Raw genomic sequence first — 55,037 nt, forward strand, 5'->3', positions numbered from 1 at the left:
GCATCTGCCGCCGGTCTCGCCGGAACTCAACCCCGTCGTGAACGTCTGGGAATTCCTGCGAGCCAACCGCCTGCCGTTCCAGAACTACGAGACCCAGGACGAAATCATCCAACGCTGCTGCGACGCTTGGAACTGGCTCACATGTCAGCCCCAACGCATCTCAAGCATCGGTTCACGGCAAACCCACACCACCAAATGCCGGGACCAAACATCTAATCGAGGCGTTGTTGTACCAGCATCGTCACGCGTTCGGATGAGTCCATCTGACCGCGATCCGGTCCAGAACCGATCCCGATCAGGTGGCGTCGCCTGATCGGGAGGCGATGCTTGCGGAGCCATGGGCGTCGAGCAGTTCCCGTGAACCAGGGCAAGCGGCGGCTGCTTTACGGGTGCCTGTCGACCACCGATCGTATTAGGGGCGCCCTGCGGGCTTCCTGGCGGGTCATTCGACCGATGCCTCGCCTCGACGCGCCGCCTCGGCATTCACCGGCCCGATCGCGCGGAAGATCCCCGGCGCCGACTAGGCTCGAGGCTCGGGCGATGTTGCCCAACGTCGCCATGCGGCGCCGGCGGTGGCGTACCGGGCGCGGCGGCGCCCGACGAGGCTGCCGCCCGGGAGCATGCCGCGTTCAGCTGCGTTCACGCCGCCTGCTCCAGGCACCGCTTGACGAGGATCTTCATGCGTTCGGACGGCTCCATCCGAACGCGATCTGCCTTAGACCGCCACCGTCAGACCAACCTCGAATGCCGCCTCGGTCTTCTCGCGCATTTCCTCGAGGCTCACGCCGGTGGCGAGTTCGCTCAGCACCAGGCGCGTCGGACCCTTGCGGGCCACCTCGAAGACGCCGAGGTCGGTGATCACCATGTCCACCACCCGCGCGCCGGTCAGCGGCAGGGTGCATGCCGACAGCAGCTTGGGCTTGCCGCCGGCGGTGTGCTCCATCAGCACGATCACCTTCTTTACGCCGGCGACGAGGTCCATCGCGCCGCCCATCCCCTTCACCATCTTGCCGGGGATCATCCAGTTGGCGAGGTCGCCATTCGCCGCCACCTGCAGCGCACCGAGGATGGACAGGTCGATATGCCCGCCGCGGATCATCCCGAAGGACTGCGCCGAATCGAAGAAGGACGAGGTCGGCAGTGCGGTAATGGTCTGCTTGCCGGCGTTGATCAGGTCCGGGTCCTCCTCCCCTTCATAGGGGAAGGGGCCGAGCCCGAGCATGCCGTTCTCGGATTGCAGTTGCACGTTGAAGCCGGCCGGCACGTGGTTCGCCACCAGCGTCGGGATCCCGATGCCGAGGTTCACGTAGAAGCCGTCCTGCAGTTCGCGGGCCGCCCGGGCGGCCATTTCGTCGCGGGTCCAGGGCATGGTCGGCGCTTCCTCAGGCCAGGGATTCGGTGCCGGCCGCGGCTGCGGCGGGGCGCTTGCGCAGGGTGCGCTGTTCGATGCGCTTCTCGTAGCCGGCCGGGCAGACGATCATACGCTTGGTGAAGATGCCGGCCGTGTGGACGTGGTCGGGGTCGATCTGCCCGGGCTGCACCAGGTGTTCGACCTGCACGATGGTCATCCTGGCGGCTGTCGCCATCATCGGATTGAAGTTCCGCGCCGTCTTCCGATAGACGAGGTTGCCCTCGGTATCGCCCATATAGGCGTGGATGATGGCGAGGTCGGCGAAGATGCCGCGCTCCATGACGTAGGTCTCGCCATCGAATTCCCGTGTCTCCTTGCCCTTGGCGACCTCGGTGCCGACGCCGGTCTTGGTGAAGAAGGCGGGGATGCCCGCGCCGCCGGCGCGGATACGTTCCGCCAACGTGCCTTGCGGGTTGAATTCGATCTCAAGCTCGCCGGCGAGGAACTGGCGGGCGAATTCGGCGTTCTCGCCGACATAGGAGCTGATCATCTTGCGGATCTGGCGCGTCTTGAGCAGCAGGCCGAGCCCCGCATCGTCGATGCCGGCATTGTTCGAGACGACGGTCAGGTCCTTCACCCCCGAGTCGCGGATCGCCTCGATCAGCAGCGCGGGGATGCCGCACAGGCCGAAACCGCCGGAATGGATCACCATGCCGTCGCGCAATACGCCGGCCAATGCCGCCGCCGCGTCTGGATAGACCTTGCCCATGGACATTTCCCCGCTCCGAACTTCCGAGGCCTTCTCCCTACCGTTCCACGCGCCGCGCCGAAAGAGGGAGTTGCCCCCTTGCGGGGTCCGTAAGTGAAGGTTATACGGCGCCCCTCTTCCCGGGGGGCCATAGCTCAGATGGGAGAGCGCTTGAATGGCATTCAAGAGGTCCGGGGTTCGATTCCCCGTGGCTCCACCACCCACCGCAGGGCGCCGTGCCGCAAGGCCGGCGCCCTTCGTGTTTCAGCCGACGCCCACGACGCGATAGGTGAAGGCTGTCCCGCCCGGCTCGGTCACCGTCACGTATTCGCCCGGCCGCATCGGGTCCGGCCCCACGTCGAAGCCAGTCTCAGGCGCGTCCGGCCCTTCGGCCGCCGCGTCGAAGAAGCGGATCGACCAGCCGTGATCCGGTTCGAACTGCACATCGCCCTCGACCGGCGCGGCACCGGGCACGATCCTCCGCGCCCGCCACGGCGCCGGGTCCTCTGCCCAGGCCTGCCCGTCCGGCCGCCCGGCGGCATCCAGGACCAGCGTGATCTCATAGCGGTGGTCGGGGCTGCCCTCTGGGAACCCGGGGCCTGCAGCCAACGCCAGCAGCACCGTGACCATCGACATGATCAGATCGCCACACGCACGCCGAGCTCGACCACGCGGTCGGACGGGATGCGGAAGAATTCCGTCGCCGGCACGGCGTTGCGCGACATGATGGTGAACAACCACTGCCGCCAGCGCGACATCTTCGGTACCGCGGCGGCGACCACCGTCTCGCGCCCGAGGAAATAGGAGGTCTGCATCGGCTCGAAGGGAATGCCGACCTCCTTCAGCGCCTCGAGCTCCTTCGGGATGTTGGGGCTTTCCTGGAAGCCGTAGCGCAGGAAGACACGATGGATGTTAGGGGAGAGTTCTTCCACCTCGCGCCGCCGCTCGGCCGGCACGGCTGGGATGCCCTCATTCGTCACGGTGACGAAAATGACGCGCTCATGCAGTACCTTGTTGTGCTTGAGGTTGTGCAGCAGCGCGCCGGGCAGGAAATCGGCCTGGCTGGTCATGAACACGGCCGTGCCGGGCACCCGGATGGTGCGCGACTGCGGCAGCCGCGCGATGAAGGACTTCAACGGCAGCCCATCCTGGCGGAAGCGGGCGAACAGCAATTCCCGCCCGCGATGCCAGGTGGTCATCATGGCGAACAGCCCGGCGCCCAGCACCAGCGGCACATACCCACCCTGCGGGATCTTCAACACATTCGAGGCGAAGAACAGCAGGTCGAGCAGCAACAGCGGCCCGAAGACGCCGACGACCAGCGGCCACGCCCAGCCGAATTGCCGCCGGAACACGATCATAGCCAGGCAGGAGGTGCAGACGAAGGTCCCGGTCACCGCGATGCCATAGGCCGCCGCCAAATTGTCCGAGGTGTGGAAGGCCAGCACCAGGATCAGCACGCCGATCAGCAGCAGCGTGTTCACCTGGGGCATGTAGATCTGCCCCTCCTCGGTCTCGGAGGTGTGGCGCACCTCGAGCCGCGGGATGAAGCCGAGTTGCACGCACTGCCGCGCGATGGTGTAGGCACCCGAGATCATCGCCTGGCTGGCGATGATGGTCGCCGCGGTGGCCAGGAAGACCATCGGCAGCCGCAACCATTCCGGCGCCAGCAGGAAGAACGGATTTTCCAGCGCGCCCGGGGTGCTCATGATGAGCGCGCCCTGGCCGAGGTAGTTCAGCATCAGCGCCGGCAGCACCAGCCACAGCCAAGCCCAGCGGATCGGCGCCCGGCCGAAATGGCCCATATCGGCGTACAGGGCCTCCGCGCCGGTCACCGCGAGCACCACGGAACCGAAGGCGACGAAGGCCAGGAGCCGATAGGCAAGGCAGAATTGCACGGCATAGTGAGGTGATAACGCGGCAAGCACCGAAGGGTTGAGTGCGATCTCGATCAGCCCGAGCACGCCGAGCACCAGGAACCAGACCGCGCAGATCGGCCCGAATACCTTGCCGATGCTGCTGGTGCCGCGGAACTGCGCGAAAAACAGGCCGAGCAGGATGACAACCGCGATCGGGATCACCGCCTTGTCGAAGGCGTCGTCCACGACCTTCAGGCCCTCCACCGCCGACAGCACGGAGATCGCCGGGGTGATGATGCCGTCGCCGAAGAACAGGCAGGCGCCGACGATGCCGATCAGGGCGACGTACCATTTCGCCTGCGGCGATTCGACGTTGCGCTGCGCCAGCGCCATCAGCGCCAGGATGCCGCCTTCCCCGCGATTGTCGGCGCGCAGGATGAAGACGACGTATTTCACCGTGACGGTGAGGATCAGCGACCAGATGATCAGGCTGAGAATGCCCAGGATCTCCCAGTGCTCCAGCCCGTCATCGGAGAAATGCAGCAGCGCGGCGCGCAGCGCATAGAGCGGTGAGGTGCCGATATCGCCATAGACGACCCCCAGAACGCCCAGCACGAGGGCCGGCGTCAGGGCGCGAGGCTTGTCGGTATCGGAAGGATGTGTGGTCACGGAGCCTCATTGCAGTGCGGCAAGGTGGCGAGTGATAGGCCCGCCGCCCCCCTGGCCGCAATCATGCCGCAATGACCATCACGCATGGCCGGAACGACGGGGGCGGCGCCTGCATCCGTCGCCTCCCCCGCCCGCCGCTCTCAGTGCCCCCGCAGAATCTGGCTGAGGAAGAGCTGCAGACGTTCCGTTTTTGGATCGTTGAACACCTGTTCCGGCGTGCCGGATTCGACCACCTCGCCGCGATCCATGAACACCACGCGGTCGGCGACCTGGCGGGCGAAGCCCATCTCATGCGTCACACAGATCATGGTCATGCCCTCGGCCGCCAGCATGACCATGGTGTCGAGCACCTCCTTGATCATCTCGGGGTCGAGTGCGGAGGTCGGTTCGTCGAACAGCATGATCTTGGGCTTCATGCAAAGCGCGCGGGCGATCGCCACGCGCTGCTGCTGGCCACCCGAGAGCTGGCCGGGGTACTTCAACGCCTGCTCCGGGATCTTGACCCGGGTCAGGTATTCCATCGCCAGTTCCTCGGCATCCTTCTTCGGCATCTTGCGCACCCAGATCGGCGCCAGGGTGCAGTTCTCCAGCACGCTCAGATGCGGGAACAGGTTGAAGGACTGGAATACCATGCCGACCTCGCGGCGGATGGCGTCCAGCGCGCGTACATCGTCCGACAGCTCGATGCCATCGACCAGGATCTTGCCTTCCTGATGCGTCTCCAGCCGGTTGATGCAGCGGATCATGGTGGATTTGCCCGACCCCGATGGGCCGCAGACCACCACGCGTTCGCCAAGCGCCACCTGCAGGTCCACGTCGCGTAGCACATGCAGCGCGCCGAACCATTTGTTGACCTTGTCGAGCACGATCGCCGGCGGGGCGTCGGTGCGGACGGAGGAGGCGACGTGGGCTACCGTTTCCAGTGCAGCGCTCATGGTATTCTCGTGTCCCAGACCCGTTGTTTCGTTTCAGGTGAAGGCCGGCACCCGCCCGCCCCGCCGCCCGGCTGCCATCCGGGGACGGGTCCCCGGATGGGGGGGCGGGGGCGCGGGGCGGTGCCGGTCATCCGTCGCTCAGCGCCGGCGGTGGCGGTTGAGGTCCGCCTCGAGGCCCTGGCTGTATTTCGACATGGCGAAGCAGAACACCAGGTAGATCAGGCCGACGAAGATGTAGACCTCGACGCCGAAGCCTTGCCAGGCGGGTTCGACGATCGCGGTCTTGCCCGCCGTCAGAAGGTCGAAGATGCCGATGATCAGCACCAGCGAGGTGTCCTTGAAAAAACCGATGAAGGTGTTGACCAACGGCGGGATCACCATGCGCAGCGCCTGCGGCAGGATGATGAAGCCGGTCTTCTGCCAATAGGACAGGCCCATCGCGTCGGCCGCCTCGTACTGCCCCTTGGGCAGCGATTGGAGCCCCGCGCGCACCACTTCCGCCAGGTAGGCGCCGGCGAACAGGATGATGGCGATCTGCGCGCGCAGCAGCTTGTCGATGTTCATGCCCTCCGGCAGGAACAGCGGGAACATCACCGATGCCATGAACAGCAGCGAGATCAGCGGCACGCCGCGGATCAGCTCGACATAGACGACGCAAAGCACCTTGATCGCCGGCAGGTTCGACCGCCGGCCGAGCGCGACCAGGATCGACAGCGGGAAGGCGAAGGCCAGGCCGAAGGTCGACAGGATTAGGGTGATCGGCAAGCCGCCCCAACGTTCCTGCTGCACGAAGGGCAGGCCGAAGACGCCGCCCCACATCAGCATGCCGATCGCCGTCAGCGTCACCATCCAGATCGGGATCAGCGTCCAGTTCCAGAAGCGCCGCATCGCCGAGACGATGAACAGCCCGATGAACAGCAGGCAGACCACCGCGGGGCGCCAATGCTGTTCGTACGGATAGGTGCCGAACAGCATGAAGCGGTGCTTTTCGGTCACCACCGCCCAGCAGGCGCCGCTGCCATGCAGTTCGCGGCAGGCCTGGGTCTGCGCCACGCCATTGGCGTTCAGCGGCACCGACCAGATGGCGTTGATGAAGGCCCAGTCCACGAAGCCCATGACGGCGCGGATGATCAGGTAGCCGAGCACCAGCGTAACCGCGGTGGACAGCCAACCGGAGAACAGGTTCTCCCGCAGCCAGGCCACCGGTCCGATGGCGCTGATCGGGGCGGCGCGATGCTCGCTGCCGCTCGTAAGCGGGGTATTGACGGTGATGTCGCTCATGGCCGGGCCCTCACCGTTCAACCAGCGCGATGCGCGCGTTGTACCAATTCATGAACAGGCTGATCGACAGGCTGATGGTCAGGTACACTGCCATGATGATGGCGATGCCCTCGATCGCCTGGCCGGTCTGGTTCAGCGTGGTGTTGGCGATCGACACGATGTCCTGGTAGCCGATCGCCACCGCCAGCGAGGAATTCTTCGTCAGGTTCAGGTAGTTCGAGGTCATCGGCGGGATGATCACGCGCAGCGCCTGCGGCAGCACGATCAGCCGCAGCACCGAGCCCGAGCGCAGGCCGAGCGCCTGCGCCGCTTCCCACTGCCCCAGGCCGACCGACTGGATGCCCGCGCGCACCACCTCGGCGATGAAGGCCGCAGTATAGGTCACAAGGCCGGTCAGCAACGCCGCGTATTCCGGGCTGATCGCCATGCCGCCCTGGAAGTTGAAGCCGCGCATCGCCGGCCAGTCGATTGTCCAGGGCGCACCCAGCGCCAGCCACACCGCGACCGGCAGCCCGAAGATCAGCGCGACCGCCGCCGGCCAGATGCGGCGCGGCTGCCCATCGGCCATCTGCAGCGCCCGCGCGTGGCGGCCATAGAGCCAAGCCAGCACGATACCCGCGACGACCGAGAGCACTGTGGCGGTATGGGCGCCCTCCCACACCAGGGAGGGCATGCGCAGGCCGCGATTGGACAGGAACACACCCTCGACCGGGTGGAAGGACTGCCGCGGTCCGGGAAGCCCCTGCAGGATGGTGTACCAGAACAGCAGTTGCAGCAGCAGCGGGATGTCGCGGATCACCTCGATGTAGAAACCGGCGATCTTGGACACCAGGAAGTTCTTCGACAGCCGCGCGATGCCGATGAAGGTTCCGATGATGGTGGCGAGAATGACGCCGATCACCGCGACCTTCAGCGTGTTCAGCACACCGACGGTGAGGGCGCGCAGATAGGTGTCGGTCGGCTCGTACGAGATCAGGTGCTCGGCGATCGGCAGCCCCGCCTCACGGTGCAGGAAGCCGAAGCCGGTCGCGATGCGGCGCACTTCAAGGTTGTGGACGGTGTTCGACCACAACCAGTAGATGATGCCGAAGACGACGCCGACGACAAGAACCTGCCAGACAATGCCGCGGATGCGTTCATCCGCCCATGACAGGCGCAAGGGGCGTTTCGGCGGTTTGCGCCGGTATCGGGGGTCGACGATTGCGTCGGACATTCGTTTCTTGCCTCACCTGTCCTGATGGCCCGCCCGATGGGCGGGGAAGCAGCGCGGGGCGAGGGTGTGCCCCCCCGCCCCGCGTATCGTTTCACTCAACGGAAGGGCGGAGCGTATTGCTGGCCGCCGGGCGTCGTCCACAGCGCGTTCGGGCCACGCTGGATGCCGATCGGCGTCAGGTGGCGCGCGAAGATCTCGCCATAATTGCCGGTGCTGGCGATGATCCGGGCGAGCCAGGCCGGATCGACGCCCAGCATCTTGCCGAGGTCACCGGTCTTGCCGAGCATGCGCTGCACTTCCGGCCGCGCGTCGTTCGCCGTCATCTGCTGCACATTCGCCGCGGTGATGCCGAATTCCTCGGCGGCCACGAGGCCGAAATGCGTCCAGCGCACCAGATCGGCGAAGGCCTGGTCGCCATGGCGGACCAGCGGGCCGAGCGGCTCCTTGCTAATCACGTCAGGCAGGATGGTGTAGGCGGCGGGATTGGCCTGCGCCGAGCGCACCGCAGCCAGACCGGATACGTCGGTGGTGAAGGCGTCGCAACGGCCGGCGACGAAGGCGCCGACCACTTCCTCCAGTCGCTCGATCACGACCGGGGTGAAGGTGACACGTGCGGCGCGCGCCCATTCGGTCAGGTTCTGCTCGGTGGTCGTGCCGGGCTGCACGCAGATGCTGGCGCCGTCGAGTTCGCGCGCCGTGTTCACGCCCAGCGAGGCCTTCACCATGAAGCCCTGGCCGTCAAAGAAGCTGATCGCCGGGAAATCGAAGCCGAGCGAGGTATCGCGCGACAGCGTCCAGGTGGTGTTGCGCGCCAGCATGTCCACTTCGCCGGATTGCAGCGCGGTGAAGCGGTTCTGAGCGGTGGTCGGCACGAAACGGACCTTGGAGGGGTCGTTGAACAGCGCGATCGCCACGGCGCGGCAGTAATCCACGTCGAAGCCGCGCCATTCGCCCCGGCTGTCCGGCTGGGCGAAACCCGCCAGGCCTGAGTTCACGCCGCAGACCAGCGTGCCGCGGGCGCGAATTGCATCAAGGGTGGGCGACCCGCCGGCCGGCTGCGCCCAGGCCGGCAGCGCCATCACCGAGGCGACGACCGCCGCGCCAAGCATGCGAAAAACGGAATGCCGCGAAACCTGTTTCATACTCGATTCTCCCTATTCATCGCGGGCACCTCCGGCGGATTGCCCGGTATTATTGCCTAACCATGAGGCATGCTGCGCCACGCGACGGCACGGATCAACGCGCAAACCATCCGTGGCAAAACTTCCGCTCTCAGGATGCAAGGCCTAGCAAATGATGGGCCGGGCGGGCAAAGCATCAGCCATCCTTGTCGCCACAAGAGGCCGCATGCTGCATCTGGACCAGGCGGCCCTGCGCCGCGCCCTGCCGTGGGATGACCTGATCGCCGCGCTGGAAGCCTTGTTCCGCGAGGGATGCGAGGCACCACTGCGCCATCGCCACACCATGCCGGGCGCGGCGGGGTCCGAGACCACGCTGCTGTTGATGCCCGCCTGGCGGGCAGGCAGTCACACCGGCGTGAAGATCGTCCATGTCGCCCCCGCCAATGCCGCGCGCGGCGCGCCGGCGGTGCATGCCGCCTACCTGCTCTCCGACGCGTTGACCGGGGCGCCGCTGGCGCTGATGGATGGCGGCGAACTGACCGACCGGCGGACCGCAGCGGCCAGCCTGCTCGCCGCGCGGCACCTGGCGCGGCCGGACAGCGCGCGGCTGCTGGTGCTGGGCAGCGGCAAGGTCGCCCGCGCCTTGGCCGAGGGCTATGCGGCCCGCTTCCCGCTCACTGACATCGCGATCTGGTCGCCGACCGCGGCGAACGCCGAACGGCTCGCCCGCGCGCTGGCGGATGATGGCCTACCGGCCCGCGCCGTGGCCACGCCCGACCCAGGTACCGCCGACATCGTTACCGCCGCCACCCTGTCCACCACACCGCTGCTGCGCGGGGCGGAGCTGCGGCCGGGGACGCATGTCGACCTGGTCGGCGCCTATCGGCGGGACATGCGCGAATCCGACGGTGCCGTGCTGGCCCGCGCAACAGTGGTGGTCGATACCCGCCCCGGCGCGCTGGCCGAGGCCGGCGACATCGTCCAGGCGATCGCCGAAGGAAGCTTCTCCGCGGCGGCGGTGGTCGCGGACCTCGCCGAGCTGTGCCGCGGCACGCATCCCGGACGCCGCTCGGCCGGGGAGATCACCCTGTTCAAATCGGTGGGCTGGGCGGGGGAGGACCTGGCGGCGGCGGTGCTCGCCTTCGAGCGGTCGCGGCCGGCGCGCTGACGGGGCCACGGACGGGCCTCATACCAACGGTCCTGTAACGTGAACGGTGGAACGGAAAGCTCCTCTCCGCCTTCACTCAGCGCCGTATCGGCGCCGCCATGGCCGATGTTTCCGACTGCCCCGCCGCCGGTATCGCGACGCCGGGCTTCGATCCGCACGCGCGAAATCCGTCTGAAGGCTGGCCGTCGGGCCGGTGGCGCCCTATAGCCGCGACATGGCCCGCGGCCCGTCCCTTCGTATCCTGCTGAACCTCGCTCTCGACAGCCTGTTGGCGCTGGCTGCCCTGCCGGCGGCGATCTGGGCCGCCGCGCCCGGCGCCTGGCCGCCGCCGCTCTGGTGGGTGGGCGCGCTGCCTGGCGCGGTGCTTGCCCTCGCCCTGGCCGGAGCGCCGCTGCGCCTGCCGCAGCAATATTGGCGTTTCGTCGGCCCGCGCGACCTGATGGCGGTCGCCGGCGCGGCGGTTGGCGCCGCCATCGTCTTCGCGCTGGGCCTGCATCTGCTTGGCGCCTGGCGGCCGCCCAATGACGCCTTCGTGCTGATCCATGCCGCGACGCTCGGACTGCTACTGGCCGGCGGGCGCGTCGCCAGCCTGTTGCAGGCCGCCCGCCATGCCGGCGATGCCTCCCCCGACGCGCAGAACGTGCTGCTGGTCGGCGCGGCGGAGGGCACCGACCTGTTCCTGCGCGCCCTCTCGCGCGACCGCCGCGCGCCGTACCGGGTGACCGGCATCCTCTCCCTGCGGGCGCGCCAGGCGGGCCGGCGCATGCAGGGCCACGCCATCCTGGGCACGGTCGAGGAGATCGAGACCGTACTCGACACCCTGCGCGCCGAGGGTCGGCTGCCGGCGGTGATCGTACTCGCGTCCAGCCTGTCCGGGCCGGTGCTCGAATCGCTGCTGGATGCCGCCGACCGCCATGGCGTGCCGGTGCGCCGGGCGCCGGCGCCGACCACCCTGGCGCCGGCCGGCAGTGGCGAGGGGCGGCGGGTCGAATTGCGGCCGGTGTCGATCGAGGATCTGCTCGACCGGCCGCAGGTGGCGCTCGACCGCGAGGGCATGGCGCGGCTGGTGCAGGGCCGCCGCGTGCTGGTGACCGGCGCGGGCGGGACGATCGGCGGCGAGTTGGCGCGGCAGGTGGCGGCGCTGGGGCCGGCCAGCCTGACGCTGCTCGATCATGGCGAATACGTGCTGTACGAGATCGACCTGGAATTGCGCGAGAAGCACCCGGAGGTGGTGCGCCGCGCGGTGCTCGCCGATGTGCGCGACGAAGCCCGCATCCGCCGGTTGTTCGAGGAAATCCGCCCCGAGCTGGTGTTCCACGCTGCCGCGCTGAAGCATGTCCCGATGGTCGAGAACGACCCGCTGGAAGGGCTGCTGACCAATGCGCTCGGCACCCGGATCGTGGCGGATGCGGCGCGGGCGGTCGGCACCACGGCGATGGTGTTCATCTCGACCGACAAGGCGGTGAACCCGACCTCGGTGATGGGCGCGTCCAAGCGCCTCGCCGAGATGTATTGCCAGGCCTTCGACCGCGAGGCCCGCCTGGGCAAGGACGGTATGCGCTGCATCACGGTGCGCTTCGGCAATGTGCTGGGGTCCACCGGGTCCGTGGTGCCGCTGTTCCGCCGGCAGCTCGAACGCGGTGGACCGCTGACCGTCACCCATCCCGACATGCGCCGGTATTTCATGACGGTGCGCGAGGCGGTGGGGTTGGTGCTGCAGGCCAGCGTGGTCGGCACGACCGACCCGGCCGACGGGCCGCCTGAACTCGCCGAGGGTGGCATCTTCGTGCTCGACATGGGCGAGCCGGTGAAGATCGTCGATCTCGCGCGGCGCATGATCCGGCTGGCCGGGTTGCGGCCGGATGAGGATGTCGAGATCCGCTTCACCGGGCTGCGCCCCGGCGAGAAGCTCTTCGAGGAATTGTTCCACGGCCAGGAACCGCCGCGCCCGACCGCCTTCCCGGGCCTGTTGGTGGCGACGCCGCGCACGGCGGATGCCGCGCTGGTCGGCCGCGCCATCGACGAGATCGCGACGGCGGCGCGGGGCGGGACGCCGCGGGTGGCGCTGCAACAGCTCGGGCGGCTGGTGCCGGAATTCGAGCACGCGCCGGAAGGGACTGTGGCGACGCGGTGAGGCCGTTGGCGAGGGGTCGTTGAAGGTCGGATTTGACCTGCGTGGCGAAGAGGACCGAGAGGGTTTCTGGACACCAATGCCTGACGCCGGGCGACGCCGTCAGAATCAGCGCCGAACACCACCTCGGCGCGCATCGCGCGGCATGGCGAAGCAGGTTGGCCGCCCTGCCCAGCGCCAACAGATGGCTTTCCAAATGACACTGTCATTTGGTGGGGTGCTTTGGAGGGGCGACGCCCCTCCAATGTCCGTCCGCGACGCCGGCTGTACAGGCCGTCTGGCCGCGAGAGGTCAGTACCGATCCGGCACGTACAGCTCCCTTGGCAGGGTCGCCCGTTCGTAGTCCGGGTCGAACACGCGTTCCGGCAGCGTCACCGGTTCGTGCGGCACTTCCTCATAGGGGATGGTCGACAGCAGGTGCGCGATGCAATTCAGGCGCGCGCGCTTCTTGTCGTTGCCTTCCACGATGGTCCAAGGCGCTTCGGGGATGTTCGTGCGCGCGAACATCTCTTCCTTCGCCTTGGTGTACTGCTCCCAGCGCACGCGCGACTGCAGGTCCATCGGCGAGAGCTTCCACTGCTTGATCGGGTCGTGGATGCGCATCAGGAATCGAAGCTGCTGCTCCTCATCCGTGATGGAGAACCAGTACTTCACCAGGATGATGCCGGAGCGCACCAGCATGCGCTCGAACTCCGGCACGTCGCGGAAGAAGTCCTCGACTTGCCGTTCATCGGCGAAGCCCATCACGCGTTCGACGCCGGCGCGGTTGTACCAGGACCGATCGAACAGGACCATTTCACCCGCCGCCGGCAGATGCGGCACGTAGCGCTGGAAATACCACTGCGACCGCTCACGATTCGTCGGCGCCGGCAGGGCAATGACGCGGCAGGCGCGCGGATTGACGCGCTGGGTGATGCGCTTGATCACGCCGCCCTTGCCGGCGCTGTCGCGGCCCTCGAACAGCACCACCAGCTTCAGGCCCTGGTGCTGCACCCAGTCCTGCAGCTTCACCAGCTCAGCCTGCAGGCGCAGCAGTTCCTGGAAATAGAAGCCGCGGTCGAGTGTGCTCTTCTTCCGCTTGGCCAGCAGGGCCCGCAGCTCGAGCGGGATGCGGCCGTCATCGATCTCGTTCTCGAGTTCCTCGTCGAAATCATCCTCGAGTTCGATCTGCATCCAGGACCGCTCGTGGGGGTCCTTGGGGTCATCGGTCATGCCCTGCTCCGTCCTGCGTCAGTGGCGGGACTGCTAACGGGTCCGCGCGAAACGCGGATGACAGTTTTGCGACGAATGCGGCATGTCGCGGATGAGAGGTGACGCAAGGTTGAGGGGCGCGCCCCTCAAACTCCCCGGCAGGAAACTCAGTTTCCTGCACCTTCGGGCGATTTCTGCGAAATCGATTCCGGAGATCAGGCTGGTTCAGGGTATTCCTGGGGTGAACAACCAAAGCGCAGCAAATTGCCGTGCGAGTCGAGAATGGCGAATTCCCGCATGTTCCACGGCTTCACTTCGAACGCCGAAAGCCCTGGCACGCCACGCGCCACATTCTCTTCGAACAGCGCCGGGACCTGGCCGCCACGGATGTAGCAGGCGGTGTTCTCGGGATGGATGCGGTCCGGCGCGAGCCAGAAATGCAGTTCCATCGCGTCACGCCGGACGATGGCGTAGTCGCCCATCGCCTCCCCCTCAAAGCCGAGCTGGTCGCGGTAGAAGGCGAGCGTCTCCGCGATGTCGAGCGAGGCCAGGATCGGGATGCAGCGCGCCGGGTCCGCCGTCACGACACCTCGCCCGGCACCCAATGGCGCGCGACTCCGGTCGGGTCCACCGACCGCGCCAACGGCCGGTCCGCATCCGGCGTGCCGACATAGATCCAGCCCAGCAGCGCATCCGCTTCGGCGAAACCGAGTGCCTGCTTCACCGATTCATCGCGCAACGCCCCCGAAGACAGCCACACCGCCCCGAAGCCTTGCGCATCCAATGCGTTGAGGAAATTCATGATCGCCGCCGCTGCCGAGGCCTCCTGTTCCCAGGACGGCACGCCGGGCCGATCATGGCGGATCGCCGCTCCGGCGGCGACCACCATCGGCGCGCGCAAGGGCTTGCCGCGCTCGATCTCCAGCCGCTCAGCCGGGGTCTCCGGCGCGCGTCGTGCCAGCGACCCGGCCAACAGCTCGCCCAAGGCGACCCGCGCCACGCCCGACACGAAGACGAAGCGCACCGGCCGCAGCCCGCCATGGTCGGGCGCCCGCAGCGCCGCCGCGATAGCGAGGTCGAGCACCGCCTGGCCTGGCGCCGGGTCATGCAACAGCCGCGGCGGCACCGAGGCACGGTCGAGCAACGCCGTCAGGGCTGGCGGTAGGACAGGAAGGGCGTCGGGCATGATCTCTCCAGCCATCAATTGCGAATCGTTCTTAACAACAATATAGTCACGCCGCGCGGCCACCACCACCACCCTCCGGGCTGCTGCGTTGCACAACGACACCAAGGGTGATTTCGCCCGACGCGGCGACCGGGTCTAAGACGCAGCTCACCGATTTCCGTGAGGCTTCGAGGAAGCATGACCGCCCCCATCGCGCTGTTCGACGTGAAGGCCCAGCAGGCGCTGATCCGCGAGGATCTCGACCGTCGTATCGCCGCCGTGCTCGACTCCGGCCGTTTCATCAACGGCCCCGAGGTCGCCGAACTGGAGGAAAAGCTCGCCACCTTCGCCGGCTGCGCCCATGCGGTCGGCGTCTCCTCCGGCACCGACGCGCTGCAGATCGCCATGATGGCCGAAGGCATCGGCCCCGGCGACGCGGTGTTCCTGCCGGCCTTCACCTACACCGCGACCGCCGAGGTGCCGCTGGTGCTGGGCGCCACCCCGATTTTCGTCGATGTCGAGGCGGCGACCTTCAACATCGACATTGCCGACCTCGAGGCCCGCATCGCGGCGGTGAAGAAGGACGGGCGACTCAGGCCGCGCGCCGTGGTCGGCGTCGACCTGTTCGGCCTGCCGGCCAATTGGACGGCGATCGAGGCGATCTGCGCCCGCGACGGCATGTTCGCCCTCGATGACGCAGCGCAGGCCTTCGGCGCCTCGCTCGGCAACCGGCGGCTGGGCTGCTGGGCGCATGCGACGGCGCTGTCCTTCTACCCGACCAAGACGCTCGGCGCTTATGGCGATGGTGGCGCGCTGCTCACCAACGACGCGGACCGCGCCGAGCTGTACCGCTCGCTGCGCACCCATGGCGAGGGCAAGACCCGCTATGCGGTGGATCGTACCGGCATGAATGGCCGTCTCGACACGCTGCAGGCGACCATCCTGCTGGCCAAGATGACGCTGTTCGAGGGCGAGCTGGCCCAGCGCAAGCGCCTGGGCGCGGCCTATGACGCCGCCCTGTCCGGCCATGTCGGCGTGCAGGCCACGCCTGCCGGAGCGGAGAACGCCTATGGCCTGTACACCATCCGCCTGCCGGATGCGGCGACGCGCGCCCGCGTGCAGGCGGCCCTGAGCGAGCAGAAGATCGGCAGCGGCATCTATTACCCCAAGCCGCTGCACCACCAGCCGGCCTATGCCGCGCATCATGCCGGCTGCATCGCCGGCGGCCCGGCGCCGCTGCGGGTCAGCGAGGCCTTGTGCGGCCAGGTGCTGTCCCTGCCGATGCACCCCTACATGTCCGAGGCGGATGCGACGCGGGCGGCCGCGGTGGTTATCGGGGCGCTGTAGGCGGAGGCCGGGCGGCTTGCCAGTGCCGGGAAGCCGCATTGAACGGCCACGCCGACGCGCCTCCACGGAAATCTTGAACATCGCCGCCGCGCGGTCGCAGGATGGGCCTTCGAGCCGATGAGGTTCCGATGCGCCGTAGGACCCTGCTGACCGCGGCTGGTGCCGTGGCCCTACCCATTCCGCATCCGGCCCGCGCCGAGGATGCCGTCGATGTCGCCCTGGTGCTGGCGGTGGATGTCTCGCGATCGATCGACGCCGACGAGGCACGGCTGCAGCGGGAGGGCTACCGTAGCGCCGTGTCGGACCCGGTGGTGGTCGCCGCGATTCGCGGCGGCATGTTGGGCTCGATCGCCATTGCCTATGCCGAATGGGCCGGCATCGAGTACCAGCACACCGTCATCCCCTGGCGGCGCATTGCCACCCAGGCGGAAGCCAATGCCTGGGCGGCCGAGCTTGACGCCGTGCCGCGCAACTCGCTGTCCTGGACATCGATCTACGGTGCCATTCGCCATGCCCGCGAATTGCTGGCCGAATGCCCGTGGGAGGCGACGCGCCGGGTGATCGACGTCTCGGGCGACGGGGTGAACAATTCCGGCCCGCCGGCGGACCAGCAGCGCGATGCGGCGGTGGCCGAGGGCATCACCATCAACGGGCTGCCCATCATCAATGACCGCCCGACCTTCGGACGCCTGCCGCCGGTGCCGCTCGATGACTATTACCGGGAGAATGTGATCGGCGGCGATGGCAGTTTCATGATCGTCGCCGAGGATTTCGAGAGCTTCGGTGTCGCCGTGAAACGCAAGCTGATCCGCGAGATCGCCGCCCGCCCCGGGGGTGTTATTCCGGCGTGACCTCGTGCCGCTCGACCAGGCGCATGCAACCCTGCACGACCGGCGCACAGGCGGAATTCTGCGACATCGGCAGGTCGGAGGAGGCGGAATAGCCGATCCGCGTCACCTTGTTGCCCACCAGTTGGAAGGTGACCCGGCAACTCGACCCGGCGGAGACGGACAGCGAGCCGCCGATCACCGGCACCGGCGCCGAGACGCCGGCCGCCGGCGGGGTGCGGTCATAGGTCCAGAACTCGCCGCCGGCCGACTGCGCCGTCAGGTTCGGCACGCCGGCGCACAACCGAAGATCATCCGCGCGCAGGCCGATGAGCTGTTCGCGGCCATCCTCGGCGGTCGCGGAATCGCGGGCCGAGCAGGTCGTCAGAACCAGGGGCAACAACAGCAACGGCAATAGACGAGGCGGCAACGTCATGCCTGCGGCTCCATGGGAAAGCGTGCGGCGCGGCCGGTCGTTCCGGCCAGCGCCCTATGCTGCGTTTCGTCCCCGATGTCGCTGAAGGCCACGCCACAGGACCGGGCGGCCGCCCGGTCAGATAGCGCCTTATCCATCGTCAAGGCCAGTGACAGCTGGTTTCAATCCGTGTCCTCGAGCGACAGGCCAAGTTCGTCCAGCCCTTCCTCGAGAATGTCCCCTAGCGATTCAATGCCGAGCAGGTACTCGGCCGGGTCGCGGATGTTGCGCTCCTTCGCCAGGGTGCGCGCCTCCTCGAATTCGTCGCCGGTGTAGTCGCCGCGGCCGACCCAGGCGAGAGCGATCAGCGAGGCCTGCTCGTCCTCGTTCAGCTCGGCGATGAAGGCGCGCAGCGCGTCCTCATCCATGTTCTCGTCGTCATCGGCGTCGAGGCCTTCCTCATCCTCGTCGTCGCGCGCCAGGGCGCCGCTTTCCTCGCTCTCCTGGACCGCGCGGGCGGCGTCGGCGATCGCCGCGACGGATTCCAGGCTGATGCCGAGGTCAAATTCTTCGTCGTCGTCGCGCTCGGCCATGGGCTCGTTCTCCGGGTTGGTCGGAACCGGCGCAATCAAGCATGGGTGGGTGGGAGGGTTCCAGCCATGGCGCGAATATTTGCGCGGCGGGGGTGGGCGGCGTGCCTCGGGATGATTGACGGGGCGGCACCCCATGCGCCCGAAGGTTGGAACCGGAAAGGGGCTTTGCCCCTCTCCGAACCTCACCCCACCAAAGGCTTAAGGCCTTTGGAAACCTCACACCTGGCATTGGGCAGAGCGGGGATTTCGCGGGCGCGGAACGCCCGCCCTGCCCGTGACGAGGCGTCTTGCCAGGCACAATGCCCGGAAAGACTCTTCCGTGTCGGAAAGACCGTTGGCCCCAATGCCAATCCAGGATGTTCATAGGCCCTTGGGCCGATGGGCTCCCATCGGCGCTGCCGTACAACGTCATTGGGTACCCGTGGCGGGGCAGCTTGGACGGGCACAGCACCCTTCCAGCCTTCATTGCATCGGGCGTCCGCGTCAGGCCGCCCACTCCGGCGCAAAATCCGGATTCACCAGCCGCCGGTCCTTCGGCAGCGCGGCGATGGCCGTGAGGTCCTCGGCATCGAGCGTCAGCGACGCTGCAGCGAGGTTCTCCTTCTGCCCCTGCGCGCGGCCCGATTTCGGGATCGCCACCAGCTTCGGCTGCGCCATCAGCCAGGCAATCGCCACCTGCACCGGCGTCGCGCCATGCTTCTTCGCAATAGCCTGCATCACCGGGTCGTCATTCACCTGCGCCTTGGCGACCGGCGAATAGGCGGTCAGCGCCAAGTCATGCTCGCGGCACAGTGCGGCGAGCTTTTCCTGCCACAGATAGACGTGGCATTCGACCTGCAGGCAGGCGATCGGCGCGATGCGCAGGTCCAGCGCCTGCTTCAGCAGGCTGGGCGGGAAATTGCAGACGCCGACGGCCCGCGCCAGCCCATCCGTGCGCAGCTGCGCCAGCGCGGTGAGCGAGGCGGCGAGGTCCATCCCCTTGGCCGGCCAATGGATGTGGATCAGGTCGGCATAGGGGGTGCCTAGCCGCTTGAGCGAGGCCTCGGCCGAGGCCCGCAGTGCGTCCGGTGCGAGTTCCGTCCACCACACCTTAGTGGTGAGGAAAATCTCCTCCCGCCTGATCCCCGAGGCGGCGATGCCGGCGCCGACCGCTTCCTCATTGCCATACATCGCGGCGGTGTCGATGTGGCGATAGCCGAAGCCGATGGCGTCCTCGACCGCCGCGCTCGCCTCCGCCCCGCGCAGTTGCCAGGTGCCCAGGCCGATGCGCGGGATGGTGAGCAGGTTGGTTTCGAGGATCGGGGTCATGCGGCGTCCTATCGCTTCGAAAGGTCGATGAGGCCGGCGAAGCCGCCCTCGGTGCCGAAGGCGAGGTGCGAGCCGACCCCGTTCCAGGCCAGCGCCGAGACCGCCGAACCGCGCGGCGCGGCCACCGGCACGACGCGGCCGGAACCGACCTCGGCAATCAGCACCAGCCCGTCATCGAAGCCGGCGGCGACCACTTCCTGGGTTGGGTGGCAGGCGACGGTGGTGCAGATCACGCCATCGCCGCCGGCGAGTTCGGTCGGCGCCTTGCCCATCGGCCCGCCGCCGAAGAAGGGCCAGAGCACGACGCAATCGGCCCCGGCCGTCGCCAGCCAGCGCCCCTTGGCGGTGAAGGCCATCGACTTGGTCTTGGACGGATAACCGGCCATGCGCATGTGCTGGCCATCGGCAAGGCGCCAGCCATGCAGCGTATTCTCCTGCATGGTGGTCACGACATGGGTGCCGTCCGGGCTGATGGTCACGCCGGTATGGCTGCCCTTCCATTCCAGCAAGCGCGGGGAGCTTTCCTTCGCGCCAACGAACCACAGCGAGGCGCCGTTGTAATGCGACGCGGCGATGCGCTTGCCCTTCGCATCGAAGGCGATGCCGGTGACGGTGGACGGATGCGCGAGCGACTTCAGCGCCGCGCCCTTGCCGTCGAGGATGTGCACCGCCTTGCCAACGGCGGCCGCGCGCAGGCCGGACTCGTGGGCGGCGACCTGGTCCACCCATTTGCTGCCATAGGTCGCGACCCCGCTCGCGGTGCCGTCAGGGTCGATGCGCATCAGGCGGCCATCGTCGCCGCCGGTCAGCACGCCGTCCTTGGCATCGGCGCAGATCGACAGGCAGGCGCCGTCATGGGCGGCGACGGTCTGCCAGCCCTCGGCCAGGCGGACGGTGCCGTCGCCCAGAGCGAAGGCGCAGCTGCGGCCCTCGCGGCCGAAGGCGACGCCGATGACCCAGGCGCCGAGGTCCTGGGCGTCGCCACGGGATTCCAACAGGAAATCTGTGTCACTCATGGGTAGCAAGGTCGGGGGAGTGAACTCCCCCGAACCCCCTCCTTTTTCTGTCTATTGGCACTGGCCCCCGCCGTCAGTTCCCAACGGATAGAAAAAGGAGGGGGGGCGGGGGGAGTTCTCTCCCCCCGGTTCGTCCGGCTCATACCGGCGCGGGGCTCCAGCGCGCGATCTCCGCCTGGATCTTCGATTCATCCTCGCCCGCCTGGCACGCCTCGAAGCCGCGCCGCAACCAGGGCCGGTTCAGGTCGCGCCCGATAAAGACGATCTTGGATCGCTTCGGATCGCCATCCTTCACCTCGCCGATGAAGTCGCCATCGGCGATCATGTGCACCGCCTGGAAGGCGAAGCGGCGACTGTCATCGGCGTAGTACAGGATCCCCTTGGTGCGCAGCAGGTCCTGGCCCTTGGAGGCCAGCACCTGGGTGATCCAGGCATTGAAGCGCTCCGCGTCGATCGGCTTGTCGACCTCGAAGGAGACGCTGTTCACTTCGCTGTCATGCTCGTGATGGTCGTCGCCGGAGAGGAATTCCGGCTCGCGCTCGAGGATGCGGGCGAGGTTGAAGGCGTCGCGGCCGATCACGCTGTCGATCGGCACATCCGACTTGGTGGCGCGGCGGATCTCGGCATAGGGGTTGATGCCGCGGATGCGCTTCTCGACGATGTCGGCCTCCTCGGCCGTCACCAGGTCCATCTTGTTCAGCACGATGATGTCGGCGAAGGCGATCTGTTCCTGCGCCTCGGTGCTGTCCGCCAGCCGCGCCAGCAGATGCTTGGCATCCACCACGGTGACGATGGCATCGAGCTTGGTCGCACGCTTCACATCCTCATCGACGAAGAAGGTCTGCGCGACGGGAGCGGGGTCAGCGAGGCCGGTGGTCTCGAGGATGATGCCGTCGAACCGGTCGCGCCGCTTCATCAGGCTGCCGAGGATGCGGATCAGGTCGCCGCGCACGGTGCAGCAGATGCAGCCGTTGTTCATCTCGAAGACTTCCTCGTCGGCATCGACGACGAGGTCGTTGTCCACCCCCAGCTCACCGAACTCGTTGATCACCACGGCGAATTTCTTGCCGTGGTTCTCGGTCAGGATGCGGTTGAGCAGGGTGGTCTTGCCGGCACCCAGGTAGCCGGTCAGCACGGTGACGGGCACGGGTTCACGGGCGGTGGTGTCGCTCATGGGGACTCTCCGGATACTGTATCGCTTGCCGCCCATATGGGGTCCGCGGCGGCGGCATCCACCCGGTCGCGGCGCAGGGCGACCCGGGCGGCGACGATGGCGGACAGGAGGGGGAACAGGAAACGCCGCCCTTCCTCGGGACTCTCGGCCATGCGGCGCGCCGCGGCGGCGGCGGCGATGGCACCGATGCCGTCCATCGCGGCCGCGACCGCCGCCCCGGCGCTGGCATAGGCCTCGGCCTCGCCGCCATCGCGGAACAGCGCCACCAACAGCGTGCCAGGGACGGCCAACGCCTCGTCCTCGAGGGCTTCCAGCGCCGCCGGGCCGTGGTCCTTGCGCAGGGCGGCGCGGGTTTCGGCGTCGAGCACCGGTGGCGGGGTGCGCTGGCGCGTTGCCTGGGCCAGCGCGGCCACCAGTTCTTCCGGCGAGAAGGGACGGATCAGCAGGACGTCGAATCCCGCCTCCATCGCGTCGTCCTCCTCGCCACGGCGCATGCCGCCTGAGGTGCCGACCAGCGGCAGGTCGGCCTGCGGCGGCAGCCGGTCGCGCAGCCGCTGCGCCGAATCCTGGCCGTCGAAGCCGTCGCCGGCGAAGGCCATGACGACGGCCTCGATCTCCTCGCGCAGCAGCAGGTCCTCGGCGGTCTCCCAGTTGGTGACCGGCAACACCTCATGGCCCGCCTCCTCCAGCATGGTCAGCGTCACCACGCGCGAACTGGCCAGGGGGTCAACCAGCAACACGCGCAGCTTGCGGGGCGCCTCCGACTCCGACATGTGGCGGCCTCAGGCGGCTTCGGCGCGGATCGCGTCGGTCAGCGTACCGACGATGCGGTCGATATGCGGCTTCTCGACGATCAGCGGCGGGGAGAGCGCGACGATATCCGCCGTCACCCGCACCAGCACGCCGGCGTCGAAGCAGCGGCGGAACACGTCCATCGCGCGCGAACCCGGCTTGCCGGCGCGCGGGGCGAGTTCGATGCCGCCGATCAGGCCGAAGTCTCGGATGTCGACGACGTTCGGCGCGTCGCGCATCGAATGCATGGCGTCCTGCCAATACGGCTCGATGGCCCGCGCCCGGCCGGGCAAGTCCTCGGCCTGGTGCAGCTGCATCGTCGCGATGGCGGCGGCGGCGGCCAGCGGATGGCCGGAATAGGTGTAGCCGTGGAAGAACTCGATGCCCCCTGCGACGCCCTGCACCACCGCGTCATAGACGCTGTTCTTCACCGCGACGGCGCCCATCGGCACGGCGGCGTTGGTCAGGCCCTTGGCCATGGTTATGATGTCCGGCACCACCTCCAGCCGCTCGGCGCCGAAATTGGTGCCCAGGCGGCCGAAGCCGGTGATGACCTCGTCGAAGATCAGCAGGATGCCGTGTTTGTCGCAGATCTCGCGCAGGCGCTTGAGGTAGCCGACCGGCGGCACCAGCACCCCGGTGGACCCGGCGACCGGTTCCACCATCACCGCCGCGATGGTCTCCGCGCCATGCAGCGCGACCAGGTTTTCCAGCACATCGGCCAGTTCCGCGCCGTGCTGCGGCAGGCCGCGGCTGAAGGCGTTCTGCGCCGGCAGATGGGTGGAAGGCAGATGGTCCACATAGGGCAGCAGCGCGCCGAACTGCTTGCGGTTGCCGCCGATGCCGCCCACGGACATGCCGCCGAAACCGACGCCATGATAGCCGCGCTCGCGCCCGATCATGCGCACCCGGCCGGCCTCGCCGCGGGCGCGGTGATAGGCCAGCGCGATCTTCAGCGCGGTGTCGGCGCTCTCGGACCCCGAATTGGTGAAGAAGACGCGGTCCATGCCCTCGGGCGTCATCTCGGCGATGCGCGCGGCGGCCTCGAAGGCGATCGGGTGGCCGAGCTGGAAGGTCGGCGCGTAGTCGAGAATCGCGGCCTGCTTCTGGATCGCTTCCTTGATCTCGACGCGGCCATGGCCGGCATTGCAGCACCAAAGGCCCGCCGTGCCGTCGAGGATCTCCTTCCCCTCGGGCGTGTAGTAGGACATGCCCTCGGCGCGGGCGAGCATGCGCGAGGTGTCGCCCTTGAAGTACTTGTTGTCGGAAAACGGCATCCAGTAGGCGTCCAACGAATTCGGACGCGGCACGTTGATCTCGTTCATCAGGGGCTCCGGCGGCTCGGCAGGCGGGCAAACAACACCTTGCGGCGCCCGGGGGCAAGCGGCGGGTCTTGCCGGGCACCCGAAAACATTGCCCGATGGGCCCGGCGGACGGGTGGGGCACGACGGCGCGCATGGCCAATGTCGATCTGGTGAGCGTGGTGGCCGTCTTCGCCGCGATGACGGCGGCCGCCGGCGTGCCGGCCGTGTTGCCGCGCCTCGGCATCCCGGGCGTGGTGCTGGAGATCGCCGCAGGCGTGGTGATCGGGCCGCAGGTGCTGAACCTGGTGCATCCCGGCCCGATCGTCGTGACGCTGTCCACCCTGGGCCTGTGCGTGCTGTTCCTGCTGGCGGGGTTCGAGGTGGATCCCGACGTGCTGAAGGGCCGCCCGCTGCGGCTGGCTTGGCGCGGCTGGGCGCTCTCGGCAGTGCTGGCGGCCGGGGCCGGCTTTGCCCTGGCGGCGGCCGGGGTCATCGAAGCGCCGATGTTCACTGCTCTGGCGCTGACCACCACGGCGGTCGGCGCGCTGCTGCCGATCCTGCGCGATGCCGGGCGGCTCGGGCCACCCTATGGGCCGATCATCCTCGCCACCGGGGCGATCGGCGAGGCGGCGCCGCTGATCGCGCTATCCCTCATCCTGGCCGGCGCGACCGGCGCGGTGGGCCAAGCGTTGATCCTCATCGGTTTCGCGGTCGGCGCGGCAGCGGCGGTGATGGTCGCGGCGCGCACCACCCATGGGCATTTCGCGGCGGTCGTGGCGCGCAGCATGGGCAGTTCCGGGCAATTCCCGCTGCGGCTGGTGCTGCTGCTGATGGTGCTGCTGATCGCGCTGTCGGAGGAACTGCGCATCGACCTGGTGCTCGGCGCCTTCGTCGCCGGGGCGGTGGTGCGCGCCGCCCTGCCGCACCACCAGCATGAGGCACTGCTGACACGGCTGGATGGCCTCGGCTACGGCTTCCTGATCCCGATCTTCTTCATCGCCTCCGGCGTGCGGCTGGATGTCATGTCGCTGTTCACCGACATGCGCGCCCTGGCCATGGTGCCGGTCTTCGCCTTGCTGATGCTGGTGGTGCGCGGCCTGCCGGTGCTGCTGCTGGCGCGCGAGGACCTCGACGCGCCGGCCCGCCAGGCGCTGGCGCTACATGCCGGCACGCAATTGCCGCTGGTGGTCGCCATCGCCGCCATCGCGGTGCAGGGCGGCGTGATGCCTCCCTGGCAGGCCGCCAGCCTGATCGGCGGCGGGGTATTGACCATGCTGGTCTATCCGACGCTCGGCCTGAGCCGCCTGGCGCGGTAGCCGACTGCCCACCCCCATGGCATGGTCGGCCGGCGCCGGGAGGAGGGCGCGCACATGGCCCAGGGACGGCTCGTCATCGGCACCAAACGGTATTCGTCGTGGTCGCTGCGCGGCTGGCTCGCCGTGCATCTGGCCGGCCTGGCGGTCGAGGAGGTGGTGATCCCGCTCGCCGGCGGCGCCACCCCGGCGGTGAAGCAGGCGACGCCCTCCGGCACCGTGCCCTATCTGGAGCATGACGGCGCGCGAGTCTGGGAAAGCCTCGCCATCGTCGAATACTGTGCCGAGATCGCGCCCGATTTGTGGCCCGCCGACCGCGCCACCCGCGCCCATGCCCGCGCCATTGCGTCCGAGATGCATGCCGGATTCCGCGGCCTGCGGATGGCGATGCCTATGAATATCGGCCGGACCTTCCCCGGCCAGGGCCGCACCCCCGAGGCGCTCGCCGACATCGCCCGCATCGAGGCGCTCTGGGCCGAGGCGCTCACCGCCCATGGCGGCCCCTTCCTGTTCGGCGCCAGCTTCGGCGCGGCGGATGTGATGTACGCGCCGGTGGTCACTCGCTTCCTGACATGGCAGCCGGAACTGACCGCCACCTCGCGTACCTATGTGGCCGCGGTGCGCGCCCATCCGCTGATGGAGCGCTGGTACGCCGAGGCCGCCGCCGAACCCGCCGCCTGGCTGATCGACAAGCACGAGAACCCGCCCGCATGAACACCGCCGTCGCCCTCGACCATGTCGGCGTCGCCGCGCGCGACCTCGGCCCGCTGACGGCCGCCTATGAACGGCTCGGTTTCGCGCTGTCGCCGATCGCGCAGCAATCCGGCAAGCGCCGGCCGGATCTGCCGGTGGAGCCGTGGGGGTCGGGCAATCGCTGCGCCTTTCTCAAGCATGGCTATATCGAGCTGATCGCGATCCTCGATCCGGCGCTGTACGACAACACGCTGAATGCCTTCCTCGCCCGCTATCCCGGCATGCACATCCTGGCGCTGGCCATCACGGATGAGGAAGCGAACCTCGCCCGCATGCGCGCCGCCGGCATCGACATTCCCGGCATCGCCTGGCTGGAACGCCCGGTCGAGGCCGGCGGGCCGATCGCCAAATTCGCCCGCCTGCCCTTCCCCGACCCGCCCGAGGGCCGCGTCCAGCTCATCCGCCACCTGACACCCGAGCTGGTGTGGAACCCCAAATGGATGGACCACGCCAACAAGGCCGAGGCGCTGGAGGAGGTGATCCTCTCCACCACCACCCCGGCCGATACCGCCACGCGCATCTCCCGCCTGTCGGGCCTGCCGGTCGAACCCGACCCCGCCGGCGGCTACCTGCTGCGGCTGCCGGGCGCGGCGGCGGCGGCCGGACCCTTCGCCCCGGTGATGGAAACCCGCATCCGCATCCTGACCGAGACGGCGCTCGCCTCGGTGCTGCCGGGGGTCATCGCGCCGGCCTCACCCTTCATGGCGGGAATGGTGATCCGCACGGCGGACGCCGGCACGGCGGCGCGCCGCTTGCTTGCCGATATCCCAACCGTCGAGGCGCCGGCCGGGGTGATGGTGCCGCCGGAATATGCGGCCGGGGCGGCGGTGGTGTTTGCGTGAGGCGAGACAAGGCAGGTCGGGGGAGAGAACTCCCCCGATCCCCCTCCTTCTTCTATCTGTTTGGCGACGACCGCCGCTGCCTGTTCCCAACCGATAGAAAGCGGAGGGGGATTCGGGGGAGGTGTTCCTCCCCCGACCTTTCTTTTCCATGACCCCCTTCGCCAAGGCCATCGGCGCCTCCCTGCGCACCTACTACGCCCCGGGCCGCGCCGCGCTGCTCGACGCCTTCCACGCGCGCTTCCTCTCGCCCGGCGACCTCGCCTTCGACATCGGCACCCATGTCGGCGACCGCACCGCGTCCTTTCGGCGCCTCGGCGCACGGGTGGTGGCGGTGGAACCGCAGCCGCGCTTGGCCCGCGCCTTGCGGCTGATGTTTCGCGGCGACCCCGGCGTGACGCTGGTGCCGGCGCTGCTAGGCGCCGCGCCGGGCGAGGCGACGTTGCGGCTCAATACCGCCAACCCGACCGTCGCCACCGCCAGCACGGCCTTCATCGCCGCGGCCGATGGCGCGGAAGGCTGGGAAGGCCAGCGCTGGGATGCCGAGATCACGCGCCCGGTCACGACGCTGGACGCGCTGGCGCTGCAATACGGGCTGCCGGCCTTCGTGAAGATAGACGTGGAGGGTTTCGAGGCCGAGGTGCTGCGCGGCCTGACGCGGCCACCGCGCGCGCTGTCCTTCGAATTCACCACCATCCAGCGCGATATCGCGGCGGAATGCCTGGGGTTGCTGTCGGCGCTCGGCTATCGCGCCTTCAATGCGTGCCTGGGGGAGAGCATGAGTTTCGCGCATGACGCGCCGGTCGATGCGGAGGCGATGGGTCGCTGGATTGACGGCCTGCCGCATGCGGCGAATAGCGGCGATGTCTATGCCAGCCTGATGCGGGAACGACTGGAGTAATGGGCGCATCGGGGCGGACCCTGCCCTCCCCGAACCCCTCCCGCCAAGGGCTTGAGGGCCTTGGATCCCTCATTGTCGAGCGGACCGCTATGGTGGGACGGGCGGTCTCGCTTGCGAGGGGCGCTGGGCGGTCGCGTCTGCGCGCACCTACGGCCGCAGATACCCCAGCAGCACCTCGACCACATGCTGTTCCCGCGTCTCGAGTGCGGCTTCCGTGCCGAGATCCTGCCCGAAGATCGTCGACAGCGTGTGCCGGTTCGCCACCCAGAAATGCCCCAGGCCGAGCATGGTGACGTAGAGTTGCATCGGATCCACGCCGTGGCGGAAGGCGCCGCTTTCCTCGCCGCGCTTCAACACGGTGCGCAGGCTGTCCACCAACGGCGAATACAGCGCCGGGACCTCGGCACTCCGTTGCAGATAGGCAGCGCGATGGATGTTCTCCTGGTTCAGCAGGGCGACGAATTCCGGGTGAGCGGCGGTGTAGCGCAGGTTGAAGCGCACCAGCCGGGCCATGGCCTCGGGCGGCGCCAGGTGCTCGACCTCCAGCGCGCGTTCTTCGGCGCGCTTGGCGGCATAGGCGCGCTCCAGCACGGTCAGCCAGAGTTCTTCCTTCGACCCGAAATGCGCATAGAGCATGCGCTTGTTCGCGCCGGAGCGCGCGGCGATCTCGTCCACCCGCGCCCCGGCCAGCCCGTTCTGCGCGAATTCCGCCAGCGCGGCATCCAGGATGCGCTGGCGCGTCGCCGCCGCGCGTGCCGAGAGCGGACGCGGCGCCCGCCCTTCCATCAGAACCGGCCGTCCCGCACTTCGAATTTGGTGGCCTTGCCGAGCGAACGCCCTCCGCGCGCCAACCAATCCGCCACCCAGTCGAGCATGCGCTCCAGCGGCACCGTCGGGTAGCCGAAGGTCGCGAAGGCGCGCCCGGCATTGGACAACAGCGCATCCGGCGCCTCATGCCCGTCCAGCAGCGGCGGCTTGCCGAAGCGCGCGCCGAATTGCTGGGCGACCCAGCGGATCGACACGGTCTCCGGCCCCGTGACGTTCAGGATCGGGCAGGAGGCATCGGCACGGGCGAGCGCGCGCAGTGTCCAGGCATTGGCGTCGCCCTGCCAAATGACGTTCGCATGGCCCATCGCCATCGGCACCGGCTTGCCATCGAGCACCTTGGTGGCGACGTCGTGCAGCACGCCGTAGCGCAGGTCGATCGCGTAGTTCAGCCGGATGCCGAAGCACGACGTGCCGCGCGTTGCCGCCGCGTGCTGGAACACGCGCTCGCGGCCCAGGCAGGAGGCCGCGTAATCGCCGATCGGCGCCAGCGGCATATCCTCGGTCGCGCCGCCGGAGATCACCGGCACCAGCCGCTGCACATTGCCGGTCGAGAAAAAAACGATGCGCGATGACGCGTAGCGTTCCGCCACCATCGACGGCAGCAGCACATTCATCGCCCAGGTCAGCGGTTCGTTGCCGGTGGCGCCGAACTTCATCGCCGCCATGAACACCACATTCGGCGCATCCGGCAGGGCGGCGAGCGCGGCGCGGTCCATTAGGTCGGCGGCGAGGCATTCGACGCCCCAGGATTCCATCCGCGCCCGCAGCCCCGGTTCGGACCAGCGCGCCACGGCGATGATGCGGCGCGACGGGTCGGCGCGCTTCGCCTGGCGGCACAGCGTCGGGCCCATCTTGCCGGCGGCGCCGAGCACCAGCATGTCTCCCGGCACGCTGGCGAGGTCCGCCACCAGCGCCGGGTCGGGGCGGGAGAGCATCTCCTCGAGCGCGGCTTCGTCGGCGATCGTGGTGGGCAATGGCGGCACGGCGGTTCCTCCTGCCGGCCATCCTTGCCCCCGGCCCGGAGGCCTGTCCATCAGGCGCGCGTCACTGCCCGGCTGGCGCGGCGGCGACCTCGATGGTGCGGGGTAGCAGGATGAAGACCTCGGCATCCTGCCGCATGCGGCCGGCGCGCTCGGCGGCGTCGTTGCCCCAGCCCCAGAAGAAATCGGTGCGCGCGAAGCCGCGGATCGCCCCGCCGGTATCCTGCGCCACCACCAGCCGGCCGGCGGCGGGGGCATCGCGACGGGCCATCGGGTCGCGCACTGTGACGAACATCGGCGTGCCGAGCGGGATGAAGCTGCGGTCCACCGCGACGGAGCGCTGCGGCGTCAGCGGCACGCCGAGTGCGCCGATCGGCCCTTCATCGGGCGTCAGGTTATCCACCCGGCGGAAGAACACATAGGACGGGTTGCCGCGCATCAATTCGGTGGCGTGGTCGCGCCCCGCCGAGGCCAGCCAGCCGCGGATCGCCTGCATCGACATCTGGTCGCGCGTCAGTTCGCCGCGTTCGATCAGCACCCGGCCGATCGGCACATAGGACCGCCCGTTCTGCCCGGCATAGCCGACGCGCAGCAGCTCCCCATTCGGCAAAATGACCCGGCCGGATCCCTGGATGTGCAGGAAGAAGGCATCCGCCGGGTCATCCACCCACACCAGTTCCAGCCCGCGCCCGGCCAGCGCTCCGGTGTCGATCGCGGCGCGGTCGTAGAAGGGTTGCAGGCGGCCTTCCACCATCATGCCGTAGCGGCGACGCAGCGGATTGTCGGCCACCGGCAGTTCGACCAGTTCGGGCGGGCGGGTCAGCAGCGGGGTGCGGAAATCCTCGTTCGGCTCGGTCGAACCGCGCAGGATCGGCTCGTAGTAGCCGGTCATCACGCCGGTGCCGGCGGCGAAGGGTTCGAAATTGTCTTCGATGAAGGCACGCACGGCGGCATTGCGCGCCACCCGCCAGGCATCCATGCGGCGTTGGAAGGCCCGGCCGGGTGTGGCACCCCCCACCAGGCGTGGCGGCCGCGGCAGGCTGCGCTGCAGCGCGCGCAATTCGGGACAGACCGCCTGCCAGGCCGACGCCGTGCCGGCCCGCAGCGCCGCCTCACCCTGGCCGCCGAGCGAAGCTTCCGGCCGCATCGGCCGCAGGCCGGCGCAGGACGCCATCAGTGCCGGCAGGATCTCGGCATGGCCATCCGCGTCCCAGCCCGGAAGATTGGTGAAGGCAACGGGGCGAAGGGTGGGTGCCGTCGGTTCTGCCGGCACGCTGGCCGGCTGTTCGGCGGGGGCGGTGTTGGGGGTGGAATCAGCGCGCTGCGCGCCCGCCGTTCCGCTCGACAGCAGAAGCAGCAAAAGCTGAATCGCCGCGGCGCTTGTGGCGCGGCGCTTGTGGCGCATTCCAACCATGGGCGGATGTATACTCCTGCCCTGCCGGCGCCGCGACATCTCCGGGGGCTATTGGAGCGTCGCGGACGCCCCGGTCCTGGGCTAGGCGGACCGGGTTCCCACCAGTTTCCAGGTAGGATCGGATGCCCGAGTATCGCGCTGGAAGGTCCAGAGGTCCGTGATTTCCGTCACAGCCTCGGCGCCGGCGCTGATCGAGCCGTCCTGCGCGGTAATCAGGTTCACCTGATCCGAGACGATGCGCACGGTGATGTCGGCGATGGTGCCACGCAGCTCGGCGGCCTCGATCGCCATCTCGTTGATCGCGCGCAATTCGGTGCGCTGCGTCTCCCCGGCGGTTTCCCGCGCGCTGATCGCCTGGTCGAACCCCGCGAAGGATTCCTCCGAGAGCAGGTCGCGCAGCGTCTGGCGGTCGCCGGCGGCGAAGGCCTGCACGACCATGCGGAAGGCGCCTTCCGCGCCGTTGAGGAACACGCCGGGGTCGAAGCTCGGGTCGGCGCCGCGAATGCGCAGCAGCGCCTGTCCGACGGGCGATTGCGGGTCCGGCAGGGACCGGGCGCCGGGCCCGGGCTGGACGGTTGGCGCCAGTTCCGCCTCCCGTGCCGGCAGGGACCGGGCGACATCGGGTGTCGCCTCGGCTGGCGGGCGTTCGAAGCCGGTGCGCCGACCGAGCACGCTGCGCAGGCGCAGCACCAGGAAGGCCGCAACCATTGCGAACAGGATCAGGTCGATCGGCAGGCCGCCACTCATGTCACTCTCCTCAGGCTCATTCACTTAGGGCTGGCAGGTCGCTGCCGCAACATACACGAGTTGCGGTTGCCCGCGGCTTGGCGTGCGGCTACGCCATTTGGTGACCATGCAGGAAAACGCCGGATGATCCTCCTCCGCCACGGACAGAGCGAGTTCAACCTCCTCTTTACCCAAACGCGGAAGGATCCCGGCATCGTGGATCCGCTGCTGACGCCACTGGGGCATCAACAGGCGGCGAGCGCTGCGGTTGCGCTGGCGGGCGAGGATATTCGCCGCATCGTCGTCTCGCCCTATCGTCGCGCCATCCAGACCGCGCTGCCGGTGGCGCGGCGGCTGGGCCTGCCGCTGACCATCACCCCGGTGGTACGCGAACGCTATGCCTTCACCTGCGACATCGGCAGCCCGCGCACGGCACTCGCACTGCATTTCCCCGAGGTGGACTTCACCCATCTCGAGGAAATCTGGTGGCCGCCCCAGGAAGAACCGGCCGATCAGGTAGAAGGCCGCGCCGGGCTGTTCCGGGCGGAAATGGCCGCGCTGGATGACTGGGCGCATACGCTGGTGGTGTCGCATTGGGGATTCATCCTCGCCTTCACGGGCAAGAGCGTGACGAACGGGGAGATGCTGCGGGTGGACCCGACGGTCCCCGGCCCCGACGAGGTGATCTGGAAGCATCATTGATGCCCTGATACGGATCGCCTGCCGTCGTCATAGCCGCAGCACCACGCTTCGATGTCAGCAGCGCGCCCGCCCGCGCCATGCGCGACGAACACCTCGGACGGCGCAGCCGGGAGGCAGCCACCAGGGGAAGCGGCCCTTCGCGACCGCCACGCTTTTTCGCAGGAAACGTCACGCAATCGTTACGATTCTGATTGCGCCGCGTGCGCGATCGGGTGCCGATTATGGCTGCCGTCCGCCGCCGATGGCGGGCTGGGCGGCGCTTGCTGCGCGCTTTGCTCGCCGACGGATTTCCCCATCGACTCCAGCGGCGGGGAAGGCAGTCCATGGCATCGACCTCGCTCCGGCGATCAGGCCCCAAGGGCGTTCTGCCGGACGCGGCGATCGGGCTGTTGCGGAGGTTCCCGCCGGACTGCCGGACCTGACGGGGTGGACGAGGCTGCCGGCGCCACAGGCTTCGCGGACAGGCGATGAACAGCATCGGAGCCCACGCGATGGCATACGCATATGCGGCGGAGATCGAGGCGACGGTCCTGGCCCTGGCGGCAAATCCCGCCGTCACGTCCTGGGTGGTGGCGTGGCTGGCGACGGCGCTGGGCCTCTGGCTTCGCGTCGCACTGCCGCTGGCAGAGGACGACATCGAGGTAGCCATGGCCATGGCCGGCTGCGGCATGTGATGCGCGCCGGGCGCGCCTGTCGCCCACGCACCAGCCACAGGGGATGCGACAGCGGAGAACGACCCGACCGCCGGGGGATGCCCGGACACCACCGCACAGGAGGACGTGCCAATGACCGTGACGCAGTTCACTCGCTTCAGTGGCGGGACGCGGGACTCGATGGTCGCCGTCGCGCGCAAAGCCAAGGCGATGCAGGAGAAGGCGGGCGCGGAGATGTTCCGCGTGAGCCGCTTCCATACCGGCCCCTGGGCCGGCCAGTGGCTGGTGGTGGCGCGCTATCCCGACTGGGCGACCTATGGACGGGCCATGGACACCCTGACGGGCGATCCCGCCTGGCACGCCATCCTGACCGAGGTGACCGGTTTTGCGAAGCTTGAGGGACGAACCGTGCTGACCGGCGTCGAGCTGTAGCGCCGCGCCGTCACCCCCACGGATTGCGGCGGCCCGTCGACCAGGGGCCGCCGCCGGTGGTGGCCGGTGTCGCCCAGCCGCCGCCCTGGCCCATCCGTGCCGCCAGCGCCTGCAGCGCCGCGACACGGTTCGCCGTGCTCGGATGCGTCGAGAACAGATTGTCCATACGCGCCCCAGACAACGGGTTGATGATGAACATATGCGCGGCCGCCGGGTTCGCCTCCGCCCCGTAGTTCTGGATCTGGTGCGCGTAGCCCTCCAGCCGTTGCAGCCCGGAAGCCAGGGCCAGCGGATTGCCGGTGATCTCCGCCCCGACCCGGTCGGCTTCGTATTCGCGCGACCGGCTGATCGCCATCTGCACCACCGCCGCCGCCAGCGGGGCGAGGATCAGCATCAGGATCATCCCGATCGGCCCGAACGGGCTGCCATTGCGCTCGCGCTGCGCGCCGCCGAACAGGAAGCCGATATTCGCCAGCATCGAGATCGCGCCGGCCACCGTCGCCGTCACCGTCATGATCAGCGTGTCGCGGTTCTTGATGTGGGCCAGCTCGTGCGCGATCACGCCGGCCACTTCCTCCTCGCGCATCAGGTTGAGCAGCCCGGTATTGACCGCGACGGCGGCATTGGCCGGGTTGCGCCCGGTGGCGAAGGCGTTGGGCTGGTCCTCATGGATCAGGTACAGCGCCGGCATCGGCAGCCCGGCCCGCTGCGCCAGCTGGGCGGTCATCTCGTAGAGACGCGGCGCGTCCTGGGGGCTGATCGGCTGGGCATTCTGCATGCGCAGCACCACCCGGTCGCTGTTCCACCAGGCAAACAGGTTCATCCCCCCCGCGAAGAGCAAGGCCAGGATCATCCCCTGCTGCCCCGCGATGGCGAAGCCGACCGTCCCGAACAGCGCCGTCAGCGCTGCCAGCAGCACCGCGGTCTTCACATATCCACCCATCGCCCCATCCTTAACTGCTGCGCCATAGGCCGGGACACATTACATCATCCTGATCATGACCGAGTCGCCCCCTGACCCTGCCGCCCCGCCCACTGCCACGCCGGCCCCCGACTCCGCGGCGAAGCCCGCGGCGGCCAAGCTGCCGAAGGAGATCGGCGGGCCTGCCGGCCCCGAACCGACCCGTTTCGGCGATTGGGAACGCAAGGGCCGGGTCAGCGACTTCTGATGCCGCTCGACGAAGGCCCCTTGCGCGACCTGCCGCCCCGGCCACAGGCACGCAACGTGCTGGGCGGGAATTTGTTGCCCTGTTCGGTGGCGCCGCTGACCGGTTTCTTCCGCGACGGCTGCTGCAACACCGGCCCGGCCGATGTCGGGCTGCATGTGGTGTGCGTCGAGGTGACGGCGGGGTTCCTGGCCTTCAGCCAAGCGGCCGGGAACGACCTGTCGACGCCGATGCCCCAATACGGCTTCGCCGGGTTGCGGCCCGGTGACCGGTGGTGCCTGTGCGCCGAGCGATGGGAGGAAGCGCGTCGCGCCGGCTTCCCCCCGCCAGTGCTGCTGGAAGCGACGCATGAGGCCGCGCTGCGGGTCTGCCGACGGGAACACCTGCTGGCCCATGCGCTCGATGACGCCGCACCAGGCTGAATGGCGGAGCTGGCCGCCATCATCGGGCGGCATCCGGTGCGCCGCGCTGGCTGAAGGTCGCCCGGTGTCCTGATGGGGCGGGCGCCGTCAACCCGCCGGTATCTGCCTTACCGCCGCGCGGCGACGACAGCCGGCCGGTTGTCCTGCGCGGCGACCGCTGCCGCCGGCGCGCGCCGCCGCACCAACGCGGCGAACCGGCTCAACACGGCATCCATGTCATAGGGCTTGGGAATCAGGTCGAACTCGCCCTCGCCGCCATGCTTGGCCAACGCCTCGGCCGCATAACCCGAGGCCAGCAGGATGGCCGCGCCGGGGCGCAGCTTGCGCGCCTCTCGCGCCAGATCCACGCCGCTCATGCCGCCGGGCATCACCACATCCGAGAAGATGATGTCGGCCGGCACGCCCTCGCGCAGCAGTTGCAGCGCCGTCGGCCCGTCCGGCGCGGCAAGGACGGAGAAGCCGGCATCGGTCAGCATCTCGACGGCCACGCCGCGCACCGCGGGTTCATCCTCCACCACCAGCACCGACACGCCGGCACCCGACATCATCGCGGCGCCGGGTGCCGCAACGGCGCGGTGGACCCTGGCCTCGGTCTCCGAACCCAACGGCAGGTAGAGCGTGACCGTGGTGCCGCGCCGCTGGGCGGACTGGATCGCGACATGCCCGCCGATCTGGCGCATGAAGCCGAAAACCTGCGACAGGCCGAGGCCGGTGCCGCGCCCATTCTCCTTCGTGGTGAAGAAGGGTTCGAAGGCGCGTTCGCGCACCTCGGGCGGCATGCCTTCGCCGCTGTCGCGCACCTCGATCGCCACATAGGGGCCGGGTTGCGCCTCGGCATTGCCGGCCAGCGCCTGTTCCTGCAGCCAGGCCCGGCGCGAGACGACGCGAATGGTGCCACCGCGCGGCATCGCGTCGCGCGCATTGATCACCAGGTTGAGCAGGGCCGCTTCGAGCTGCGCGGCATCAGCGCGGCATGGTGGCAGCTTCTGGTCGAGCGCGATTTCGAGGTTGATCGATTCGTCGAGCGCGCGACGCAGCAGGGGCTTAAATTCCTCGACCAGGACATTGGCATTCACCGTGGCAAGGACCAGCGGTTGGCGCCGCGCGAAGGCGAGCAGGCTGGCATTGAGCCGCGCTCCGCGATCCACCGCCGCCACCGCGGCCCCGAGAAGGCGCTTCGTCCGTTCATCCGCGCGCGGCCCGAGATGGCGCTCAAGCGCCCGCGCGGTGCCGAGGATGGCGGTGAGCAGGTTGTTGAAATCATGCGCGACGCCGCCGGTCAGCCGCCCCAGCCCCTCCATGCGCTGCGCGTTGCGCAGCCCGACCTCGGCGGCTTCGCGCCGGGCGATCTCGGCGCGCAGATCCGAGGCATTGTCTTCGAGCCGCTGAAAGGTCTCGCGTTCGCGCTGCATCCGCCGCCGCATCATGAAGGCGAACAGCGCCAGGAACAGCCCGGTAAGGAAGCAGGACAGGGCGATCAGCGCGGTGCTGACCGAGGCGAAGCGCTGCATCGTGTCGGCCGGCACGGTGTACACGATGTTCAGCGGCAGCGAGCCGAGCGGCCGCCAGAAGACGAACTGGGCAGCGGCGTCGCCAAAGGGGTCGGCGGCCAGCGGGGCTTGCGGACGGTTCGGGCCTCGCCTGCGGCCAGCCACGTTCAACGCGATCGCGCGGCGCAGCGTATCATTCGGGCCGAGGCTCGCCGGCATGCCGGGCGCAGCGTTCTGGCGGAGCACGATGGTGCCATCGTCCCGCACCAGGGCGAAGCGGGCGCCGGACTGGCTCGTCGCCTGCGCCCAGGCCGTGAAGAAGGCTTCGGCCCGCAGCACGGCGAGCACGGCGCCATCGAAGGGTCGCCCCTCCGGCGCGCGGCCACGACCGATCAGCAGCCCGGCGCCCTGTGCCGCCAATTCCTCCGGCGCAGCTTCGAAGGTCACGGCGGCGCTGCCCTCGCGCGCCGCCCGCAACACTTCAAGATTGCCCGCCTGGGCGTTCGGGGCTTGGTCTGGCCCGCCGGCGGCAGCGATGCGGCCATCCGGCCGGACCAGAGCCAGGATGGCCAGGGTATCCGCTCGGCCTTCCTCAATATGGCGCAAATCGGCCTGCAGCGCCGTGCGGCGCGCCTGGATCTGCGACCAGTTGAGGCCCGCAACAGCCGCCATGACGCGGTCGAGAGACAGGATGCCGGTCTCGACGATGCGCAACGTCTGCTCGCGGGCGAGCAAGGTTGCGACGGCGCCTTCGTTTTGCAGGGTGTCCCGTTGGTGCCCGTTTTCGTGCCGGAGCAAGATGGCGAACAGCAGCGCCGGCAGGATGACCGCAGCAGCGAGGATGATGCCGGGCCGCAAGGGCCTGTCCATCAAACGCGTTGTGATGGGCCGAGTCACCAAGCGACCTGTTCCCTGACCACCCAGGCGACTACACCGCGTATCGGCGCGCGCACCGTCCAGCGTTGCGCCCTATAACACATTCGTGTGTCAAGGACAGTTGAAGACCGCGACTACAGCAGCTTCCGTTCGCCCTGGCTCACGGAACCCTCTCCAATCCATTGTTTTCACGAGCATCTTTACCCGATCAGATGATTCCTTCCGATCGGGATCTGCTCTAGGCCGCCGAGGCTGACACAGCCGCCCGGCGCCGCCGTCGCAAGCGCCATTCCTGCGCCAGTGCCATCACCGCGGTGAGCAGCATGAAGCATGCCGCGGCATAAAATACCAACATGGGTTGGCCGGCATCGAGCAGCCAGCCATAGAGCGGCGGCCCGGCCATGCCGCCGATGTTGAAGCCGGTCGAGACGATGCCGAACACCGCCCCCGCCTGGCCCGGCGGGGCGGCCGCGCGCACCAGCATGTCGCGCGAGGGCATGATCATGCCAGAGAGGAAGCCGGCCGCAGCCATGGCCGGCACCAGCGCGACGCCGGGCAGCGTGGCGCTGCCCACCAGCAGCATCAGCGCCGCCGCCGACCCGAAGCCGAAGGCCGCGACCAAGCCATGGTTGCGCGTGCGGTCGGCGACCACACCCCCGGCGAGCACGCCGCCGGCGCTGGCGAACAGGAAGGTGGTCAGCGCCGCATTGGCCATGGTCAGCGACAGGCCTTGCCCATCGACCCAGGCGGCGACCGAGAAATTCTGGATGCCGCCATTCGACAAAGCGAGGGTGATGAAGAACAGCGTCATCGCCAGCACGGCGGGCGACAGCACCGCGCCGATCCGCCCGCCGCCGCTGGCCGCGGGCTTGGCGCCGGCCGGGCGCGCCATGGCTTCCGGCGCGCGGGCGAAGATCAGCGGGATGGCGGCGATCGGCCCCAGAATGCCGGCCGCGATCAGCGCCGCCCCCATGCCGAGCCAAGCCGCGATGCCGAGCACGAAGGCCGGCGCGACGGCGCCACCCATGAAGCCGGCGAAGGTATGGATGGAGAAGGCGCGGCCGACCCGTTCCTCGGCCATCGAGGCGCCGAGGATGGCGTAATCCGCCGGGTGGTAGACGCTGTTGGCCAGCCCCGCCATGGCGGCGGCGGTGATCAGCCAAGCATAGCTGCCGGTCAGCCCGAGCAGGATGAAGGCGCACCCGCCAAGGACCAACGCTGCGGCCAGCATCCGCCGCGGCCCGGCGCGGTCGACGATGAAGCCCATCGGCGCCTGGGTGAAGGCGGAGACGACGTTGAACGCGGTCAGCGCCAGGCCGAGTTCGACATAGGAGACACCGAGCGCGTCCCGCAGGAGAGGGAACAGCGGCGGGATGGTCAGGTAATGCACATGGCTGACGAAATGCGCGGCGCAGATCTGCGCGAGGGTGCGGCGTTCGCCCGCCGTCCAGCCGGCCGCCATGGTCAGTGTGCCTCCGCCCAGGAATGGCCGGTGCCGATCTCGACCGAGAGCGGCACGCGCAGCGTCGCGACCGATTCCATGATGTCCTTCACCACGGCGGATGTGGCGTCCACCTCGGCATCCGGCACTTCGAAGACCAGTTCGTCATGCACCTGCAGCAGCATGCGCGCCGACAGGCCGGCCTCGGTCAGTGCGCGCGGCAGGCGGACCATGGCGCGCTTGATGATCTCGGCCGCACCTCCCTGGAAGGGGGCGTTGATGGCGGCGCGCTCGGCCCCGGCGCGGCGCACCGGGTCCTTGGTGGCGATGTCGGGGATCCACAGCTTGCGGCCGAAGGGCGTGCGGACGAAGCCGTTGGTGCGCGCCTCCTCCTTCAGCCGTTCCATTTCCTGCCGGATGCCGGGGTATTGGGCGAAATAGGCGTCGATGATGGTGCGGCCCTCGCCGGGCGGGATGCCGAGGCGCGAGGCGAGGCCGAAGGCCGACATGCCGTAGATGATGCCGAAATTGATCATCTTGGCGCGGCGGCGGGCTTCCTTGTCCACGCCGCCCGGGGGCAGGTGGAAGACCTCGGCCGCGGTGCGCGAATGGATGTCCTCACCCTGTTCGAAGGCGGCGCGCAGCGTCGGCACATCGGCCAGGTGGGCGAGCAGCCGCAATTCGATCTGGCTGTAGTCGGCCGCCAGCAGCACATGGCCCGGTTCGGCGACGAAGGCGCGGCGGATGCGCATGCCTTCTTCCGAGCGGATCGGGATGTTCTGCAGGTTCGGGTCGTTGGAGGACAGCCGGCCGGTGCTGGTGCCCGCCATACCATAGGACGTGTGGACGCGCCGGTCCGTCGGGTCGATCTGCGCCGCCAGCGCCTCGACATAGGTGGACTTCAGCTTGGCGAGCTGGCGCCAGTCGAGCACCCGCGCTGCCAGTTCCACCCCCTTGGCCGACAGATCCTCAAGGATCGCGGCATCGGTGGAATAGGCGCCGGTCTTGCCCTTGCGCCCGCCCGACAGCTTCATCTCGTCGAACAGGATCTCGCCGAGTTGCTTGGGCGAACCGACATTGAATTCGCGCCCGGCCAGGACGTGGATCTGCTTTTCGAGCACGACGAGGCGCTGGGCGAAATCCTCGCCGATGCGGGCGAGTTCAGCGCCATCGACCTTGATGCCGTTGCCTTCCATCAGCCGAAGTACGCCGACCATGCGGCGTTCGACCTGCTCATACAGCGCGAGGGCGCCTTCCTCGCGAAGCCGCGGCTTCAGCAGCAGCCACAGGCGCAGCGTGACGTCGGCATCCTCGGCGGCGTAGGCGGTGGCCTTGTCGAGCGCCACCAGGCCGAAGGGAATGCGCGCCTTGCCGGTGCCGGTCACCTCATCGAACTTGATCGGCGCGTGGTTGAGGTGCAGCACCGACAGCTCATCCATCCCATGCCCGTGCTTGCCGGCCGACATGGCGTAGGAAAGCATCATCGTGTCGTCGATCGGCGCGATGGTGGTGAAGCCGCCATTCTCCGCCCGCGCCATCACCTCCAGGTCGTATTTCGCGTTCTGGAACACCTTCAGCACGGTGGCGTCTTCCAGCAGCGGGCGCAGCAGGGCGAAGGCGCGATCGGGCGCGATCTGCGCCGGCGCGGGGCCGGACAGCATGTCGCCGGTGTCGCCGTGATGCAGCGGCACGTAGCAGGCCTTGCCGGGCGCAGTGGCGAGCGAGAAGCCAACCATCTTGGCCCGCCGCGCATCGAGGCTGTCTGTCTCGGTATCCAGCCCGATCACCCCGGCCGCCGTCGCTTCGGCAACCCAGCGCGCCAGCGCTTCCTCGGTGGTGACGGTCTCGTAGTCGCTGAAGGGGGCGGCAAGGTCGGGTGCCGCCGGCCCGGGTGCCGGCGCATGCTTCACCGCGACGGGTGGCGCGCCACGGCGTGGCGGATCGTTGCCCTCGCCCAGCCTGCCCATGCGGGCGAGGATCGAGCGGAAGCCCATCGCGCGCAGGAAATGTTCCAGCTTGTGGTCGCCGGGCGGCCGCGCCACGAAATCGGCGATCGGGCAGGGCAGCGGCGCATCCTCGTCGAGCAGCACCAGGCGGCGGGAAATGCGCGCCTTCTCGGCATGCTCGATCAGCGATTCACGGCGTTTCGGCTGCTTGATCTCGCCGGCGCGCGCCAGCAGCGTCTCCAGGTCGCCATATTCGTTGATCAGCTGCGCGGCGGTCTTGATGCCGATGCCGGGCACGCCGGGGACATTGTCGGTGCTGTCGCCGGCCAGCGCCTGCACCTCCACCACCTTGTCCGGCGTGACGCCGAATTTCTCCAGCACCTCCGCCTCGCGGATCGGCTTCTGCTTCATCGGGTCGAGCAGTTGCACGCCGGGCCGGACCAGTTGCATCAGGTCCTTGTCGGAGGAGACGATGGTCACCTTCCCCGGCCCCTCGGCGAGGTACGCCTTGGCGTAGGCGGCGATCAGATCGTCCGCCTCGAAGCCTTCCTGCTGCACCTTGGCGACGCCGAGCGCATCCGTCGCATCGCGGATCAGCGCGAATTGCGGCACCAGGTCCTCCGGTGGGTCGGGGCGGTGCGCCTTGTAGTCGGGGTAGATCTCGTTGCGGAAATTCAGCCGCGCGGCGTCGAACACCACGGCGATATGGCTGCCCACATGCCGGGTGAGGAACTGCGCCAGCATGGTGGTGAAGCCATAGACGGCATTCACCGGCACGCCTTCCGGGTTCGTCATCGGCGGCAGCGCGTGATAGGCGCGGAAGATGTAGCCCGAGCCATCCACCAGGATCAGGTGGCGCTCGCCAGCCTTCACCTCTGGCAGCGCCTCGGCGCCCGCGACGGCCTCGGCCATCGCACCGCCCCGCGGCCGGCCGGCCTCCGGGGCGCTGTCTGGGTCAGTGCCCATGATCCTCGCCTGCGCCCTCGGCAAGGACGTAGGTGATGGAGCAATAGGGGCAGGTGATCTCGCGATCCTCGATATGCAGCCAGATGCGCGGATGGCCGAGGCCGGCGGCGGCCTCCCCGTCACAGGCAACCTTGCGGGACGTCACTTCGACCAACTGCTCGGGCGTCACGCCCTCCACCAGCTTCGGGGCATATCCGGTCATCAGGGGGTCACGCATGGGGCACCTCGTCGCAAGGGCGGCACCATAGTCGCGGCAGGCGTGGTGGACCAGCCTTGGGGGCGGTATCATGTCGGGCAGTGATGGCACCCATGGGAGATGGCGGCGAACAGGAAGGTCGGGGGAGAGAACTCCCCCGAGCGGGTCACCCATCGACGTTGCTTCGCAACGCCGACGGGGCCGGAACCCCCTCCTTTTCCTGTCGATTGGCGCCGGCCGCGGCTGTCAGTTCCCAAAAAGCAAAAGACGGTGGGGGATTCGGGGGAGGTGTTCCTCCCCCGACTTTCTTCCGTCGCGGCTTGCTGGCTGCCCTCGCCCTGTCCGCCTGCGCCCCGGCCCGCACCCCCATGGGCCCGACCATCGTCACCCCGATGCTCGCGCCCGACGCCCTGGTCATGGCCGATGGCGTGCGCCTGCCGGTCTATGCTTGGCTGCCGCCCAGCCCGCCCCGCGCCATCGTCATTGGCCTGCATGGCATGAATGAGCACGCCCGCTCCTTCGCCGAGGACGCCGCCGGCTGGTTCACCAACCGGGGTGTCGGCCTCTATGCCTATGACCAGCGCGGCTTCGGCGGGACGCCCGATCGCGGCATCTGGGCCGGGCACCAGACCCTCGCCGCCGACGCCGCCGAGGCCGCCCGGCTGATCCGCGCACGCCACCCTGGCGTGCCGGTGGTCATGATGGGCGAAAGCATGGGCGGCGCGGTCCTGCTGGTCGCCGGCGCCTCGGCCAGCCCGCCGCCGGTCGATGGCTATGTGCTGCTCGCCCCGGCGGTGGTGACGCGGGCGAGCCTCGGCTGGTTCGCCAGCGGGCTGCTCGACGTGATGGTCACGCTGGTGCCGATCTGGGGCTTCTACAATTCCGCGCCGGGCTTCCAGCCGACCAACAACGTGGCGGCCTGGCATCGCTGGTCGCGCGACCCGCTGCTGCTCCGCACCACGCGCGTCGATGCGCTGGCCGGGCTGGTCGACCTGATGGATGCGGCGGTGGCGGCAGCGCCACGTTTCCACGCCCGCGCGCTGTTCCTGTATGGCGGCAAGGACCGGCTGGTGCCGCCGGAGCCGACCCGCGCGCTGCTCGCCGCACTGCCCGACCCGGCGCATCAATGGGTCGGCTTCTACCCGGATGGCTACCACATGCTGCTGCGCGACACGCAGGGGGAGACGGTGGCACGCGACATCGCCGCCTGGGTGATGGACCAGAACGCGCCTCTTCCCTCGGGCGCCGAGGCCGCGGCCCGCCGCTGGTTGGCGGCGTGAGCGGACGCGAGGGATCCTTCATCGGCCGCGACGGCGCGATCACGCTGGTGGCGGCGATGGCCGTGGCGGTGCTGACGGCGGGGCTCGCGCCGGCCGTCGCGACGGCCGCGGTCGTGCGCCGCGCCTGGCGCGCCCCGGTGCTGCCCGACACGGCGCCGCGGCGCATCCTGGTGCTCGGCCATCGCCTGGAGGCTGGCGCGCCTTCGGCGGCATTCGAACAACGGCTGGCGCGGGCGGCCATGCTGGCGCACCGGTTCCCGCAGGCGAGGGTCGTGCTGCTCGGCGGCCGCGGCGCGCCAGGCCTGCCGAGCGAAGCCGAGGTGGGCCGGGACCGGCTGCTGGCCCATGGCCTCGACCCCGCGCGCATCATGCTGGAGACCGAATCGCGCCATACGCTCGAAAACCTGCACAATCACCGCGCCCTGCATGGCACCGCGGGACCCGAGGCGCTGATCACCAGCCGCTTCCATCTGTACCGCGTCCAATTGATGGCCAGCGGGCTCGGCCTGGCGCCGATGCTCGTCGCGGCGGAGGATCGGTTGCGCGTCGAGCCCGTGCGGTTGCTCGCGGAGGGATTCCGCGTGCATTGGTATGTCACCGGCCGGCTGCTGGCGCGCGCGCTGCGGCGGCGGGCGTGGCTGGCGCGGATCACATGACGCGCAATTGCCGCCGGCACCGCTCCGATGGTCGCGCGCCCATCCTGAACGAGGGGCGCCGGACCGCCTTCAGGCCGCCTGGCGACGTTGCGACAAGGCGGCGAGGCGCCTGTGGATCCCGGCGAGGCGAGGCCCGTCGCGCAGGATCGGCAGGCACGCGACGCCCGCTTGCCCGGGCGGCGACAGGGCGCCACTCGCCATCACCGTGACGCCGGCATTGTCGAACAGATGGCGGTTGCCGGCCTCGCGATAGCTCTCCGACCAGGCGCCATCGGACAGCAGCAGCCCGTGGCGTTCGAGTTCGAGATGATAGTAGGTCACCCGGCGGCGGGTCGGTTCGCGACGGATCGTTTCGCCATTCACCAGCAGATGGGCTGGGATCAACACGCCGTCCACGAGCAGCGCATGTTCGGGGCTGACCCCCAGGTCCCGCACGGGCATGCCCTGGCCCAGCGCGCCGGCCTCGATGATGATCGGTGCGCCAGACGCGCCCGACGCGGCGCCCGCCTCCATGCGCCCGACCCAGACCAGCGGCTTGAAAGAGACCTGGCCGCCATGCCGGGCCAACACCAGGTCGCCGGCGCGCAGCGTCTCGACCGGCACCTCCCCATACTCGGTCGCGATCAACGTGCCGGCGAGGAAGCAGACGAAATCGGTCCCGGTGATCTCAGGATAGGCGCCGCCGTCGCCGTAGCTCGTATCGGTGAAAAGGTAGTTCGTGCCGTCCAGCGTGCCGACGATGTCCCCGTTCTCATTGGTCCCGACATAGGTGAAGGTCACGCTCCAGTCCGGGATGGTGAAGGTCTCACCCACGCTCAAGGGCGTGTCGAATGCAGTCCCGACATCGAAATTGACGGTCCGGATAATCTCGCCGTTGGAGTCCAGCTCGTATAGGACGTTGAAAACTTCAGTGGCCATCGAACTGACATCTCCGGTGCTCGCGCTTCGAGCATGAATCGCAACCATAGATTGCCACAACGCGATGAAATGCGTAGCCCACGGCGATCGATGTCAATCACATGTGTAGTCGATAACGGCCGTCAGCCCCCAAGTTGCTGCTCCACCAGCCGCACGAAGCAGCTCGCGCCGATCGGCAGCAATTCGTCGTTGAAGTCGTAGCGGCCATTGTGGACCGGCACATTGCCGTGCTCGGGCGTTTTCTGGCCGAGCAGCATGAAGGCGCCGGGGGCCTTCTCCAGGTAGTAGGCGAAGTCCTCCCCGGCGGTGAGCGAGGGCAGGTCGGTCTTGATCAGCTCCTCGCCCACCACCTCGCGCGCCGCCGCCTCGAAGGCGGAGGCTTCCTCGGCGGTATTGATGGTCGGGGGGTAGGAGCGCTTGTAGTCGAGCGTGACCTCGACGCCGTGGGCGGCGGCGATGCCGTGGACGGTCTGGTGGAACAGCTCGTCCATCTTCAGGCGAACCGAGGGCAGCAGGGTGCGGATGGTGCCACGCATCTCGACCGTCTCGGGGATGACGATCTGCGAGGTGCCGGCATGGAACTGGCCGATCGAGAGCACGACGGTGTCGTGCGGGTTCATGCGGCGGCTCACCAGATTCTGCAGCGCGGTGTAGAGCTGCACGGCGCAGGGCAGCGGGTCGAGCCCCATATGCGGCGCCGCGGCGTGGCTGCTGCGGCCCTTCAGCGTGATGGTGAAATAGTCCACCGCCGCCAGCACCGTGCCGGGGCGGATGGCAGCCGTGCCCAGGGGCAGGTCGAAGGCATTGTGGATGCCGTAGACGGCATCGCAGGGGTATTTCTCGAACAGCCCGTCGCGCAGCATCTCGGCCGCACCGGTCAGGCCTTCCTCGGCCGGCTGGAAGATCAGGTGGACGGTCCCGGAGAAGTTGCGCGTCTCGGCCAGATAGCGCGCGGCACCGAGCAGCATCGTGGTGTGCCCGTCATGGCCGCAGGCATGCATGCGGTTCTCATAGGTGCTGCGATGCTCGAACTCGTTCAGCTCGGGCATCGGCAGCGCGTCCATGTCGGCACGCAGGCCGATACTGCGATTGCCCGGCCGGCCGCGGATCACGCCGACCACGCCAGTCTTGCCGAAGCCCCGCTCCACCTCGATGCCCCAGGATTGCAGCTTCTCGGCGACGATGGCGCTGGTGCGCACCTCCTCGAAGCCGATCTCGGGATGGGCGTGGAAGTCGCGCCGCCAAGCGGTCATCTCGGGATGAAACGCGGCGATTCGATCGATCACGGCCATGGGGCGGCTCTCCGGATGCGTGGGCGACGGCGGTCCCGGTGGTGGTGGCATCGGTGAGGGCGGCCCGTCTGGTCAGGACGCCCATCCTGGGGAGAGGTGGTGGTCTCAGCAAGATGCGGCGGCGGCTCTCACCCCACCCGCACCAGCCCTTCCGGCCGCAGCCGGTAGCCGAAGCGCTGCGCCAGCGACAGCCCATGATACGCCGCCTTGAAGGCCAGCACCGGCAGCTGCCGGTTCGCGTTCGCATGCACATCGCCGGCGAGCAGGCTGACCAACCCCTCGCGCATGCGGAAGCGGTTGCTCGGGTTCATGAACATGTCCCGCAGCACCGGGTTGTTGATCCGGTAGATCAGCCAGGACAGCGACCCGATCGCCCTCTTCACCTTGCGTTCGAAAGCACGCGCCATGGGCGCCGCGCGCGCCGGGTCGTCGAGCCAGGTATCGGCGACCTCGGCCCCCATCTCCGCGCTCGCCATCGCCAGCAGCACGCCGGAGGAGAACACCGGGTCGAGGAAGGCATAGGCATCGCCGGCCATCAGCCATCCTTCCCCCTGCATCACCGAGGAGGCATAGGAGTAGTTGCCGGTGGTGGTGACCTCGGTGAGCAGTTCCGCGCCATTAATGCGCCGGGCGACCGAGGGAACGGCGCGCAGTGTGTCGAGGAAGAAGTCCCGCACTTCGCCGCGCCGGCGCTTGAAGAAATCCGGGTTGGAGACGACGCCGACGCTCATCACGCCCTCGGGAAGCGGGATCATCCAGAACCAGCCATGGTCGAACAGATGGATGGTGATGTTGCCGTCCTCGGCCTCGCCGAAGGGGGCCACGCCGCGGAAATGGCCGTAGATGGCCGCGGTGTTGTTGCGCATGTTGCGCGCCTTGCTGCCGAAGGTGCCGGCCAGCACGGTGTCGCGCCCCGAGGCGTCGATCACGAAGCGCGGCCGGAAAATCTCGGTGCTGCCATCCGCCGCCCGCGCGGTGACGCTGTGTCCGGCGCGGGCATCGAGCGCCACCTCCATCACCCGCACGCCCTCGCGCGCATCGGCGCCGGATTCGCGTGCCCGGGCGAACAGCACCGCGTCGAACTCGCTGCGCCGGACCTGGTAGGCGTAGGTGTAGTCCTGGTTCAGCCCGGCGGCGAAGGAGAAGGCGGTATGCCGCCCGTGCTCATCGGAGACGAAGCGCGCGCCGGGCTTGTGTACGCCGATCGCCGCCATGCGCTCGGCCACGCCGAGCCGTTCGAACAGGCGCAGATTGAGCGGCAGCAGGCTCTCACCAATGTGGAAGCGCGGGTGATGCTCCTTTTCGAGCAGCACCACATGCCGACCCTTCTCCGCCAACAGCGTCGCCGCGGTGGTGCCGGCCGGCCCACCGCCGATGACGAGCACTTCACACGCCGTCCCATTCTGTCCGATAGCGGAAGTATCGAGCGGCATGCCCTTGGGTCCCAAAGCTGTCCAGCGATAGAATGGTTTCCCATTTCACCCGGTTTCCCGTGACAGACGCAACCACCCCGCCGACCGCAGCCCTGGTTGCCGTCATCCCCGCCTATCAAGAAGCCGCGACCATCGCCGCGGTGGTCACGCGGCTGCGGGACGCCATGCCGGGGTTGGCGGTGCTGGTGGTCGATGACGGGTCGACCGATGGCACGGCCGCGATCGCCGCCGCCGCCGGGGCGGAGGTGCTGGGGGGCGGCGCGAACCAGGGCAAGGGCGCGGCGCTGCGTCTGGGCATGCGCGCGGCACTCGCGCGCGGGGCGCGCTTCGTCGCGACGCTGGATGGCGACGGCCAGCACCGGCCGGAGGACCTGCCCCGCCTGGTCGCGCTCGCCGCGCCCGATGTCATCGTCATCGGGTCGCGACGCCGCGCGGTCGGGCAGCCGGCGGCGCGGCGGCGGGCCAATCGGGTGGCGGATTTCTGGATTTCCTGGGCGGCGCGGCATCCGGTCTCGGACAGCCAGTCGGGTTTTCGCCTCTATCCGGCGGCGGCCCTGGCCGACCTGGCGCGTTACGAAGGCCGCGCCCGGCGCTTTTCCTTCGAAAGCGAGATCCTGATCGACGCCGCCCGCCAGGGCATCACGACCGTGGCGGCGGATATCCCGGCGCTGTATGGCGCGACGCTGCGCCGGCCGAGTCATTTCCGACCTGTTGCGGACATCGCCCGCATCGTCATCATGGTGGCCGGCAAGCTGCTGGCGCGCGGCATGGACCCGGTGGGGTTGTGGCGCAGCCTCGCCGCCGCGCCGCCGCGAAAACAGGAGAAGCCCGATGCTCCAACGTCGTGAGATTCTGCCGGTGATCATCGCCGCCGGCGTCAGCCTCGGCCTCGGCGCCTGCCGCCAGGACACGGTGTATCAGAGCACCGGCGGGCAGTTCCCCGGCACCGGCACGATGGAACAGCGCGAGGCGCTGATCCGCCGCGCCGCGTCGGCCGAAGCCGGTTGGTCGATCCAGCCCGTGCGGCAGGGCGTGCTGCGCGCGACCAACAGCTGGAACACCCACCAGATGACGGTGGACATCACCTTCGACATCCGCAGCTTCACCATCAGCTACGTCGACAGCGTGGACCTGGACTATGACGGGACGCGCATCCACACGGCGTATAACGGCAAGGTTCGGGCACTGGAGACGGCGATCCTGCGCGGTGGAGCGTAGCGGTTGAGGCGACAGGCCGGCGGGGCGCCGCCCCTCGACGTTACGCCGTCGCCCCCCGCGGCCGTTGCAGCACCAGCAGCCCGACCGCGAGCGCCACGCCGATCCAATGCGGATAGGGCAGCAGATCCCCGGCGAAATGCTCGATGAGAGCCGGGAAGATCATCAGCAGTCCGGCCACCGCCAATGCCGCGCGTTCCCATCCTGCCATCATTCGCCGCCCGTAGCCCTGCGCCGCCGCTGCCAGTGCGGCGAGCCCGCCGGCCGCCAGCGCTGTCTGCCAGACCACGTCGATCCAACCCATGCTCGGCGTGAAGTTCAGCAGCAGGCCGACGCCTTCCGGGTCGGTGACGAAGACGAAGGGCAGCAGGAAGGCGGGCAGCGTGTATTTCCACGCCTGCAGCGTCGTGCGGTACGGGCCGGCACCGGTGATCGCCGCCGCTGCGAAGGGCGACAGCGCGGTGGGCGGGGAGACTTCCGACAGCACCGCGTAATAGAAGACGAACATATGCGCCGCGTAGTCCGGCACGCCGAGCTTCATCAGCGCGGGTGCCGCGACCACCGCGCAGATGATGTAGGACGCGGTGACCGGCACGGCGAGGCCGATTACCCAGACGATCAGCGCGGTGTAGAGCGCCGTGACGACGATCGACCCGCCCGCCGCCTGGATGGCGATGTCGCTGAACTTCAGCCCCAGCCCGGTCAGCGTGATGATGCCGACGATGATGCCCGCGCTGGCGCAGGTCGCGGCGATGCCGACGGCCTGGATGGCGCCCGAGGCCAGCGTTTCGATCAGCTTGCGCGGCCACAGCGCGTTCTCGGGCCGGATGAAGGACAGCACCACCGCGACGATCATCGCGTAGAGCACGGACAGCGTGGCGGAATACCCCCACACCATGAAGACGATGATCGCGATGAGTGACGAGAAGTGGAAACCGTATTTGCGCAGCAGCGCGGGGATCGGTTCGACCACCATGCCGTCGACGACGTCGATGCCGCCATTCTCGGCACGGATGCGCTTCTGGTCGAGTTCGACCATGAACAGCAGCGAGGCGTAGTAGAGGATGGTCGGGATCACCGCCATCTTCAGCACATCAAGGTAGCCGATCTTCAGGTATTCGGCGATCAGGAAGGCCGCCGCGCCGAGCACCGGCGGCGAGATGATCGCGCCCAGCCCACCGGCGGCGAGCAGCCCGCCCGCATCGTCGGCCCGATAGCCGACCTTCTTCATCATCGGCCAGGCGACGGTCCCCAGCGTGACGGTCGTCGCCACACCCGAGCCCGATGGTCCACCAAGCAGGAAGGAGGAGAGCACCACCGTGCGCCCCGCGCTCGCCGCCTTTCCGCCCGTCGCGGCGAAGGAGAAGTCGACGAAGAACTTCCCCGCCCCGCTGTTCTGCAGGATGGCGCCATAGATGGTGAACAGGATGATCAGCGTGGCCGAGACATCGACCGCGGTGCCGAAGATACCCTCCAGCGTGATGGTCAGGTGCGGGATCAGCCGGTCGCTGTCATAGCCCTGGTGCTGCCAGGGCGCCGGCAGGTGATTGCCGAAGAACCCGTAGAGCAGGAACATGATGGCGACGACCGGCATCACCGGCCCGGTAGTGCGCCGGGCGGCTTCGAGCACCAGCGCGATCAGCATCCAGCCGACAACGATGTCCATCGGCTCGGGGAAGATGTAGCGGTCCTGCAGGTCGTCGCCGCCGGCGATCAGGTAGTAGATGCAATAGACCGCGGCCACGGCGAGCGCGACATCCCACGGCATCAGCTTGTTGCGGAAGCGCCGCAGCACCGGGAACAGCACGAAGCCCAGCACCAGCGCGAAGCCGACATGGACATAGCGCAGCGTCGTGGTCGGCACGATGTCCCACGCAGCCCACAGGTGGAACAGCGACATAGCCAGCGCGAGCATCGTCGCGCCGTATCCGAGCCAGCCGGAGAAGCGGTTCTGTGCGCCCTCCTCCTCCTCGATCAGTTCCTCGATGCGCGCGGCGGTGGCGTCGTCGAGGCCGTCAGTCACGGCCTCGGGTGGCAGATGGTGGGTATTGGTCACGGGGGCAGCTCCGCCAGGGCGTCATCAAGATCACGGGCGGGAGCACGCCCGAAGGAACGCTCCCGCGTGTTTAATGCTCAGAGGGTCGCGCCGTGGCCCTTCCAGAACGCCTCGGCCGCCGGGTGCCAGGGGATGCCGGCGGCCGCGGTCTTCTGGCCTTCCAGCTTGAAGTCGCGCGCCGCGGAATGGACGCGCGCCCAGTCTTCTCGGCTCGACCAGGTGACGTTGAGGATCTGCGTCACCAGCGCGGCGGGCATGTCCTCGCGCACCGCCATGATGTTGCCGACCGACATTTGCTTGTTCGGCGTGGTCTGGCCCGGATAGGTGCCGGCCGGGATGACTTCCGGGAAATAGACTGGGCCGTATTTCTCGACGATTCGCGGAATGTACTCGTCATGGTCGATCAGCACGATCTGCACGCCCGGCGTGGCACCAAGGTCGGTGATCGCGCTGGTCGGCACGCCGGAGACGAAGAAATACGCGTCGAGCTTGCCGTCCTTGATCGCATTGGTGCTCTCGGCCGGAGAGAGGCGTTCGCGCGCGCGGAAGTCCTTGTCCCTGTCGAGGCCGGCGGCTTCGATCAGGCGGAAGGCCATCACCTCGGTCGCCGAACCCGGCGCGCCGGTCGATATTCGCTTGCCCTTGAGGTCGGCCATGCTGTGGATGCCGGTGGAGGCCACCGTCACCACCTGCATGCGGTTGGTGTAGAGCACCGCGATGGCGCGCGCCGGCACGGCCCGGCCGCGGAACCGGTCACGCCCCTGCAGCGCATCGACCGCCGCATCCACCTGGGTAATGGCGATGCCAACGCGATTGGCACCGAGCAGCTGCATGTTGGCGACCGAGCCGCCGGTCACCTCGACGGTGGCGCTCATGCCCGGAATGCCTCGCGAGAGGTAGTTCGCGAGCGCGCCGCCGAGCGGGTAGTAAACGCCGCCGGTAGTGCCGGTGGCGATGGCGAGCTGCTGGGCGCCCTGCGCCCGCGCGAGGCCCGGCATGGCCAGCGTACCGACAGCGGCGGCCATCATGTTTCGACGGGTTGTCCCGGACATCTATTTCCCTCCATGTTCTTGGACCGAAGCGGCTTGTTAACGGCGAACGGCACATGCGTTAAGCCAGTGCCGTTGATCTGGCGCAAGGTGCCGGGCCATTCGCCGCGGCATTCTGCCGCAACCGTCCCCTGGAGGAACAAGCCATGACTGGCCCCACCGCCCGCGATCTGATGACCCCCGATGTCGTAACCGTACCGCCGGAAACCCCGGTGATGGCCATGGCGCGCCTGCTGTCCGATCGTGGGATTTCTGCCGTCCCTGTGGTCGACCCGGCCGGCGTCGTGCTCGGCATCGTCACCGAGGCCGACCTGATCCGTCGCCTCGCGGGTGAGGAGGACAAGCCCTCCTCCTGGTTCGGCGCGCTGTTCTCCGACCCTGCCGCCCAGGCCGAGCGCTTCGCCCGCACCCATGGCGTGACCGCGAAGGACCTGATGACCGAGAAGGTCGTCTCGGTGACGCCCGACACCACCGCGGCCCACATCGCCCACATGATGGAGGAGCAGAAGATCCGCCGCGTCGTGGTGCAGGACGGCGACAAGCTTTGCGGCATCGTCAGCCGCGCCGACCTGCTGCGCGCCCTGGTGGCGCCGCCGCATCAGGAGGTGGAACTGTCCGATGAGCGTATCCGCCGCGCGGTGATGGCCTCGATGAAGAACCAGCCCTGGACCGACACCTTCTACACGATGGTCGAGGTCAAGGAGGGCAAGGTCACCTTTCACGGCTTCCGCCGTTCGGACGCGGTGCAGAAGGCGTTGCGCGTGCTCGCCGAGAACATCCCCGGCGTGAAGTCCGTGGAAGACGACACCCAGCCGATGCCGATCTTCATCTACGGCGCCGCCTGAGGCGCCACTGGCCGAGGTGTGACAGCGAGGTCAGACATTCTGCGCTAGGATGCTGTGCGGCCGGGGCGACCCGGCCGCAGCGCTTCCCGGGGAATTCGCCGCATGGCCCGCGTTCGTATCCGTCACCTCACGCGTTATGAGTATCGCAACCCGGTCGGGCTGACGCAGCACCGGCTGATGGTGCGCCCGCGCGACAGTCACGACCTGCGCCTGCACGACGCGACCTTGTCGATCTCCCCGCAGCCGGTCACCACACGCTGGGCGCATGACGTCTTCGGCAATTCGGTCTGCCTGATGGATTGGGCGCCGGACGAGCTTACCGACCATCTCGAGATCATCTCGAAGCTCGACCTCACCCACTATCCGGCCGGGCCGGAATTGCCCTTGGCGACGCTGGATCCGGGGGTCGAGGTCTTCCCCTTCTCCTACGGCGCGGAGGAAGCACCGGACCTCGCCCGGCTGCGCGAACGCCACCTGCCCGACCCGAAGCGCCAGGTGGATGCCTGGGCGCGGCGCTTCCTCGCGCAGGGCGAGCCCACCCACACCTTGCTGATGCTCGAAGCGATGACACGCGCGATCCGCGACGAATTCGCCTACGAAGCGCGCGATGCCGAGGGCACCAACAGCCCCATCGTGACGCTGGAGACCGGGCGCGGCGCCTGCCGCGACTTCACCCTGCTGATGATGGAGGCGGTGCGCAGCCTCGGCCTCGCGGCGCGCTTCGTCACCGGCTACCTCTATGAGGATAACGGCCAGGGCGCGGTCGGCGGCGGCGCCACCCACGCCTGGTGCGCGATCTACGTCCCCGGCGCGGGATGGGTGGAATACGACCCGACCAACGGGCTGGTCGCCGGCGAGAACCTGATCCGCGTCGGCGCGACCCGCACGCCGGAACAGGCAGTGCCCGTGGGCGGCGGCTTCTTCGGCGAGGCCGACGACTTCCTGGGGCTCACCGTCGACGTCACGGTGCAGGTCGGCGACGACCCGCCGGAGGAGATCGCCGACGAGGCGGAGGATGCGCCGTCGGCGGCGTGACACTCAGAGAGGGGCTTTGCCCCTCTCCGAACCTCACCCCACCAAATGACAGTGTCATTTGGAAAGCCGCTTCTTGGCGCCGGGCGGAACAGGCCGGCTGCCTCGACGAAGCGCGCGCCGGAGCGTGATGACCGCAGGTGCGAGCGCACCGAAGGTCTGAATCACGCGATCAGACAATGGGAGAGAGTGGGATTGGTGAACGAAAGAGAACCAATCACGCTCTATGCGCCGGAGCGGGTCTCGGCGCTGATCCTGGGCGCGGCGCGCACAATGCCAGCAGATGGCGTTCCAAAAGTCACTGCCCGATGGGCGTTGCTGTGGGTCCCCCCGGCAGGATGGCTCGGAAGGGCGGCGCCCCTCCGGCCTTCTCAGCCAGCGACCGGCACTGCGACGCCGACCATCGCATCGCGCGTCACCAGCCCGGCAAGCCGCGCCTCGTCCCAGCCTTCCGTCCCGGCCGGGCGCATCGGCAGCACCATCCAGCGGTAATCGGCGGTGCTGTCCACCACGCGGACCTCGACGCTGTCGGGCAGGTTCAGCCCCCATTCCGCCAGCACCTGGCGTGGTTCGCGCACGGCGCGCGACCGGTAGGCGAAGGATTTGTACCAATTGGGCGGATAGCCCAGCACCGCGCGCGGATAACAGGAACACAGCGTGCAGACGACGAGGTGGTGCCGCCCCGGCGTGTTCTCGAGCACGCCAAGCGGCGGCGCGCCGGCCATCGAGACACCCATCTGCTCGGCCGCGGCCTTGCCATCGGACAGCAGCAGGGCGCGATAGGCCGGGTCGGTCCAGGCCTTGGCGACCATGCGCGCGCCGGTCTCGGGGCTGGCCTTGTCGGTGCTCGCCTGGCGGGCGGCGACCTCAGCCTCGGTGACGATTCCCTTGGCTTCGAGCGCGGCCATCAGCCGGTCGAGCAAGGCGATGCTCTCGGGACGCGGGGGCGCGGCCATAGTCAGGCTTCCTCCAGCCAATGTTCAAAGACTTCCACCATCACGGTGTCGCCGGGTTTGCCTTCGTGCCAGAGCGGCTCCTGCGCGAACAGCACATGGTACAGCGGGCGCTTCGCCGCCGGCCGCGCGAAGGCGAGGTCCTCGGGGTTGGCGAAGGCGCCCAGCGTTCGCACCACCGTGCCGGTGCGGCCACGGATATAATGCGGCGTGCGGATATGGCAGGGGCCGCGGCGTTCCGGCCAGTCATCCTTCACGCGCACCGTGGCGCCGGCAGCGAAGCGGGGCGCGTTGCCACCGGCGGTGGCGCGATCATCCGGCGCGCTCACGGCAGCAACTCCCTGTCCACCTGCCCCTTCTCCACCATCAGCAGGGTGATGGAGCGCAGCCAGCGTTCGTAATAGCCGAGGGCGAAATACTCGCTCTCCGGGATGCTCTCGATGCCGCGGCGGAGTTCATCCACCGTCATCAGCCCCTTCTGCGCCAGGATCTGGCGCAGGGCATCGACCTTCTTGCCGAAGGCGTCGGGCGGGACCTCGTCATGCTCCACCGGTGTGCAGTGGAAGCGCGCGGCGCCGCCGAGGTCGTGGATCGCGGGGATGGGCGTGTCGTCTGGCATGGCGGAAGGCTAGAACGTGATCGGCGCGGATGGAAGC

Annotated in this window: 54 protein-coding genes, 1 tRNA gene and 1 pseudogene; 21 read left to right on the forward strand and 35 right to left on the reverse strand. The window is 68.7% G+C overall.

Annotated elements, in window-relative coordinates:
* A pseudogene (locus IEY36_RS30845) lies at window positions 1-313 on the forward strand (hypothetical protein); the annotation flags it as partial.
* A 402-nt stretch (window positions 314-715) separates the two neighbouring features.
* Here the strand turns inward: IEY36_RS30845 and IEY36_RS26340 are convergent.
* Both IEY36_RS26340 and IEY36_RS26345 read right to left on the reverse strand, forming a co-directional pair.
* Window positions 716-1,369, reverse strand: a complete 654-nt coding sequence (locus tag IEY36_RS26340) for a CoA transferase subunit B (RefSeq protein ID WP_188972573.1) — start codon at window positions 1,367-1,369, stop codon at window positions 716-718.
* A gap of 13 nt (window positions 1,370-1,382) precedes the next feature.
* The gene (locus tag IEY36_RS26345; RefSeq protein ID WP_188972575.1) at window positions 1,383-2,120 is read right to left on the reverse strand and encodes a CoA transferase subunit A; all 738 of its coding nucleotides are present in this window, start codon (window positions 2,118-2,120) and stop codon (window positions 1,383-1,385) included.
* A gap of 123 nt (window positions 2,121-2,243) precedes the next feature.
* Between IEY36_RS26345 and IEY36_RS26350 the strand changes: the two genes are divergently transcribed.
* Window positions 2,244-2,319, forward strand: a tRNA-Ala gene (locus IEY36_RS26350).
* 44 nt (window positions 2,320-2,363) lie between these two features.
* Here IEY36_RS26350 and IEY36_RS26355 read toward each other — a convergent pair.
* The 6 genes from IEY36_RS26355 to IEY36_RS26380 form a co-directional block, all read right to left on the reverse strand.
* Complete coding sequence (locus IEY36_RS26355; RefSeq protein ID WP_188972577.1) at window positions 2,364-2,735, reverse strand: hypothetical protein; 372 nt, start codon at window positions 2,733-2,735, stop codon at window positions 2,364-2,366.
* A gap of 2 nt (window positions 2,736-2,737) precedes the next feature.
* The gene (locus IEY36_RS26360; protein WP_229681591.1) at window positions 2,738-4,627 is read right to left on the reverse strand and encodes a potassium transporter Kup; all 1,890 of its coding nucleotides are present in this window, start codon (window positions 4,625-4,627) and stop codon (window positions 2,738-2,740) included.
* A gap of 140 nt (window positions 4,628-4,767) precedes the next feature.
* Complete coding sequence (locus IEY36_RS26365) at window positions 4,768-5,562, reverse strand: amino acid ABC transporter ATP-binding protein (RefSeq protein ID WP_188972579.1); 795 nt, start codon at window positions 5,560-5,562, stop codon at window positions 4,768-4,770.
* A 138-nt stretch (window positions 5,563-5,700) separates the two neighbouring features.
* Window positions 5,701-6,843, reverse strand: a complete 1,143-nt coding sequence (locus IEY36_RS26370) for an amino acid ABC transporter permease (RefSeq protein WP_188972581.1) — start codon at window positions 6,841-6,843, stop codon at window positions 5,701-5,703.
* A 10-nt stretch (window positions 6,844-6,853) separates the two neighbouring features.
* Window positions 6,854-8,056, reverse strand: a complete 1,203-nt coding sequence (locus tag IEY36_RS26375) for an amino acid ABC transporter permease (protein ID WP_188972583.1) — start codon at window positions 8,054-8,056, stop codon at window positions 6,854-6,856.
* Window positions 8,057-8,151: 95 nt separating this feature from the next.
* Window positions 8,152-9,198: an amino acid ABC transporter substrate-binding protein gene (locus IEY36_RS26380; protein WP_188972585.1), complete on the reverse strand. Its 1,047-nt coding sequence runs from the start codon at window positions 9,196-9,198 to the stop codon at window positions 8,152-8,154.
* Between the two features lie 205 nt (window positions 9,199-9,403).
* On the opposite strand from IEY36_RS26380, the gene lhpI reads away from it, so the two are divergent.
* On the forward strand, window positions 9,404-10,345 hold the full coding sequence (gene lhpI / locus IEY36_RS26385; protein WP_188972587.1) for a bifunctional Delta(1)-pyrroline-2-carboxylate/Delta(1)-piperideine-2-carboxylate reductase: 942 nt from the start codon (window positions 9,404-9,406) through the stop codon (window positions 10,343-10,345).
* Window positions 10,346-10,559: 214 nt separating this feature from the next.
* A complete protein-coding gene (locus tag IEY36_RS26390) occupies window positions 10,560-12,479 on the forward strand; it encodes a polysaccharide biosynthesis protein (RefSeq protein ID WP_188972721.1) in 1,920 nt (639 codons plus the stop codon).
* A gap of 288 nt (window positions 12,480-12,767) precedes the next feature.
* Here IEY36_RS26390 and ppk2 read toward each other — a convergent pair whose 3' ends face one another.
* The 3 genes from ppk2 to IEY36_RS26405 form a co-directional block, all read right to left on the reverse strand.
* Entirely contained in the window at window positions 12,768-13,688 is a 921-nt protein-coding gene (ppk2, locus tag IEY36_RS26395) for a polyphosphate kinase 2 (protein ID WP_188972589.1), read from the reverse strand.
* Window positions 13,689-13,882: 194 nt separating this feature from the next.
* The gene (locus tag IEY36_RS26400; protein ID WP_188972592.1) at window positions 13,883-14,251 is read right to left on the reverse strand and encodes a bleomycin resistance protein; all 369 of its coding nucleotides are present in this window, start codon (window positions 14,249-14,251) and stop codon (window positions 13,883-13,885) included.
* Window positions 14,248-14,853 (reverse strand): nitroreductase family protein, encoded by a 606-nt coding sequence (locus IEY36_RS26405; RefSeq protein ID WP_188972594.1) that lies wholly within the window; start codon window positions 14,851-14,853, stop codon window positions 14,248-14,250. The genes IEY36_RS26400 and IEY36_RS26405 overlap by 4 nt, the downstream gene beginning before the upstream one ends.
* Window positions 14,854-15,030: 177 nt before the next feature.
* Here IEY36_RS26405 and IEY36_RS26410 point away from each other — a divergent pair, with 177 nt between their 5' ends.
* Together IEY36_RS26410 and IEY36_RS26415 are read left to right on the forward strand one after the other, a co-directional pair.
* On the forward strand, window positions 15,031-16,179 hold the full coding sequence (locus IEY36_RS26410) for a DegT/DnrJ/EryC1/StrS family aminotransferase (RefSeq protein ID WP_188972596.1): 1,149 nt from the start codon (window positions 15,031-15,033) through the stop codon (window positions 16,177-16,179).
* A gap of 128 nt (window positions 16,180-16,307) precedes the next feature.
* On the forward strand, window positions 16,308-17,030 hold the full coding sequence (locus tag IEY36_RS26415; RefSeq protein ID WP_229681593.1) for a DUF1194 domain-containing protein: 723 nt from the start codon (window positions 16,308-16,310) through the stop codon (window positions 17,028-17,030).
* Here the strand turns inward: IEY36_RS26415 and IEY36_RS26420 are convergent.
* The 7 genes from IEY36_RS26420 to IEY36_RS26450 form a co-directional block, all read right to left on the reverse strand.
* Entirely contained in the window at window positions 17,017-17,442 is a 426-nt protein-coding gene (locus IEY36_RS26420; RefSeq protein WP_188972599.1) for a hypothetical protein, read from the reverse strand. The genes IEY36_RS26415 and IEY36_RS26420 overlap by 14 nt on opposite strands.
* Window positions 17,443-17,603: 161 nt before the next feature.
* Window positions 17,604-18,014: a DUF3775 domain-containing protein gene (locus tag IEY36_RS26425; protein ID WP_188972601.1), complete on the reverse strand. Its 411-nt coding sequence runs from the start codon at window positions 18,012-18,014 to the stop codon at window positions 17,604-17,606.
* A 483-nt stretch (window positions 18,015-18,497) separates the two neighbouring features.
* Window positions 18,498-19,322 carry an aldo/keto reductase gene (locus IEY36_RS26430; protein ID WP_188972604.1) on the reverse strand — a complete coding sequence of 275 codons (825 nt, stop codon included), beginning with the start codon at window positions 19,320-19,322 and terminating at the stop codon, window positions 18,498-18,500.
* An 8-nt stretch (window positions 19,323-19,330) separates the two neighbouring features.
* Window positions 19,331-20,338, reverse strand: a complete 1,008-nt coding sequence (locus IEY36_RS26435; RefSeq protein WP_188972606.1) for a WD40 repeat domain-containing protein — start codon at window positions 20,336-20,338, stop codon at window positions 19,331-19,333.
* Window positions 20,339-20,477: 139 nt separating this feature from the next.
* Window positions 20,478-21,512, reverse strand: a complete 1,035-nt coding sequence (locus tag IEY36_RS26440) for a CobW family GTP-binding protein (protein WP_188972608.1) — start codon at window positions 21,510-21,512, stop codon at window positions 20,478-20,480.
* Window positions 21,509-22,285: a response regulator gene (locus IEY36_RS26445; protein ID WP_188972610.1), complete on the reverse strand. Its 777-nt coding sequence runs from the start codon at window positions 22,283-22,285 to the stop codon at window positions 21,509-21,511. Before IEY36_RS26445 ends, IEY36_RS26440 begins: the two co-directional genes overlap by 4 nt.
* Window positions 22,286-22,294: 9 nt before the next feature.
* A complete protein-coding gene (locus tag IEY36_RS26450) occupies window positions 22,295-23,629 on the reverse strand; it encodes an aspartate aminotransferase family protein (RefSeq protein ID WP_188972612.1) in 1,335 nt (444 codons plus the stop codon).
* Between the two features lie 131 nt (window positions 23,630-23,760).
* Between IEY36_RS26450 and IEY36_RS26455 the strand changes: the two genes are divergently transcribed.
* The 4 genes from IEY36_RS26455 to IEY36_RS26470 all read left to right on the forward strand — a co-directional run bounded on the left by IEY36_RS26455 (window position 23,761) and on the right by IEY36_RS26470 (window position 27,414).
* A complete protein-coding gene (locus IEY36_RS26455) occupies window positions 23,761-24,924 on the forward strand; it encodes a cation:proton antiporter (RefSeq protein WP_188972614.1) in 1,164 nt (387 codons plus the stop codon).
* 54 nt (window positions 24,925-24,978) lie between these two features.
* Window positions 24,979-25,635 (forward strand): glutathione S-transferase family protein, encoded by a 657-nt coding sequence (locus IEY36_RS26460; RefSeq protein ID WP_188972616.1) that lies wholly within the window; start codon window positions 24,979-24,981, stop codon window positions 25,633-25,635.
* A complete protein-coding gene (locus IEY36_RS26465; RefSeq protein WP_188972618.1) occupies window positions 25,632-26,516 on the forward strand; it encodes a VOC family protein in 885 nt (294 codons plus the stop codon). Before IEY36_RS26460 ends, IEY36_RS26465 begins: the two co-directional genes overlap by 4 nt.
* A 148-nt stretch (window positions 26,517-26,664) precedes the next feature.
* Window positions 26,665-27,414, forward strand: a complete 750-nt coding sequence (locus IEY36_RS26470; protein ID WP_188972620.1) for an FkbM family methyltransferase — start codon at window positions 26,665-26,667, stop codon at window positions 27,412-27,414.
* Window positions 27,415-27,561: 147 nt separating this feature from the next.
* Here IEY36_RS26470 and IEY36_RS26475 read toward each other — a convergent pair whose 3' ends face one another.
* From IEY36_RS26475 to IEY36_RS26490, 4 genes are all read right to left on the reverse strand, one after another.
* Entirely contained in the window at window positions 27,562-28,200 is a 639-nt protein-coding gene (locus IEY36_RS26475; protein WP_188972622.1) for a TetR/AcrR family transcriptional regulator, read from the reverse strand.
* Window positions 28,200-29,225, reverse strand: coding sequence for an NAD-dependent epimerase/dehydratase family protein (locus tag IEY36_RS26480; protein ID WP_229681594.1), 1,026 nt, complete (start codon window positions 29,223-29,225; stop codon window positions 28,200-28,202). The genes IEY36_RS26475 and IEY36_RS26480 overlap by 1 nt, the downstream gene beginning before the upstream one ends.
* Before the next feature lie 61 nt (window positions 29,226-29,286).
* Window positions 29,287-30,636 carry a murein transglycosylase A gene (gene mltA / locus IEY36_RS26485; protein ID WP_188972626.1) on the reverse strand — a complete coding sequence of 450 codons (1,350 nt, stop codon included), beginning with the start codon at window positions 30,634-30,636 and terminating at the stop codon, window positions 29,287-29,289.
* 81 nt (window positions 30,637-30,717) lie between these two features.
* Window positions 30,718-31,383: a Tim44/TimA family putative adaptor protein gene (locus IEY36_RS26490; protein WP_188972628.1), complete on the reverse strand. Its 666-nt coding sequence runs from the start codon at window positions 31,381-31,383 to the stop codon at window positions 30,718-30,720.
* Between the two features lie 123 nt (window positions 31,384-31,506).
* On the opposite strand from IEY36_RS26490, the gene IEY36_RS26495 reads away from it, so the two are divergent.
* From IEY36_RS26495 to IEY36_RS26505, 3 genes are all read left to right on the forward strand, one after another.
* Window positions 31,507-32,064, forward strand: coding sequence for a histidine phosphatase family protein (locus IEY36_RS26495; protein WP_188972630.1), 558 nt, complete (start codon window positions 31,507-31,509; stop codon window positions 32,062-32,064).
* A gap of 491 nt (window positions 32,065-32,555) precedes the next feature.
* Window positions 32,556-32,738 (forward strand): hypothetical protein, encoded by a 183-nt coding sequence (locus IEY36_RS26500; RefSeq protein ID WP_188972632.1) that lies wholly within the window; start codon window positions 32,556-32,558, stop codon window positions 32,736-32,738.
* A gap of 111 nt (window positions 32,739-32,849) precedes the next feature.
* Window positions 32,850-33,149, forward strand: a complete 300-nt coding sequence (locus IEY36_RS26505) for a hypothetical protein (RefSeq protein ID WP_188972634.1) — start codon at window positions 32,850-32,852, stop codon at window positions 33,147-33,149.
* A gap of 10 nt (window positions 33,150-33,159) precedes the next feature.
* On the opposite strand, the gene htpX is transcribed toward IEY36_RS26505, so the two are convergent.
* Window positions 33,160-34,092, reverse strand: coding sequence for a zinc metalloprotease HtpX (htpX, locus tag IEY36_RS26510; RefSeq protein ID WP_188972636.1), 933 nt, complete (start codon window positions 34,090-34,092; stop codon window positions 33,160-33,162).
* 55 nt (window positions 34,093-34,147) lie between these two features.
* Between htpX and IEY36_RS26515 the strand changes: the two genes are divergently transcribed.
* On the forward strand, window positions 34,148-34,318 hold the full coding sequence (locus IEY36_RS26515; RefSeq protein WP_188972638.1) for a DUF1674 domain-containing protein: 171 nt from the start codon (window positions 34,148-34,150) through the stop codon (window positions 34,316-34,318).
* Entirely contained in the window at window positions 34,318-34,737 is a 420-nt protein-coding gene (locus IEY36_RS26520) for a DUF2237 family protein (RefSeq protein ID WP_188972640.1), read from the forward strand. The genes IEY36_RS26515 and IEY36_RS26520 overlap by 1 nt, the downstream gene beginning before the upstream one ends.
* Window positions 34,738-34,844: 107 nt before the next feature.
* Here IEY36_RS26520 and IEY36_RS26525 read toward each other — a convergent pair whose 3' ends face one another.
* From IEY36_RS26525 to IEY36_RS26540, 4 genes are all read right to left on the reverse strand, one after another.
* Window positions 34,845-37,097 (reverse strand): hybrid sensor histidine kinase/response regulator, encoded by a 2,253-nt coding sequence (locus IEY36_RS26525; protein ID WP_188972642.1) that lies wholly within the window; start codon window positions 37,095-37,097, stop codon window positions 34,845-34,847.
* A gap of 244 nt (window positions 37,098-37,341) precedes the next feature.
* Window positions 37,342-38,565 carry an MFS transporter gene (locus tag IEY36_RS26530; protein ID WP_188972644.1) on the reverse strand — a complete coding sequence of 408 codons (1,224 nt, stop codon included), beginning with the start codon at window positions 38,563-38,565 and terminating at the stop codon, window positions 37,342-37,344.
* 2 nt (window positions 38,566-38,567) lie between these two features.
* Window positions 38,568-41,402 carry a DNA polymerase I gene (polA, locus tag IEY36_RS26535; protein WP_188972723.1) on the reverse strand — a complete coding sequence of 945 codons (2,835 nt, stop codon included), beginning with the start codon at window positions 41,400-41,402 and terminating at the stop codon, window positions 38,568-38,570.
* A 43-nt stretch (window positions 41,403-41,445) separates the two neighbouring features.
* Window positions 41,446-41,673, reverse strand: coding sequence for a zinc-finger domain-containing protein (locus tag IEY36_RS26540; RefSeq protein WP_188972646.1), 228 nt, complete (start codon window positions 41,671-41,673; stop codon window positions 41,446-41,448).
* Between the two features lie 347 nt (window positions 41,674-42,020).
* Here IEY36_RS26540 and IEY36_RS26545 point away from each other — a divergent pair, with 347 nt between their 5' ends.
* Together IEY36_RS26545 and IEY36_RS26550 are read left to right on the forward strand one after the other, a co-directional pair.
* Window positions 42,021-42,932, forward strand: a complete 912-nt coding sequence (locus IEY36_RS26545) for an alpha/beta fold hydrolase (RefSeq protein ID WP_188972648.1) — start codon at window positions 42,021-42,023, stop codon at window positions 42,930-42,932.
* A complete protein-coding gene (locus IEY36_RS26550; protein WP_188972650.1) occupies window positions 42,929-43,588 on the forward strand; it encodes a YdcF family protein in 660 nt (219 codons plus the stop codon). Before IEY36_RS26545 ends, IEY36_RS26550 begins: the two co-directional genes overlap by 4 nt.
* A 69-nt stretch (window positions 43,589-43,657) precedes the next feature.
* Here IEY36_RS26550 and IEY36_RS26555 read toward each other — a convergent pair whose 3' ends face one another.
* The 3 genes from IEY36_RS26555 to IEY36_RS26565 all read right to left on the reverse strand — a co-directional run bounded on the left by IEY36_RS26555 (window position 43,658) and on the right by IEY36_RS26565 (window position 47,231).
* Window positions 43,658-44,506, reverse strand: a complete 849-nt coding sequence (locus IEY36_RS26555; protein WP_188972652.1) for a Hint domain-containing protein — start codon at window positions 44,504-44,506, stop codon at window positions 43,658-43,660.
* A 122-nt stretch (window positions 44,507-44,628) separates the two neighbouring features.
* Entirely contained in the window at window positions 44,629-45,798 is a 1,170-nt protein-coding gene (locus tag IEY36_RS26560) for a M20 aminoacylase family protein (RefSeq protein ID WP_188972654.1), read from the reverse strand.
* A 128-nt stretch (window positions 45,799-45,926) separates the two neighbouring features.
* Window positions 45,927-47,231, reverse strand: a complete 1,305-nt coding sequence (locus IEY36_RS26565; RefSeq protein WP_188972656.1) for an NAD(P)/FAD-dependent oxidoreductase — start codon at window positions 47,229-47,231, stop codon at window positions 45,927-45,929.
* Window positions 47,232-47,290: 59 nt separating this feature from the next.
* Between IEY36_RS26565 and IEY36_RS26570 the strand changes: the two genes are divergently transcribed.
* Both IEY36_RS26570 and IEY36_RS26575 read left to right on the forward strand, forming a co-directional pair.
* On the forward strand, window positions 47,291-48,079 hold the full coding sequence (locus IEY36_RS26570) for a glycosyltransferase family 2 protein (RefSeq protein ID WP_229681595.1): 789 nt from the start codon (window positions 47,291-47,293) through the stop codon (window positions 48,077-48,079).
* Window positions 48,063-48,449, forward strand: coding sequence for a hypothetical protein (locus IEY36_RS26575; RefSeq protein WP_188972659.1), 387 nt, complete (start codon window positions 48,063-48,065; stop codon window positions 48,447-48,449). Before IEY36_RS26570 ends, IEY36_RS26575 begins: the two co-directional genes overlap by 17 nt.
* Window positions 48,450-48,489: 40 nt before the next feature.
* Here the strand turns inward: IEY36_RS26575 and IEY36_RS26580 are convergent, their stop codons facing one another.
* Window positions 48,490-50,502, reverse strand: a complete 2,013-nt coding sequence (locus IEY36_RS26580) for a TRAP transporter permease (RefSeq protein ID WP_229681596.1) — start codon at window positions 50,500-50,502, stop codon at window positions 48,490-48,492.
* A gap of 77 nt (window positions 50,503-50,579) precedes the next feature.
* Window positions 50,580-51,554, reverse strand: coding sequence for a TAXI family TRAP transporter solute-binding subunit (locus tag IEY36_RS26585; RefSeq protein ID WP_188972661.1), 975 nt, complete (start codon window positions 51,552-51,554; stop codon window positions 50,580-50,582).
* A 143-nt stretch (window positions 51,555-51,697) separates the two neighbouring features.
* Between IEY36_RS26585 and IEY36_RS26590 the strand changes: the two genes are divergently transcribed.
* On the forward strand, window positions 51,698-52,396 hold the full coding sequence (locus IEY36_RS26590) for a CBS domain-containing protein (RefSeq protein ID WP_229681597.1): 699 nt from the start codon (window positions 51,698-51,700) through the stop codon (window positions 52,394-52,396).
* 102 nt (window positions 52,397-52,498) lie between these two features.
* Window positions 52,499-53,431, forward strand: a complete 933-nt coding sequence (locus IEY36_RS26595) for a transglutaminase family protein (protein ID WP_188972663.1) — start codon at window positions 52,499-52,501, stop codon at window positions 53,429-53,431.
* Window positions 53,432-53,799: 368 nt separating this feature from the next.
* Here the strand turns inward: IEY36_RS26595 and IEY36_RS26600 are convergent, their stop codons facing one another.
* From IEY36_RS26600 to IEY36_RS31175, 3 genes are read right to left on the reverse strand one after another with little or no spacing between them, the layout of a single operon-like run.
* Complete coding sequence (locus tag IEY36_RS26600) at window positions 53,800-54,384, reverse strand: nitrile hydratase subunit alpha (protein WP_188972665.1); 585 nt, start codon at window positions 54,382-54,384, stop codon at window positions 53,800-53,802.
* A 2-nt stretch (window positions 54,385-54,386) separates the two neighbouring features.
* Window positions 54,387-54,710 (reverse strand): SH3-like domain-containing protein, encoded by a 324-nt coding sequence (locus tag IEY36_RS31170; RefSeq protein ID WP_188972667.1) that lies wholly within the window; start codon window positions 54,708-54,710, stop codon window positions 54,387-54,389.
* Window positions 54,707-55,000: an SH3-like domain-containing protein gene (locus IEY36_RS31175; protein WP_188972669.1), complete on the reverse strand. Its 294-nt coding sequence runs from the start codon at window positions 54,998-55,000 to the stop codon at window positions 54,707-54,709. Before IEY36_RS31175 ends, IEY36_RS31170 begins: the two co-directional genes overlap by 4 nt.
* Between the last annotated feature and the right edge of the window lie 37 nt (window positions 55,001-55,037).

The organism is Neoroseomonas lacus (assembly GCF_014644535.1).
Taxonomy (GTDB): Bacteria; Pseudomonadota; Alphaproteobacteria; order Acetobacterales; family Acetobacteraceae; genus Neoroseomonas; species Neoroseomonas lacus.

What these genes read in the sequence shown, in the direction of transcription:
- IEY36_RS26340 (WP_188972573.1), bottom strand. Translation starts at nt 1,369, where the DNA reads ATGCCCTGGACCCGCGACGAAATGGCCGCCCGGGCGGCCCGCGAACTG.
- IEY36_RS26345 (WP_188972575.1), bottom strand. Translation starts at nt 2,120, where the DNA reads ATGGGCAAGGTCTATCCAGACGCGGCGGCGGCATTGGCCGGCGTATTG.
- IEY36_RS26355 (WP_188972577.1), bottom strand. Translation starts at nt 2,735, where the DNA reads ATGTCGATGGTCACGGTGCTGCTGGCGTTGGCTGCAGGCCCCGGGTTC.
- IEY36_RS26365 (WP_188972579.1), bottom strand. Translation starts at nt 5,562, where the DNA reads ATGAGCGCTGCACTGGAAACGGTAGCCCACGTCGCCTCCTCCGTCCGC.
- IEY36_RS26370 (WP_188972581.1), bottom strand. Translation starts at nt 6,843, where the DNA reads ATGAGCGACATCACCGTCAATACCCCGCTTACGAGCGGCAGCGAGCAT.
- IEY36_RS26375 (WP_188972583.1), bottom strand. Translation starts at nt 8,056, where the DNA reads ATGTCCGACGCAATCGTCGACCCCCGATACCGGCGCAAACCGCCGAAA.
- IEY36_RS26380 (WP_188972585.1), bottom strand. Translation starts at nt 9,198, where the DNA reads ATGAAACAGGTTTCGCGGCATTCCGTTTTTCGCATGCTTGGCGCGGCG.
- lhpI (WP_188972587.1), top strand. Translation starts at nt 9,404, where the DNA reads ATGCTGCATCTGGACCAGGCGGCCCTGCGCCGCGCCCTGCCGTGGGAT.
- IEY36_RS26390 (WP_188972721.1), top strand. Translation starts at nt 10,560, where the DNA reads ATGGCCCGCGGCCCGTCCCTTCGTATCCTGCTGAACCTCGCTCTCGAC.
- ppk2 (WP_188972589.1), bottom strand. Translation starts at nt 13,688, where the DNA reads ATGACCGATGACCCCAAGGACCCCCACGAGCGGTCCTGGATGCAGATC.
- IEY36_RS26405 (WP_188972594.1), bottom strand. Translation starts at nt 14,853, where the DNA reads ATGCCCGACGCCCTTCCTGTCCTACCGCCAGCCCTGACGGCGTTGCTC.
- IEY36_RS26410 (WP_188972596.1), top strand. Translation starts at nt 15,031, where the DNA reads ATGACCGCCCCCATCGCGCTGTTCGACGTGAAGGCCCAGCAGGCGCTG.
- IEY36_RS26415 (WP_229681593.1), top strand. Translation starts at nt 16,308, where the DNA reads ATGCGCCGTAGGACCCTGCTGACCGCGGCTGGTGCCGTGGCCCTACCC.
- IEY36_RS26420 (WP_188972599.1), bottom strand. Translation starts at nt 17,442, where the DNA reads ATGACGTTGCCGCCTCGTCTATTGCCGTTGCTGTTGTTGCCCCTGGTT.
- IEY36_RS26425 (WP_188972601.1), bottom strand. Translation starts at nt 18,014, where the DNA reads ATGGCCGAGCGCGACGACGACGAAGAATTTGACCTCGGCATCAGCCTG.
- IEY36_RS26430 (WP_188972604.1), bottom strand. Translation starts at nt 19,322, where the DNA reads ATGACCCCGATCCTCGAAACCAACCTGCTCACCATCCCGCGCATCGGC.
- IEY36_RS26435 (WP_188972606.1), bottom strand. Translation starts at nt 20,338, where the DNA reads ATGAGTGACACAGATTTCCTGTTGGAATCCCGTGGCGACGCCCAGGAC.
- IEY36_RS26440 (WP_188972608.1), bottom strand. Translation starts at nt 21,512, where the DNA reads ATGAGCGACACCACCGCCCGTGAACCCGTGCCCGTCACCGTGCTGACC.
- IEY36_RS26445 (WP_188972610.1), bottom strand. Translation starts at nt 22,285, where the DNA reads ATGTCGGAGTCGGAGGCGCCCCGCAAGCTGCGCGTGTTGCTGGTTGAC.
- IEY36_RS26450 (WP_188972612.1), bottom strand. Translation starts at nt 23,629, where the DNA reads ATGAACGAGATCAACGTGCCGCGTCCGAATTCGTTGGACGCCTACTGG.
- IEY36_RS26455 (WP_188972614.1), top strand. Translation starts at nt 23,761, where the DNA reads ATGGCCAATGTCGATCTGGTGAGCGTGGTGGCCGTCTTCGCCGCGATG.
- IEY36_RS26460 (WP_188972616.1), top strand. Translation starts at nt 24,979, where the DNA reads ATGGCCCAGGGACGGCTCGTCATCGGCACCAAACGGTATTCGTCGTGG.
- IEY36_RS26465 (WP_188972618.1), top strand. Translation starts at nt 25,632, where the DNA reads ATGAACACCGCCGTCGCCCTCGACCATGTCGGCGTCGCCGCGCGCGAC.
- IEY36_RS26470 (WP_188972620.1), top strand. Translation starts at nt 26,665, where the DNA reads ATGACCCCCTTCGCCAAGGCCATCGGCGCCTCCCTGCGCACCTACTAC.
- IEY36_RS26475 (WP_188972622.1), bottom strand. Translation starts at nt 28,200, where the DNA reads ATGGAAGGGCGGGCGCCGCGTCCGCTCTCGGCACGCGCGGCGGCGACG.
- mltA (WP_188972626.1), bottom strand. Translation starts at nt 30,636, where the DNA reads ATGGTTGGAATGCGCCACAAGCGCCGCGCCACAAGCGCCGCGGCGATT.
- IEY36_RS26490 (WP_188972628.1), bottom strand. Translation starts at nt 31,383, where the DNA reads ATGAGTGGCGGCCTGCCGATCGACCTGATCCTGTTCGCAATGGTTGCG.
- IEY36_RS26495 (WP_188972630.1), top strand. Translation starts at nt 31,507, where the DNA reads ATGATCCTCCTCCGCCACGGACAGAGCGAGTTCAACCTCCTCTTTACC.
- IEY36_RS26500 (WP_188972632.1), top strand. Translation starts at nt 32,556, where the DNA reads ATGGCATACGCATATGCGGCGGAGATCGAGGCGACGGTCCTGGCCCTG.
- IEY36_RS26505 (WP_188972634.1), top strand. Translation starts at nt 32,850, where the DNA reads ATGACCGTGACGCAGTTCACTCGCTTCAGTGGCGGGACGCGGGACTCG.
- htpX (WP_188972636.1), bottom strand. Translation starts at nt 34,092, where the DNA reads ATGGGTGGATATGTGAAGACCGCGGTGCTGCTGGCAGCGCTGACGGCG.
- IEY36_RS26515 (WP_188972638.1), top strand. Translation starts at nt 34,148, where the DNA reads ATGACCGAGTCGCCCCCTGACCCTGCCGCCCCGCCCACTGCCACGCCG.
- IEY36_RS26520 (WP_188972640.1), top strand. Translation starts at nt 34,318, where the DNA reads ATGCCGCTCGACGAAGGCCCCTTGCGCGACCTGCCGCCCCGGCCACAG.
- IEY36_RS26525 (WP_188972642.1), bottom strand. Translation starts at nt 37,097, where the DNA reads ATGGACAGGCCCTTGCGGCCCGGCATCATCCTCGCTGCTGCGGTCATC.
- IEY36_RS26530 (WP_188972644.1), bottom strand. Translation starts at nt 38,565, where the DNA reads ATGGCGGCCGGCTGGACGGCGGGCGAACGCCGCACCCTCGCGCAGATC.
- polA (WP_188972723.1), bottom strand. Translation starts at nt 41,402, where the DNA reads ATGGCCGAGGCCGTCGCGGGCGCCGAGGCGCTGCCAGAGGTGAAGGCT.
- IEY36_RS26540 (WP_188972646.1), bottom strand. Translation starts at nt 41,673, where the DNA reads ATGCGTGACCCCCTGATGACCGGATATGCCCCGAAGCTGGTGGAGGGC.
- IEY36_RS26545 (WP_188972648.1), top strand. Translation starts at nt 42,021, where the DNA reads ATGGGCCCGACCATCGTCACCCCGATGCTCGCGCCCGACGCCCTGGTC.
- IEY36_RS26555 (WP_188972652.1), bottom strand. Translation starts at nt 44,506, where the DNA reads ATGGCCACTGAAGTTTTCAACGTCCTATACGAGCTGGACTCCAACGGC.
- IEY36_RS26560 (WP_188972654.1), bottom strand. Translation starts at nt 45,798, where the DNA reads ATGGCCGTGATCGATCGAATCGCCGCGTTTCATCCCGAGATGACCGCT.
- IEY36_RS26565 (WP_188972656.1), bottom strand. Translation starts at nt 47,231, where the DNA reads ATGCCGCTCGATACTTCCGCTATCGGACAGAATGGGACGGCGTGTGAA.
- IEY36_RS26575 (WP_188972659.1), top strand. Translation starts at nt 48,063, where the DNA reads ATGCTCCAACGTCGTGAGATTCTGCCGGTGATCATCGCCGCCGGCGTC.
- IEY36_RS26585 (WP_188972661.1), bottom strand. Translation starts at nt 51,554, where the DNA reads ATGTCCGGGACAACCCGTCGAAACATGATGGCCGCCGCTGTCGGTACG.
- IEY36_RS26590 (WP_229681597.1), top strand. Translation starts at nt 51,698, where the DNA reads ATGACTGGCCCCACCGCCCGCGATCTGATGACCCCCGATGTCGTAACC.
- IEY36_RS26595 (WP_188972663.1), top strand. Translation starts at nt 52,499, where the DNA reads ATGGCCCGCGTTCGTATCCGTCACCTCACGCGTTATGAGTATCGCAAC.
- IEY36_RS26600 (WP_188972665.1), bottom strand. Translation starts at nt 54,384, where the DNA reads ATGGCCGCGCCCCCGCGTCCCGAGAGCATCGCCTTGCTCGACCGGCTG.
- IEY36_RS31175 (WP_188972669.1), bottom strand. Translation starts at nt 55,000, where the DNA reads ATGCCAGACGACACGCCCATCCCCGCGATCCACGACCTCGGCGGCGCC.